Raw genomic sequence first — 56,667 nt, forward strand, 5'->3', positions numbered from 1 at the left:
TCTTGTGGGAGCGGCCTTGGCCGCGAATGCCTTTGATTCCTGCTCCCGGAACCTCGGGAAAAGCATTCGCGGCCAAGGCCGCTCCCACACTATGGGGCAGCGCCCTCCAGGCACGTGCCCCGGGTCCGTCCGGTGACGCTGGCTATGCGATCCAGCCGCGTGCGATCGCCTTTGTCGCGAGCCAGACCTGCACGATCGCCACAAGGATAACGGTGACCGGCATCGGCAGGGCCGCGGCGGCGCCGAGGATCTCCATCGCACCGCCCGGGAACAGCCAATAGCCGAACTGCACCAGCACCGCCACCAGCGACAGCCAGAACAGCGGCAGCGCGGCGCGCTTGCGCAGCACCAGCAACAGCGCACCCAGGGTGCCGGCGACCACCGCCACGGCGAAGGCGATCCAGAGCCACTGTGGCGACGATTCGAACAGCTGGCGCTGACCTTCCGGCAGTGCCGCCAGGTCATCGGGCGACATCGTGTACTGCGAGTAGCACATCCACAGGCCGAACAGATTCCACAGCAGCAACAGCACGGCGACCACCCGGAACCAGCCCGGACGCGCCGAGGAAGGCGTTGCGTTCATGCGGTATCCCCTAGGGCATCGGATCGATGCGCGGCCGAGCATACGCCCGGTGCCGGCGCGCTACCATCCGGCCCGCCATGCCAGCCGCCACCCCACCGCAGCGCAAGATCGTGCACGTCGACATGGACGCCTTCTACGCGTCGGTGGAGCAGCGCGACGACCCTGCCCTGCGCGGCCGTCCGGTGGTGGTGGCCTGGCGCGGCAACCGCTCGGTGGTGTGCGCGGCCAGCTACGAGGCACGCACGTTCGGGGTGCGTTCGGCGATGCCCGCCGTGCGCGCCGAACGGCTGTGTCCGCAGGCGGTGTTCGTGCCGCCCGACTTTCCCCGCTACAAGGCGGTGTCGCGACAGGTGCGCGAGATCTTTGCCAGGCATACCGACTGCATCGAACCGCTGTCGCTGGACGAGGCCTATCTCGACGTCACCACCACGAAGACCAGCCTGGCGAGCGCCACCGCGACCGCCGAAGCGATCCGCGCTGCGATCCGCGAGGAGACCCAGCTGACTGCCTCGGCCGGCGTCGCGCCGAACAAGTTCCTGGCCAAGATCGCCAGCGACTGGAACAAGCCCGACGGTCAGTTCGTGATCCGCCCACACCAGGTCGAGGCCTTCGTCGCACGCCTGCCGGTCGGGCGCCTGCCTGGCGTGGGCAAGGTCATGGAACGCAAGCTGGCGGACCTGGGCATCGCCACCTGCGCCGACCTGCGCGCGCATAGCGCCGAAGCGCTGGAGCAGCGCTTCGGTCGCTGGGGCCGCCGCCTGCACGAGCTCGCGCATGGCATCGACGAGCGCGCCGTGCAGGTCGAGCGCCCGACCCTGCAGATCTCCGCGGAGGACACCTTCCCCGAGGACCTGCCCCTGGCCGAGACCGAAGCGCACATCCGCCGTCTCGCCGAAAAGACCTGGGACGCCTACCTGCGCGAACTCGCGGCCCACCCCGAGCGCATCGCGCGCACCGTCGTGCTGAAGCTCAAGACGTCCGACTTCCGGATCCTGACCCGCAGCCTGACCCCGGACGAACGCCCGATGTTGCCGCAGCAACTGGCGGATATCGCCTGCGCGCTGCGCGATCGCGTCGCGCTGCCTGCGCAGACCCGTTACCGGTTGGTCGGGGTGGGCTTGTCCGGGTTCGTCGATGCCGACCGCTTCGGCGCGCAATCGGACCTGTTCTCCAGGCAATAAGGCAACGCGCCGACGGGTATCGGCGCAACTCGGCCGTGCTATTGCGCATCCCGTCACGAAACCGTAGCTCAAACCGCCGTTGCCGGGCTGTCCTTCGGCAATACTCCTCGACAGGGGTTCGCTGTACGACGGGGATATGGGAATGGCAGGGAATCGGCTGTATCCGAGCCAGGCCGCGGCGATCCGCACGGCCTTCCGCAAGCGTTATGACCTGCGCGGAACACCGCGCTACCAGAAGGCGCCGCCAGCCGCGCAGGAGGCGGTGCGACGTGCGCCCTCGATGGCGTCGCTTTCGCGCCCGTCGCTGGTCACGCTGCCGCGGCCGGCGTTCGCGGTGCGCGTGCTCAACAACCTGAGCTTCGGCGCCACGGCGGCTTCGATCGCGGCATTCAACGCGCTCGGCAGCGACGACACCACCCGCCTGACCCGCCATGTCGACGCGCAACTGGCCTGGAACACGATCGACGACAGCGCCCTGGAAACTCGCCTGGCCAACGCCGGCTACGCCACGCTGGGGAAAAGCCTGACCCAGCTATGGGCCGACCATGTGCTCGGGGATCCTGTTTACGACGTGCGCATGCGCCCCGCGTGGGAAGTGCAACGCGCCGCGTTCGTGCGCGCGGCGCATTCGCGGCGCCAGCTGCGCGAGGTGATGACCACCTTCTGGCACGACCATTTCAACGTCACACTCAGCGACTTCTCCGCCGGACCGGTCTACGTGCACTACGACCGCGACGTGATCCGTGCGCACGCGTTCGGCAACTTCCGCAAGATGCTCGAAGCCGTCGCGCAGAGCACGGCGATGCTGTACTACCTGGACAACCTGTCGAACACGCGCGCCGGACCGAACGAGAACTTCGCGCGCGAGCTGCTCGAACTGCATACCTTCGGGGTCGAGAACTATCTCGGGTTCATGGATCCGTTCGAGGTGCCGCCCTGTCCCGAGGATCCGTCGTATCCGATTGGCTATACCGACATCGACGTGTACGAGACCGCTTCCGCCTTCACCGGCTGGTCGGTAAAGAACGGCCACTGGCAATTCCCGACCGAGAACGACGGCACCTTCGTCTATCGCCCGTCGTGGCACGACGCCGGTCCGAAGTACGTGCTGGGCAATTTCATCTACCCGGAACAGGCCGCGCTGAAGGACGGACGCGACATCCTCGACCGCATCGCGAGCCACCCGCGCGTGGCCAGGTTCATCTGCAGGAAGCTGTTTCGACGGTTCTTCGCCGACACCCCGAGCCAGGCGCTGGTCAACAGCGCTGCCGTGGTGTTCCGCGATCACTGGCAGCACCCGGACCAGATCCGTATCACCTTGCGCCACATTCTGCTTTCGGACGCGGCGTACAACAGCTGGGGCCAGAAGAACCGACGGCCATTCGAAGCGGTCGTGGCGGCGATGCGGGTGCTGGGTAGCGACTGGACCCTGCGCGTCGCTGACGCAAAGAGCGATGAGTTCATGTACCGCATGGGCATGACCGGCCACGAGCCCTACGACTGGCCCGCGCCCAACGGCTACCCCGATACAGGAATCGCGTGGTCCGGTGCGAACAGCTTCGCGATGACCTGGAAGATCCTCAACTGGTTCACAGAGGCCAGCGACGGCGGGGTGCCGCTGGCGCCGATCCTTGGGACCACCCGCGCCGGCCTGCCCGCGGCGCAATGGACGGCGACCAAGCTGGTGGATTTCTGGTGCCGGCGCGTGCTCGGATACCTGCCGGTCGCGGCGCGCAGGCAGGAGCTGATCGCATTCATGGCGCAGAACGGCGATGCGAACACTTATGTGATCACCGATACGGACGAATGGGCCGCGAGCGACCTGAAGCGGCATTACAACCAGCAGCGCCTGCGCAGCATGGTCTCGCTGATCCTCATGTCGCCCGAATTCCTGAGCCGCTGAGGGCCCGCCATGTCGCGCATCGAACTGAACCGCCGCGATTTCCTCAAAGGCTGCTGCGCCACCGCCGCAGCCGGCGCCGTGGGTCCCAGCCTGCTGTTCTCGCCCGAGGCGCAGGCCGCGGCCAATACCTACGACACCGTCGTGCTGGTGTTCCTGCGCGGCGGCATCGACGGCCTGAACCTGGTCGTGCCGACCTCGGGCAACGACCGATCGTTCTACGAACAGGCGCGGCCGAATCTGGCCATCGCAGCGAGCGGCACCTACGGTGCGTTGCCGCTGACCCTGGCTGGCGGCGCCGCGACGCCGTTCGGACTGCATCCGTCTGCAACCGGACTGCGTGACATCTGGGAGGCCGGCAAGCTGGCGATCGTGCACAGCTGCGGCATGCCGACCGTGGTGACGCGCAGCCATTTCAACGCGCAGCTGTTCCTGGATTTCGGTACCCCCGGGCGGGCCAGCGGCACGGGCTGGATGGCGCGCGCGCTGGACGCGCAGGCTGCCTCGCTCGGCCAGGCCGCGATGCCCGCGCTGGCGACGAATGACCGGGTCCCGGCCAACCTGCTCGGCAGCACCCAGGCGCTGGTCATGGGCAGCCCCGCGGACTTCGCGCTCAACGCCGGCGCCTGGCAATGGCAGACCCGCAGGAGCGGCATGCCCGCCGGAGCCATGGGCGTGAACGAAACGCTCGCGCGGCTCTGGAAAGGCAACACCGGCCTGGAGTACAGCGGCGCGCGCGCCGATGCAGCGCTGCAGGTGGTGGCCACGCAGCCGTACACCACCACCCTGCCCGCCGGCTGGCCGGACTCGGGGTTTGCCCGTCAGCTGTGGACGATCGCCCAGTCGATCCGGTTCAACCTCGGCCTGCGTTACGCCACGCTCGACCTGGGCGGCTGGGACACCCATGACAGCCAGGGGTCGGCGGGCAGCGGCTATCACTACTACCAGAACAAGATCGCCGAACTGTCGCAGGCTCTCACCGCCTTTTATTCCGAACTGAGCAGCGGCGGCGAGATGTCGCGCGTGACCGTGGTGGTGCAATCGGAATTCGGACGCCGGGTCCGCGAGAACGGCAGCCGCGGCACCGACCATGGCTACGGCAATCCGTTGCTGGTGCTGGGCGGACCGGTCAACGGCCGTCGCTTTTACGGCAGCTGGATGGGCCTGGATCCGGAAGTGCTGTCGCCCTACTTCGGCGACGTGCCGGCGACTACCGATTTCCGGCGTGTTTTCTCGGAACTGCTGGTGCGACGCATGGGGATCTCCGATACCGGCGTGGTCTTTCCGGAGTATGTCGCGCCCGCGCCGCTGGGAATCGTGCAGAACGCCGTCGCTGCTGCGACTGCCTCGCACGTGGTTTCGCGGCAGCCGGCCACGGTGTTGCCGACACACGACTCGGCACATCGCACGGTTTCGACCGGGCGACCGCGCCCGGCCCGTTTGCCGCGACCGGTGGACAGCTGGACGTTGCGGATCTGGATCAGGCTGCTGCGCTGGCTGTTCCTGCGGATCTGACCGGCGTCATCGCCTGAGCGACAGCATGGCAATGCCGTCGATGCCATGAGCCGCGCAATGGAGGAAGCGGATGCCTGCCACGCAATCGCTGATGACCACGCGCCGCGGCGAGTTCCGCGCGTTGTACCGCGCCCTGCAGCGCGATCGCCGCGCATTCGAAGCCACCCCGGTGATCTTCTGCGAAGGCGACTCGTGGTTCTCGACGCCGCTGGCGATGAACCTGCTGGACTGGCTGGTGTGGCCCGCGCCAGCCGATGAAGCCCGCGGCGTGCCGCTGTTCGGCGCGGGCGGCCTGTTCTTCCGCACCGAGGACAGCGGCGACCTTGCGCTGGACATGTTCGCCCCGCGACGGATCCGCGACCTTGCCGAGTGGTACGAGGGTTTCGCCTTCGACCTGGTGCTGGTGAGCGCGGGCGGCAACGACTTCGTGGACGGTTTCCTGCAGCGGCTGTTCCGCAGCCTGCGCCCGATGAGCGCCACGGCGGCTTTCCAGCGCGTGCTAGACAGCGGACGCTACGGGCAGGTGCGCGCGGCCTATCGCGGCTTCGTCGAACGCTTCCGCGTGATCCGGCCGCGCACGCCGATCCTTGCGCACAGCTACGACTACCCGCTGCGCATGGGTCAGCCCGCCAAGCTGACACTGGGCAATCTGGGCGCCGCCGCATTGCTGAAACAAGGCGCCGGTCCGTGGATCGGAAACCGCGTGGCGCACGTACTGCCGGATATCGCGCAGCAACGGCGGTTCGCGCAGCTGATGACCGACGGCTTCGTCGAGCATGTGCTGATGCCGCTGCGCGACGATCCGGCCAGCGGCCGCGTGTTCGACTTCGTCGACCTGCGCGGAACGCTGCGCCGCGAATCGCATTGGTTCGACGAGATGCACCCGAGCGGCGCCGGCTTCGCCCTGCTGGCCGACCGGTTCCGCCGGCAGATGCAACAGAAGCTCGAAGTGAAGCTCGGTGGTTGAGCGCGCGCGCCGACTGTCGCCGGTCAACGCTTTTCCGGATCGATCCTGAAGGCGAAGCAATATCGGCCTACGGGGTGTCGCCATGCCAGCTCCAGCTCTGGTTCGAACTGGGCGCGTCGCTGGTCCGCCGCGCTGTCGCGGGCGAAGACGGCGCACAGCAGGAAGGCGTTCTCTCCTTTCGTCCGGTAGCCGTACGGCGCTGCGGTCTGCGGATCGGACAGGGCCAGCCCCAGGCCAGGTTCGCGCGCCAGTTCAGACAGATCGGTGGGCAGGCGGCCCTCGCGCTCATGGACCATGCGCACGGCGCGCTCGATCTGCATCAGCTGCTGCACCCGGGTTTCGTCCATGCGTCGTTCGCGCTGCACGGCCGGCGACCCCATCACCACGATCGCCGCGATCACGGTGGCGGCGATTGCGACTGCTGCCGCGACCAGCAGCCAGAATCCCGCGCCGCGGGCGTTCATGGGGCCTGCTCCTCGCGACGCAGGTCGTGCAGGTAGTAACCGAAGACGCTGCCGGCGATCACGGCCACCACCAGCACCTTGAGCGCGAAGCGGATGCTGATCTCGCCGCCCAGCAGGTTGTAGACCAGGGTGGTGAAGTCGCAGATCAGCGCGATCGCCGCCAGGTACAGGGTCAGGTAGGTCAACCAGCGCCGCACCGGCGAGAGCCGCTTGACCGGATTGCGTTCCACATCGCGCGCGACCTGCCGCGCTACGAACGCGAAGATCGGGAACGCGATCAGCAGCGACGCCACCGACCAGCGCATCGATGAGCCGAACACCTCATAGCCGCGACCGCTGGCCGCGTCCGGGAAGGCCACGTTGATCAGGTCGAACAGCAGGCTGCCCAGGTGGAACGCGGTGTAATACAGGGTGGCGAACAGCACCAGGTACACGAACGCGTCGCGCGCCGACAACGAGGCCCGCGGACGCGGCACCGGGACCGGGAAATCGACCTCCGCATAGTCCTCCAGCGCACCGCGGACCTGTTGCTCGGTCCAGCCGGCTTCGATCAGGGCAGCGAGGATGGACGGACGCGACTGCCCGCGCGCGAGCGCTTCGCGCACGAACAGATCGAGTTGCGAGGTTCCCGCCGCCATCGTTGCCTCCCTCAGGCCCGTGTACGGCAATGTAGCAAGTCCGGGCGCCTGGGCACGCGGCAGGTATTCAATCCCCGCCACGGCGACACGAGGACGCGTGCTGTAACCTGCGACGACATTCCCCACCGGGACCGCCATGGGCCGCACGGCCACCGGCATGCTCCGCGCAGACGACCTGCGCGGCCTCAACCGCCTCACGATCGACGCCGTCGCCGGCACCGTCGGCCTGGTCGAATCGATGCACGCGGCGATCACCCATCTGCCCGCCGTGCTCGGCGCTCCGGCACCCAGGCGCACGCGCGGGCTTACGGGATGGATCTACCGCCGCATCCACGACACGACCCGGATGGTTGGCATCGGGGTCGACACTTCGCTGTCGCTGATGGCGTCGCTGCTGCGCGCACGCGAAGACGAGCCAGGCGCGATGCGGTGCTCGCGGCCATGAATGGCGTGCTCGGCGATCACCTCGAGGCCAGCGGCAATCCGCTCGCGATCCCCATGCGCCTGCGTCGCGGCGGGCGCGCGCTGCGCCTCACGCCCAAGGCACTGGCCGCGTCCGTGCCCGATGCCACCGGCGACCTGCTGATCCTGGTCCACGGCCTGTGCATGAACGATCGCCAGTGGTGCTACCAGGGCCACGATCACGGCGCCGCACTGGCGCGCGAACTGGGCATGACGCCGCTCTACCTGCACTACAACAGCGGCCGCCAGGTCTCGCGCAACGGCGCCGACTTCGCCGAACTGCTGGAACGCGCGGTCGCCGCGTGGCCGGTACCGGTCGAGCGCGTGGTACTGCTCGGCCACAGCATGGGTGGGCTGGTCGCGCGCAGCGCCTGCCATCACGCGGAAACGCGCGGTCACGCATGGCGCCGCGCGGTGAGCGACGTGGTCTTCGTGGGCACGCCGCACCACGGCGCCCCGCTCGAGCGCGCCGGCGACCGGTTCGAACGCCTGCTCGCGATCAGCCCCTACAGCGCTCCATTCGCGCTGATCGGCCGAATTCGCAGTGCCGGTATCCAGGACCTGCGCTACGGCCGCGTGCACGACAGCCGAGCGCCCCGGGCGGGATCCGACGCATCGACCCCGCTCGCGTTGCCGGCAGGCGTGCGCTGCCATGCGATCGCCGCCAGCACCCAGCGGGCCGGCGATGCGGATCGTGCGGCGGCGCGGCCGCGCGGCGATGGCCTGGTGCCGGTCGCCAGCGCGCTTGGCGAGCACCCGGACCGCCGCCTGGACCTGCGCATCCCCGCATCGCGCAAGTGGATCGAGCATGGCAGCGGCCACCTGCAATTGCTGGGCAGCGCTGCCGTCTACCGGCGGATCAGGGCATCGCTGGCAAGACACGACCGCGCACGGCGCGATCGCCGCGGCACGTAGCCAGCTGCGAATGACTTCGAGGGCGACGGCATCGATCCGCGCGCGCAGTCTGCGCATCGGAAAATCCACCATTCGCGCAAAGAAAAAGCGGGCCGAAACCGGCCCGCTTTTCGTGTCGCTCGATGCGCTTCAGCGAACGGCTTACTCGGCCGGAACGCCCTCGCCTTCCTCGACAGCCTTCATCGACAGGCGGATGCGGCCCTGCTTGTCGACTTCCAGCACCTTGACCTTGACCATGTCGCCTTCCTTGAGCTTGTCGGAGACCTTCTCGACGCGCTCGTTGGAGATCTGCGACACGTGCACCAGGCCGTCCTTGCCGGGGGAGATGGTCACGAACGCACCGAAGTCCATCAGCTTGACGACCTTGCCCTCGTAGATCCGGCCGGGCTCGACGTCGGACGTGATCTGCTCGATGCGCGCCTTCGCGGCCTGGCCGGCGGCGGCGTTGACCGAGGCGATGACGATGGTGCCGTCGTCCTGGATGTCAATCTGGGTGCCGGTTTCCTTGGTGATCGCCTGGATGACCGAGCCGCCCTTGCCGATGACTTCGCGGATCTTGTCGGGGTGGATCTTGATCGTGATCAGGCGCGGTGCGAACTCGCTCAGGTCGGCGCGCGGCGCGGTCAGCGCGTTGGCCATTTCGCCGAGGATGTGCAGACGGCCCTGCTTGGCCTGGGCCAACGCGACCTTCATGATCTCCTCGGTGATGCCCTGGATCTTGATGTCCATCTGCAGGGCGGAAATGCCCTCGGCGGTACCGGCCACCTTGAAGTCCATGTCGCCAAGATGGTCCTCGTCACCGAGGATGTCGGACAGGACCACGAAGTCGTCGCCTTCCTTGACCAGGCCCATCGCGATGCCCGCGACCGGCGCCTTGATCGGTACGCCCGCGTCCATCAGCGCCAGCGACGAACCGCAGACCGACGCCATCGACGAGGAGCCGTTGGACTCGGTGATCTCGGACACTACGCGGATGGTGTAGGGGAACGACTCCATCGTCGGCATCACCGCGAGCACGCCGCGCTTGGCCAGGCGGCCGTGGCCGATTTCGCGGCGCTTCGGACCCATCATGCGCCCGGCCTCGCCGACCGAATACGGCGGGAAGTTGTAGTGAAACAGGAAGTGTTCCTTGTACTCGCCGCCCACGGCATCGATGATCTGGCCGTCGCGCGCGGTGCCCAGGGTGACCGCGACGATCGCCTGGGTCTCGCCGCGGGTGAACAGCGCCGAGCCATGCACGCGCGGCAGGATGCTGACCTTCGACGCGATCGGACGCACGGTGTCGAGCGCGCGGCCGTCGATGCGGACCTTGGTGCCCAGCACCGAGCCGCGCATGGTCTGGTACTCGAGTTCGCCGAATTCCTTACCCAGGTCGCCCGGGTTCCAGCCTTCGCCTTCCGCGCGCGGCGCCAACGCGCCCAGCACGTCCTTCTTGATCGCGCCGATGGCTTCGCGGCGCTGCAGCTTGTCGCGCACCTGGAACGCTTCGACGAGCTGGTTGCCGACGGCTTCCTTGATCGCGCTGACGAGCGATTCGTTCTTCGCCGGAGCCTTCCAGTCCCAGGTCTTGGCACCGGCTTCGGTAACCAGGTCGTTGATCGCGTTGATCGCCACCTGCATGTGCTTGTGGCCGAACATCACCGCGCCGAGCATCACGTCCTCGGACAGCTCATCGGCTTCGGATTCGACCATCAGCACCGCGTCGCTGGTGCCGGCGACGACCAGCTCGAGCTTGGAGTCGGCCAGTTCGGAAACGCTGGGGTTGAGCAGGTACTGGCCATCCTTGTAGCCCACCTTGGCCGCGCCGATCGGGCCATCGAACGGAGCGCCGGTCAGGGCGACGGCGGCCGAGCAGCCGAGCAGCGCCAGGATGTCGCCGTCCACTTCCGGGTTCAGCGACATGACCGTCGCGATGACTTGGACTTCGTTCTTGAATTCCTCGGGGAACAGCGGCCGCAGCGGCCGGTCGATCAGGCGCGAGGTCAGCGTTTCCTTCTCGGTCGCCCGGCCTTCGCGCTTGAAGAAGCCGCCCGGGATGCGGCCGCCGGCGTAGAACTTCTCCTGGTAATCGACGGTGAGCGGGAAGAAATCCTGCCCCTCGCGCTGGGTCTTGGCCGCAACGGCCGTGCACAGCACCACGGTGCCGTCGACCGACACCAGCACCGCGCCGCCGGCCTGGCGGGCGATCTCGCCGGTTTCGAGGGTGACGGTGCGATTGCCGTACTGGAAGCTCTTGGTCACTTTTGCCACGAGGGAATGTCCTTGGATGTCACTTGCGGATGAACCGGTCGGGGCCCTTGCCCGTCCCGGGTGGCCGGTGGATTCAGCGGCCGAAAAAACGACTGCGGCGCATTGCGCCGCAGTCGGAAAACGTGGATCAGCGGCGCAGACCGAGCTTTTCGATCAGACTCTTGTAGCGCTCGTAATCCTTCTTGTGCAGGTAGTCGAGCAGGCTGCGGCGGCGGTTGACCATCTTCAGCAGGCCGCGCCGGCTGTGGTGATCCTGCTTGTGCTGTTTGAAATGCTCGGTGAGCTGGGTGATGCGGGCGGTGAGCAGGGCGACCTGCACTTCGGGCGAACCGGTGTCGCCGGTACCGCGCTTGTGTTCTTCAATGACCTTGCTGGTGTCGATGGACATGCCTAATGACCTCTAGGTGGATGCGAAAACCGGCAGGAACACGGTGGGATCCGCGCACCGCCTGGTTCGCCGCGTGCTGAAGGGACAAAAAATAAAATGCCGGCTGGAAAAAACCGGCGCCGCATTGTAGCCGCGAACCCCTTTGCGGACAAGGCGTTAGCGCGCACCCGACTCGCGTGACCGGCGCTCGGGCGCCGCCTGCGGGGGCTGGGCCACCGCCCAGGCGAACATGCGACGCGGATGCAGCTCGCCTGCAGCGTCCACCTGGCCCAGCCCGAGCACCCGCCCCTCGGGGCCGAAGATCGCCACTTCCCCCTGCGGCGCAAAGCCGCCTGCGACGGGCTGCCCATGCGCGAGCCGTTGGGCCTGGGCCTGGCCGACCGCGACCTCCGGCCAGGCCGTCATGCCGCTCTCGAGCGGAAGCAGGCAGGAGTCGAGCGCATGCTCACCGCGCCGGGCAAGCTGCTCGAGCGCCTCGATCGTCCACATCCGCGGGTCGCGGAACGGGTCGACCCAGAGCCGGCGCAGCTCGGCCACATGCGCGCCGCAGCCGAACACCTCGCCCAGGTCGCGCACCAGGCTGCGGATATAGGTACCCGAGCCGCATTCCACGTGCAGGCGCAGCAGCGGCTCGCCGCCATCGAGCAGATCGGCCGCGGACAGCAGTTCGAACGCGTGCACGTCGACCTCGCGCTCCTCCACCTCGATCGTCTCGCCGCGACGCGCCTTGGCGTAGAGCGGTTCGCCACCTCGCTTGAGCGCGGAGTACACGGGCGGGCGCTGGCGGATGCGCCCGACGAACCGCTGCAGCGCAGCATCGATGGCGTCGATGGTCAGCACCGGCACGTCGCGCTCGCGCAACACGGCGCCTTCGGCATCGTCGGTGTCGGTGACTACGCCCAGGCGGGCCACCGCGTCGTAGGCCTTGCGCGCACCCAGCAGGCCGCCCGCGATCTTGGTCGCCTCGCCGAAGCACACCGGCAGCAGTCCGGTCGCCAGCGGATCGAGGCTGCCGGTATGCCCGGCCTTGTCCGCGCTGAACAGATGCCGCACACGCTGCAGCGCCTGGTTGGAACTCAGGCCACGCGGCTTGTCGAGCAGCAGAATGCCGTCGAGTTTGCGGAACTTGCGGCGCGGCTTGCTCATCGAGGGCGATTGTAGGGCGGGCCCAGGCCCGCCATCACCAGAGGCGATGTCGGGCCATGTCGGGCCATGGCCCGCCCTACGCGGTCTCGTCGCTCGGGCTTTCGTCGCCCGTTCCGAGATCGCGCAGCAGGTTGTCGATGCGCTCGCCGCGATCGACCGAATCGTCGTAGTGGAAATGCAGTTCCGGCACGTGCCGCATCTTCACCGCTCGCGCCAGGCGGAAACGAATCTCCGGAGCGACCGCCTTCAAGCCTTTCACCGCCTCGGTCGAACGCTCTTCCTGCAGCGCGGTCACGAACACCTTGGCGTGCGCCATGTCGCGCGTGACCTCGACATCCGACACGCTGACCGACGGCAGGCCGTGCTCGGCCACCGCCTCGCGCACCAGCGTGCCCAGCTCGCGACGGAGCTGGGCTGACACGCGGTCGGTGCGGTGGAAGGACTTCTGCGGCATCAGAGGGTGCGCTGCACTTCGATGCGCTCGAAGCACTCGATCTGGTCGCCGGGCTTGACGTCGTCGTAGGCTTTCACGCCGATGCCGCATTCGGTGCCGTTGCGCACCTCGTCGACGTTCTCCTTGAACCGGCGCAGCGATTCCAGCTCGCCCTCGAAGATGACGGTGTTGTCGCGCAGCACGCGGATCGGCTTGTGGCGCTTGACCACGCCCTCGACCACCATGCAGCCGGCGACCGCGCCAAACTTGGAGCTGCGGAACACGTCGCGCACCTCGGCGGTGCCGATGATCTCCTCGCGGATTTCCACGCCCAGCAGGCCGGATGCCACCTGCTTCACCTGGTCGATCACGTCGTAGATGATCGAGAAATAACGCAGGTCCAGGCCGTTGCCTTCGATCACCCGGCGCGCGGATGCATCCGCACGCACGTTGAAACCGATGATCGTGGCTCTGGCGGCGGCCGCGGAGTTGGCGTCGGATTCGGTGATGCCGCCCACGCCCGAGACGATCACGTTGATCCGGATCTGCTCGTTCGACAGCGCGGTCAGCGCCTGGCGCAGCGCCTCGACGGAACCCTGCACATCGGCCTTGATCACCAGGTTGAGCTGCTGCTGCGCTTCGCCCTGGCCCATCTGGGCCATGATGTCTTCCATGCGGTTGCCCGCTGCGGCCACCAGGCGGGTCTCGCGGCGCTTGGTCTCGCGCTGCTGGGCCACGTCCTTGGCCAGGCGCTCGTCGGCCACGACGACGAAATCGTCGCCCGCGTCCGGCACGCCCGACAGGCCGAGCACCTGGACCGGGATCGAGGGCCCTGCGGTTTCGACCTGCTTGCCGTTTTCGTCGAACAGGGCGCGCACGCGTCCGTACTGGACGCCGCAGACCAGGTAGTCACCGCGGGCCAGCAGGCCCTGCTGCACCAGCACGGTCGCAACCGGGCCGCGACCCTTGTCGAGCGAGGATTCGATGACCACGCCGCTGGCGCGCCCCTCCGGCGCGGCCTGCAGCTCCAGCACCTCAGCCTGCAGGGTGATGGCATCGAGCAGCGCGTCCACGCCCTGTCCGGTTTTCGCCGAGAGCTCCACCATCTGGGTATCGCCGCCGAAGTCCTCGGCGACCACGTCCTGGCCGAGCAGCTCGTTCTTGACCCGCATCGGATCGGCGTCGGACTTGTCGATCTTGTTGATCGCCACGATCAGCGGCACCTTGGCCGCCTTGGCGTGCTGCACCGCTTCGATCGTCTGCGGCATCACGCCGTCGTCGGCCGCCACCACCAGGATCACGATGTCGGTGAGCTTGGCGCCGCGCGCGCGCATCGAGGTGAACGCGGCGTGGCCGGGGGTGTCGAGGAAGCTGATGACGCCCTTGTCGGTTTCGACGTGATACGCGCCGATGTGCTGGGTGATGCCGCCGGCCTCGCCGGAGGCGACCTTGGTGCGGCGGATGTAGTCGAGCAGCGAGGTCTTGCCGTGGTCGACGTGGCCCATGATCGTGACCACCGGCGGACGCGGGGCCTTGTCGCCCTGCACCTGCTCGGCCTGGGCCAACAGCTCGGACTCGGCGTCATTGCTTTCGGCCACGACCGCCTTGTGGCCCAGTTCCTCGGTGACCAGCACGGCGGTGTCGTGGTCGATGGTCTGGGTGATGGTGGCCATCACGCCCATCTTGAACAGCGCCTTGACCACATCGCCCCCCTTGAGGGCGAGCTTCTGCGCCAGGTCGGCCACGGTGATCGCGTCGCCGATCGAGACCTCGCGCACCACCGGTGCGGTCGGACGGGTGAAGCCGGTGCCGCTGCGCGACTGCTCCGGCGCCCGGCGCGACTTAGGCTTGCCGCGGGCGGCGCCGCGGCGCGCGCGCTCGCTGGCACTCAGGTGCAGCTGGCCGGCGAAACGCGCGGCGTTCTCGTCGTCCTCCACGCCCGCGACCATCGCGTGCGAGCCACGATTGCCCTTGTGCTTGGGGCCGAGCGCACGATCGTCGCGCGGCGGCACTGCCGGCTTGTGATGGCCGTGGCCGTGTGCCGGCGCCTTCTTCGGCGCCTCGTCCTCGCCCACCACCGCTACGGCCGCGGCGGCAAGCTCGGCTTCGGCGCGCAGGCGCGCAGCTTCTTCCTCGGCCTTGCGCCGCTGCTCGGCCACTTCCTCGGCGCGGCGCCGGTCGGCTTCGGCCAGGCGCTGCTGTTCGCTGAGGTTGCGCTGGCGCGATTCCTCCAGCTTGCGCAGGATCTCGGCGTGCTCGTCGTTCTGCGCAGCGGGCGCGCCGCTCGCTTCGGACGGCTTGACCAGCGTCACCTTCTTGCGCACGACCACGTCGACGGTGCTGCGGTTCTTGCCGCCACCGACGGTGATCTCCTGCTTGCGGCTGCGGCTGAGCGTGATCTTCTTCGGCGCGGCGGCTTCTTCGGCGGAGACCTCGGCCTTGCCGTGCGAACGCTTGAGGAAGCCGAGCAGTTTCAGCTTCTCCGCGCTGGTCACGACCTGGTCGGGGCCGTCGAAGCGCATGCCGGCGGTGGCCAGCTGCTCCAACAGCTTCTCGACCGGCGTATTGACCAGTTCGGCAAGCTTGCGGATGGTGGTTTGCTGCGACATTCGGTTTCCGTTTCTATGCCCGCCGTGGTGCCGCGGGCCGAAGCTGTGGATTGTATAGGGTGCGCCTCGGCGCACCGTGGTTTGCGGCCGGTGCGCCAGGGCGCACCCTATGGGCTCACCCCTCCTGCTCCAGGCGGGCGATCTCTTCGGCGCGCGCGGCCAGGATCAGGGCCGCGGCACGCTCTTCGTCCAGGCCTTCGATGCCGAATTCAGCTACCTCATCGGCGCCGAGGTCGGACAGATCCTCGGAGGTGCGCACGCCGTGGGATGCCAGGGCGTAGGCGGTTTCGTCGTCCATTCCTTCCAGCGACAGCAGGCTCTCGGTAGGCGCGTTCTCGTCGAGTTCTTCCTCGACCGCCAGGGCGTCGTTGAGCAGCGCCTCGCGGGCACGCGAACGCAGCTCTTCGACGATGTCCTCGTCGAAACCCTCGACCGCCAGCAGTTCGCCCACCGGCACGTAGGCGATTTCCTCGACCGTACTGAAGCCCTCGGCGACCAGGATCCCGGCGATTTCCTCGTCGACCTCGAGCTTCTCGATGAACAGCTCCCGAGAGCGGGTCTGCTCGGCCTCGGACTTGGCCTGGACCTGGTCGGCGGTCATCACGTTGAGCTGCCAGCCGGTCAGGCGGCTGGCCAGGCGCACGTTCTGCCCGCCCTTGCCGATCGCCTGCGCCAGCCGCTCCTCGGCCACCGCAAGATCCATCGAATGCTTTTCCTCGTCGACGATGATCGACTGCACTTCGGCCGGCGCCATCGCATTGATGACGAACTGCGCCGGGTTGTCGCTCCACAGGATGATGTCGACGCGCTCGCCGTTGAGCTCGTTGCTCACCGCCTGCACGCGCGAGCCGCGCATGCCGATGCAGGCGCCGATCGGATCGGTGCGGTTGTCGTGCGCCAGCACCGCGATCTTGGCGCGGTCGCCCGGATCGCGGGCGCAGCCCATGATCGACACCAGGCCCTGGCCGACTTCCGGCACTTCGAGCTTGAACAGTTCCATCATGAACTCGGGCGCGGCGCGACTGACGAACAGCTGCGGGCCGCGCGGTTCGCTGCGCACGTCGAACAGATAACCACGCACGCGGTCGCCGGTGCGCAGCACGTCGCGCGGGATGCCCTTGTCCTTGGGAATGAAGCCCTCGGCGTTGCCGCCCAGGTCGATGTAGACGTTGCCGCGTTCGACCCGCTTGACGATGCCGTTGACCAGCTCGCCGATCCGGTCCTTCCATGCATCGACCACCTGCGCGCGCTCGGCCTCGCGCACGCGCTGCACGATCACCTGCTTGGCGGCCTGCGCCGCGATGCGGCCGAAGTCCGGGTTATCGATCTGCTCCTCGATGTAGTCGCCGACCTCAACGTCGTCGCTCTCGTCGAGCGCGTCCATGAGCCGGATCTGGCGGTCGGGCGATTCCATCACCACGTCGTCGGCCACCACTTCCCAGCGGCGGAACGTCTCGTAGCTGCCGTCCTTGGGATCGATGGTCACGCGCGTGAGCACGTCCTGGTCGGCGTAGCGCTTCTTGGCCGCGGTGGCCAGCGCCGCTTCGATGGCTTCGAGGATCACCGATTCCGGCACGCCCTTTTCGTTGGCGACCGCATCGACGACGAGGAGTAGTTCTTTGCTCATGGTTGGATCACTTTGCTTCTTGCGGCCGGGCCGCAGGTTCGTAGGAATTCGGTTCTCTGGAAATCAATGCGCCGGCTTCGCGGCCTTCCTGCCCTTGCCGGGTTTTTCCTTGACCAGCCCGAGCGCAGCCCAGTCGGGCACCAGCCGGGCCTTTTCGATGTTGTCGATGGCGACCGTAAACGCCGCGCCGTCGACGTCGAAGATGACGCTGTCGCCCTCGACCGAAACGATGCGGCCGGTCAGACGGCGACGCCCGTCCTGCGGCAGCTTCAGGCCGACCTTGGCCTGTTCGCCGGCGAAGCGCGCGAACTGCGCAGCTTCGAACAGCGGACGGTCGATCCCCGGAGAGGACACCTCGAGGGTGTAATGGCCGCTGATCGGGTCTTCCACGTCCAGTTGCGCGGACACCTCGCGGCTGACCGCCTCGCAATCCTCGATGCCGACCGCGCGCGTGGAGGCTTCCGCGACCGGCACGTCGATGTACAGGCGCAACGTCGCCCCGCCCGGCGCGGGCAGGTATTCCACGCCCAACAGCTCCACGCCGAGCGTTTGCACGGTCGGGGCTAGCAGGGCGGCGATGTCGCGTGCCTTGTCCATCGAAAGGATGCGTACTCCTGAAAACAACAAGGGGCCCACAGGGCCCCTTGTCCTAAATTACCAGCATGGTCTGCTGGATTTCGGCGCCGACGCGAGCTGCGCTCGTTTCGACGGGCCCGACCCTTCGCCATCAAAAAAAGCCTCCGTAGAGGCTTTCCGTCGATCGCGAAAAGCTGGTAGCGGGGGCAGGATTTGAACCTGCGACCTTCGGGTTATGAGCCCGACGAGCTGCCAGACTGCTCCACCCCGCAACAGGAGCGGAATTATGGCGACCGGGGCTGGGCTTTGCAAGCCCGTTCATTAACAGAAGGGGGTGCGGGAGCGGTCTTGATCACTCGCAGGGGCGATCAGACACCAGGTCCAGTACTTCGCAGGCGGCCAGGCGCCTGTGCAGTTCTCAGACGAACGCGGCCTGGCACCAGGCCATGATCGGATTCCAGAAGATGCCCAGTGCCAGCAGCGCCAATGCGTTTACGCCGAAGGCGACGCGCAGCGGGCGGTCGTCCTGCAGCACCAGCGGTCCGCCGACCGGCTCGTCGAAATACATCACCTTGATCACGCGTAGGTAATAGAACGCACCGATCACCGCAAACACGATGCCCACGATCGCCAGCCACATCAGGTCGCCCTGCAGCGCAGCGCGCAGCACCACCAGCTTGGCCCAGAAGCCCAGGAACGGAGGCACGCCCGCCAGCGAGGCCATCACGCACAGCACCAGTCCCGCCATCCAGGGGCTGCGGGCGTTGAGGCCCTTGAAGTCGTCGATGTTGTCGGCTTCGAACCCGCGATTGGACAGCGCCACGATCGCACCGAACGACGCAGCGGCCATGATCGCGTAGCTGATGGCGTAGAACATCGCCGCGGCGTAGCCCTGCGCGCCGCCGCCCGCCAGGCCCAGGAACAGAAAGCCGACGTGCGAGATCGTGGAATAGGCCAGCATCCGCTTGAGGTTGGACTGCGCCAGCGCGATCAGGTTGCCGATCGCCAGCGAGATCGCGGCGAGCCCCGCAATCATCAGCCGCCAGGTGTCGTCGAGTGGGCCGACGCCGGCTTCGAGCAGCCGGTAGGCCATCGCGAACGCAGCCAGCTTGGGCGCCGCGCCGATGAACAGGGTGATCGCGGTCGGCGCACCGTGATAGGTGTCGGGCAGCCACATGTGGAACGGCGCAGCGCCGAACTTGAACGCGATGCCCGCGACCAGGAACACCACCCCGGTCAGCAGCATGGCGTTGCGTTGGGTGGCTTCGGCCGCGCCGTGGATCTGGGCCAGATCGAGGGTACCGGTGGCGCCGTACAGCAGCGACATGCCGTACAGCAGCAGGCCCGAGGCCAGCGAACCCAGCACGAAATACTTCATCGCCGCTTCGGAGGCGCGCGGATTGTCGCGGTCGATCGCGACCAGCGCGTAGGAGCACAGCGCCAGCATCTCCAGGCCCAGGTAGACCATCACCAGGCTGCCGGCGGAGATCAGCAGCAGCATGCCGATCACCGCGAACAGGATCAGCACCGGCACCTCGCCCTTGTACAGGCTGCGCGCGCGCAGGTAGGGCCAGGCATAGACCAGCGACAGCGCGCTGACCAGGCAGACCACGATCTTGAGCACGTCGGCCATGGTGTCGCGCACGAACATGCCGCCGAGCACGGTGCCCTGCCCGCCCACGCCGAAACCGATCATCGCCATGACCCCGAGCAGCGCAGCGATCGACAGCCCATGGGTGACGAAGCGGCGATCGTCGTCCAGGAACAGGTCGAGCAGCAGCAGCGCGAACGCGGCGCCGGTCAGCACCAGTTCGGGCAGGATCGGCTGCAGGTCGGCGAGGGTCGCGGTGGCGGCAAGCATGGGGGTTGCGGCGGTCATGTCACGGGCCCATCAGTTTGCTGGCGGCGAGCTGCTGGGCCAGCTGCGCGATGGACGGCTCCATCAGGTCGGTCAGCGGTTTGGGCCACACGCCGATCAGCAGGGTGCCGGCGGCGAACGTGCCGAGCACGATCCATTCGCGCATGTCCAGGTCCTTCAGTTCGGCGACGTGGGCATTGCCGACTTCGCCGTAGATCACCCGCTTGATCATCCACAGGGTGTAGGCCGCACCCAGGATCAGGGTGAAGGCCGCGGCGAACGCGATCAGCGGATGTTTCTGGAAGCTGGCCAGGATCACCATGAACTCACCGACGAAGCCCGACGTGCCCGGCAGGCCGGAATTGGCCATGCCGAAGAACACCGCGAACATCGCGAACCACGGCATCACGTTGGCCACGCCGCCGTAGTCGCGGATCATGCGGCTGTGCATGCGGTCGTAGAGCACACCCACGCAGCTGAACATCGCACCTGAAATGAAGCCGTGGCTGATCATCTGCACCATGGCGCCCTGCAGGCCCAGGCGCGCGGCATCGATATTCCCCGCATCGCGCACAAGGGCGAAGGCGATGAAGGTGCCCAGGGTGACGAAGCCCATGTGCGAAATCGACGAATAGGCGATCAGCTTCTTCATGTCGTCCTGGACCATCGCCACGAGGCCGATGTAGATGACCGCGATCAGGCTGAGCGCGATCACCAGCCAGGCCCATTCGTGGCCGGCATCCGGGACGATGGGCAAGGTGAAGCGCAGGAAGCCGTACCCGCCGATCTTCAGCATGATCGCCGCCAGCACCACCGAGCCGCCGGTGGGCGCCTCGACGTGCGCGTCGGGGAGCCAGGTATGCACCGGGAACATCGGCACCTTCACCGCGAACGCAACCAGGAAGGCGAAGAACAGCCACATCTGCTCGCGCATGGTCAGCGGCAGCGCGGCCATGTCGGCCAGCTGCCAGCTGCCGCCCTTCAGGTACAGGTAGATCAGCCCGACCAACATGAACACCGAGCCGAGGAAGGTGTACAGGAAGAACTTGACCGATGCGTACACCCGGCGCGGGCCGCCCCAGACGCCGATGATGATGAACATCGGGATCAGCATGCCCTCGAAGAACACGTAGAACAGCATCGCGTCGAGCGCTGTGAACACGCCGATCATCAGGCCTTCGAGCACTAGGAACGCAGCTACGTACTGGCTCACGCGCTTGTCGACCGAGGCCCACGCACCGATCAGCACCAGCACGGTCACCAGCGTGGTCAAGCCGATCAGCGCCACCGAGATGCCGTCCGCGCCGAGCCGGTAGCGGATGTCGTACGCGGGAATCCAGGCGTGCTGTTCGAGGAACTGCATGCCGGGGTTGGCGTAGTCGAAGCCGGTGAACAGCGGCACGCTCAACACCAGGCACAACAGCGCCACGCCGAGCGCAAGCCAGCGCGCCGCCTGCGGCCGGCTGTTGCCGAGCATCAGGCACAGCGCGCCGCCGAGGACCGGCAGCCAGACGAGCAGACTGAGAAGGGGAAGTTGGCTCACGCGTCAGGATTCCTTGGTCTCAGCTCCACCACCACACCAGCGCGCCGAGCAGGCCGATCAGGCCCAGGATCATGGCGAAGGCATAGTGGTACAGGTAACCCGACTGGGTCTTGCGCAGCACGCCGGAGAACAGATCGACCAGACGGGCGCTGCCGTTGACGAACAGGCCATCGATGACCTTCTCGTCGTTGCCGCGCGACAGCTTGCCCAAGGCGACGCCGCCACCGGCGAAGCCGCCGATCCACAGGTCATCGAAGCCGTACTTGTTCTCGAGGATCCGCTTGGGCAGGGCGAAGATGCGCGCCGCCTTCGCCGGCAGCTCGGGCTTCCACCAGTACATGACGGTGGCCAGGGCGAAGCCGGCAAGCACCAGCCAGAACGCCGGGGCGACGAAGCCATGCAGCGCGAACGCCACCGGCCCGTGCCAGGCTTCCTCGGCCACCTTGGCGATGGTGTCGCGCGCCGCCGCCAGGTCAATCGATCCCAAGAAGTACGGCAGCTGCTTGTGATGGCCCATCACATCGGTGCCGAACAGCATCGGGCCGACGGTGAAGAAGCCGATCAGCACCGACGGGATCGCCAGCAAGATCAACGGCAGCGTCACCACCCACGGCGACTCGTGCGGCTCGTGCGCATGATCGTCATGGCCGTGACCATGCGCATCCTCGTGCGCGTGTGCCAGCTGTTCCTCGTGCGCGCTCGAGTCGGCTTCCGGCGCGACGTAGCCAGCCGGCGCCTTGTCGTGCCAGCGCGGTGCGCCGAAGAAAGTCAGGTAGAGCAGGCGGAAGCTGTAGAACGAGGTCACGAACGCGCCCAGCAGCACCGCCCAGTAGCCATAGCTGGCGACCCAGTTGTGGGACTCGTGCGCGTTGAGCTTGGCCGCCTCGATGATGGTGTCCTTCGAGTAGAAGCCGCTGAAGAACGGTGTGCCGACCAGGGCCAGGGTGCCGATGACGCTGGTCCAGAAGGTGATCGGCATGACCTTGCGCAGGCCGCCCATCCGGCGCATGTCCTGCTCGTGGTGCATGCCGATGATCACGCTGCCCGCCGCCAGGAACAGCAGCGCCTTGAAGAAGGCGTGGGTCATCAGGTGGTACACGGCGGCCGAGTACGCCGACACGCCCAGGGCCACTGTCATGTAGCCTAGCTGCGACAGGGTGGAATACGCCACCACCCGCTTGATGTCGTTCTGGACGATGCCGATCAGGCCGGTGAAGAACGCCGTGGTGGCGCCGATGAACAGCACGAAGTTGAGCGCGGTCTGGCTCAGCTCGAACAGCGGCGACATCCGCGCCACCATGAAGATGCCTGCGGTGACCATGGTCGCGGCGTGGATCAGGGCCGAAATCGGCGTGGGGCCTTCCATCGAGTCGGGCAACCATACGTGCAGCGGCACCTGCGCCGACTTGCCCATGGCCCCGATGAACAGGCAGATGCAGATCAGCGTGGCCACCGACCAGGCGTGGCCGGCGAACACCTGCACTTCCTGGCCCTTGAGCAGCGGCGCGTTGGCGAACACGGTGGCGTAGTCGAGCGTGCCGAACCAGTACAGCACCCCCGCGATGCCGAGCAGGAAGCCGAAGTCGCCCACCCGGTTGACCAGGAAGGCCTTGAGGTTGGCGAAGATCGCGCTCGGGCGTTTGAACCAGAAGCCGATCAGCAGATAGGACACCAGGCCCACCGCTTCCCAGCCGAAGAACAGCTGCAGGAAGTTGTTGCTCATCACCAGCATCAGCATGCTGAAGGTGAACAGCGAGATGTAGCCGAAGAAGCGCTGGTAGCCGTCGTCGTCGGCCATGTAACCGATCGTGTAGACGTGCACCAGCAGCGAGACGAAGGTCACGACCACCATCATCATCGCGGTGAGGCGGTCGATCATGAAGCCGACATGGGCCTCGTAGCCGCCTACCTGGAAGAAGGTGTACACGTTCTGGTTGAACGGCGCAGCACCCTGCCCCACCAGCTGCCACAGCACGTATGTCGACAGCGCGCAGCTCACCGCCACGCCGAGGATGGTAATGCTGTGCGCGCCCACACGGCCGACCTGGCGGCCGAACAGGCCGGCAATAACGGCGCCGAGCAGCGGTGCCATGACGACCATCAGCAGGTGGAGCTTGGAAATTTCCATCAATGTTCCATAGCCAGGTTCTTGCTTCGGTTACCTCGGTGCCGCCATCCATGGCGAGACGGTATTGCTTCGGGGCTGTCCGGCCCGGCCATCCGTGGCCGGGCGTTCGCGGATGCGCGAGCCAGTGGCTCGCAAACGCACCCGCTCACCCTTTGAGAGTGTCGATGTCGGCCACGTCGATCGTGTGCCGGTTGCGGAACAGGGTGACCAGGATCGCCAGGCCGATGGCGGCCTCGGCAGCGGCCACGGTCAGGATGAAGAACACGAACACCTGGCCGGCGGGATCCCCAAGCTCGCGCGAGAACGCGACAAAGTTGATGTTCACCGCCAGCAGCAGCAGTTCGATGCACATCAACAGCACGATCACGTTCTTGCGGTTGAGGAAGATGCCGGCCACGCTGATGCAGAACAGCGCCGCGCCGAGCGCGAGGTAGTGGCCCAGGGACAGGCCATTGCCCAGGAGTTCCATCATTTCGCCTCCTCGCTTTCGCCCGGCGCCGCCGGTGCGACCGGTCGTTCGGCCTGCATCCGCACCAGGCGCATGCGGTCGGCTGCCTTGACCCGGCCCTGTTCCAGCGGATTCTGGTGCTTGGCGCCCGGCCGGCGACGCAGGGTCAGCATCACCGCGGCGATCACCGCCACGGTCAGGATCACCGCGGCCACCTCGAAGGGCAGCAGGAAATCGGTGAACAGCGAGCGCGCCAGCCAGTGGGTATTGGGCAGGCCGGCCGTCACCGCTCCGTCGGTGCCGAACGGCGTGCCCATCTTCGCGCGCACGCCGATCAGCAGCAGGATCTCCACCAGCATCGCCACCGCCACCAGCAGGCCCACCGGCAGGTAGCGCACGAAGCCTTCGCGCATCGGCGTGGTGTCGATGTCGAGCATCATCACCACGAACAGGAACAGCACCATCACCGCGCCCACGTACACCAGCACCAGCGCGATGCCCAGGAACTCGGCACCGGCCAGGATCCAGCCGCAGGCGACCGAAAAGAAGGTCAGTACCAGGAACAGCGCGGCATGCACCGGATTCTTGACGCTGATCACCGCGCCCGCGGACAGGACCGCGGCCAGGGCGAAGGCGAAGAAGGTGAGCAAGGCGAAATCCACGTCTGCGGGTCCTTTAGCGGAAGGCCGAGTCGGCCGCGCGGCGCTCCGCGATCTCGGCTTCGAGCCGGTCGCCGATCGCCAGCAGCTGCGGCTTGGTGACGATGTTCTCGCCGCGGTTCTCGAAGTGGTACTCGAGGATGTGGGTCTCGACGATCGAATCCACCGGACACGACTCCTCGCAGAAGCCGCAATAGATGCACTTGAACAGGTCGATGTCGTAGCGCGTGGTGCGGCGGGTGCCGTCTGCGCGCTGTTCGGAATCGATCGTGATCGCCAGCGCCGGACACACCGCCTCGCACAGCTTGCAGGCGATGCAGCGCTCCTCGCCGTTGGGATAGCGGCGCAGCGCGTGCAGGCCGCGGAAACGCGGCGACTGCGGGGTCTTCTCCATCGGGTACATCAGCGTGTACTTCGGACGGAACAGGTATTTCAGGGTCAGCCCCAGCCCCTGGAGCAGCTCCATGAGCAGCAGACCCTTGAACCAGGACGATAGCTTGCCCATCACGCCCCCGCCTCGAACACGCCGTAGTACGCCATCAGCGCCGTGACGCAGATCCACCCCAAGGTGATCGGAATGAACACCTTCCAGCCCAGCCGCATGATCTGGTCGTAGCGGTAGCGCGGGAACGAAGCGCGGAACCAGATGAAGCAGCTGGCGAAGAAGAACACCTTGGCGAACAGCCACCACCAGCCGTCGATCGACAGCACCGGGATGTCCCAGCCGTGGAACGGGCTCAGCCAGCCGCCGAGGAAGAACAGCGAGGTGAGGAAGCTGATCAGGATCATGTTCGCGTATTCGGCCAGGAAGAACAGCGCGAACTGCGAACCCGAATATTCGACCATGTGCCCGGCGACGATCTCGGACTCGCCTTCCACCACGTCGAACGGCGCGCGGTTGGTCTCGGCCACGCCGGAGATGAAATACACCACGAACAGCGGCAGCAGCGGCAGCCAGAACCATTCGAGGAACCCGCCGTTGCCGGCCTGCGCCATCACGATCTCGGTGAGGTTGAGGCTGCCGGCAGCGATCAGCACGCCGACCATGGCGAAGCCCATCGCGATCTCGTAGCTGACCACCTGGGCCGCGGCGCGCATCGCGCCGAGGAAGGCGTACTTCGAGTTCGACGCCCAGCCGGCGAGGATGATCCCGTATACGCCCAGAGAGGTCATCGCCAGCAGATACAGCAGACCCGCATTGGCGTTGGACAGCACCAGCTGCGCATCGAACGGCACCACCGCCCAGGCCGCGAATGCCGGCGCCAGCGTGATCAGCGGAGCCAGCACGTACAGCACCTTCTGCGCGCTGCTGGGCTGGATGACTTCCTTGAACAGGAGCTTGAACACGTCGGCGAAGGCCTGAAGGATGCCCATGCCCACGTACATCGGCCCGTGGCGCACGTGCATCCAGCCGATCAGCTTGCGCTCCCAGACCACGTAGAAGGCCACGGCCAGGATCACCGGCACAGCGATCACCAGGATCTTGAGCACGATCCAGACCACCAGGCCGAATGCGCCAAGCGATAGCAGCCAGTCGCGCAACGGATCGGTCAGGGTCCCGAGCAGGGTCGCGGTGTTCATGCCGGGCGCACCTCGACGCGGGCGCTGGCGAGCGGCGCGGTCGCGCCATAGCCGGATTCGATCCAGACGCAACCCGGCGCGACCCGATCGTCGACAGCCACCTGCAGGGTCGCGGTGCCGGCATCGTTGCCGAACTTCGCCATGGCGCCGTCGGCGAGGCCAAGTCGCCTGGCTTCGTCCGGATGCACGACTGCGCGCGGTCCGACGGTGAGCGGGTGCGCCTGCAGCGCGGACGCGCGACGGGTGACGCCGTCGCTGCGGTAGATCGCCTGCGAGACGGCCACTTCCAGCCCATGCTCCGCGCCGTTGCCGCGGTTCGCGCTGGCGGACGCGACCGACGCGGGCACGCGCGGCTTCGCGGAGGCAACCGCCGCACGCAGCCCTTCGATGTCGGTGAATTCGAAACCGGGCACCTCAAGCTCTGCGCCCAGTGCGCGCAGCACGCGCCAACCGGCACGCGCCTCGCCCGGCAGCTTGCCGGCGGCAACGGTACGCTGCTCGCGACCGTCCAGATTGGTCAGGCTCGCCTCGATCTCCGGCAGCGCGCCGATCGGCAGGATCACGTCGGCCACGCTGCGCGTGGACTTGCAGGCGAAGTGGCTGAAGGCCACGACCTGCGCGGACTTGAGCGATTTCAGCGCCGTGGCCTGGTCGGCGAAATCCAGCCCTGGCTCGATGCCGTAGATGACATAGGCCGCACGCGGCTCGCGCAGCATGGCCTGCGCATCGCGCGACGCGGGCAGCACGCCGGCGCGCGCGAGTCCGAGCGCGTTCGCGCCCTGTGGAATGCGGCACAGCGTGGCGTTGGCGGCCTTCGCGAAGGCCGTGGCTGCGGCGCGGATCGCGGACGCATGCGGACCGCTCTCGGCCACCGCGCCTACGATCACCACCGGCGCGTTCGCGCCGCCCAGGTCGACCTGGTCCAGCGCATCGGCCAGCTGCGAAGGCGGCACGACCCGCTTGCTGGCGAGGTCGAAGGCGAAATCGAAGTCGACAGGGTTGACGACATGCACCTTCGCGCCGCGGCGGAAGGCCTTGCGCACGCGCTGGTGCAGCAACGGCAGTTCATGGCGCAGCTGCGAGCCGACAATCACGATCGCATCGGCCTGCTCGATCTCGGCCGAAGGCGTTGCAAAAGCTTCCGCGATCGCGCCGTCGGACAGGTCCTGCTGGGCGATGCGATGGTCGAGATTGCCGGTACCCAACACCTCGGCCAGGCGTGCGAGCAGCGCGCCTTCCTCGTTCGAGGTAGCCGGGTGCACCAGAATGCCGAGGCCGTCCGCGGCGTTGTCGCGCAAGATCTGCGCGGCCTTCGCCAGCGCTTCTTCCCACGAGGCCTCGCGGAAGTCCTCACCAGCGCGGATCAACGGCTTGACTGCGCGATCCTCGGCATACAGACCCTGATGCGAATAGCGGTCGCGGTCCGACAGCCAGCACTCGTTGACCGCCTCGTTGTCGCGCGGGACCGCGCGCATTACTTCGCCGCGACGGGTATGCAGGAACAGGTTGCTGCCGAGCGCGTCGTGGTAGCCGACCGATTCCTTCGCAATCAGTTCCCAGGGGCGGGCCCTGAAACGGAACACCTTGTTGGTCAGCGCGCCGACCGGACATACGTCGATCACGTTGCCCGACAGCTCGGTCGTGAGCGGCTTGCCGTCGTAGGTGCCGATCTGCAGGTTCTCGCCGCGCTGCATGCCGCCCAGCTCGTAAGTACCGGCGATTTCCGCGGTGAAGCGCACGCAGCGCGTGCACTGGATGCAGCGGGTCATGTCGGTGGCGACCAGCGGCCCCATGTCCTCGTCCGCCACGACGCGCTTGCGTTCCGAGAAGCGCGACACCGAACGCCCGTAGCCCAGCGACAGGTCCTGCAGCTCGCACTCGCCACCCTGGTCGCAGATCGGGCAGTCGAGCGGATGGTTGATGAGCAGGAACTCCATCACGTTGCGCTGCGACTTGAGCGCCTTGTCGCTGCGTGTGGCGACCTTCATCCCGTCCATCACCGGCGTGGCGCAGGCCGGTGCCGGCTTGGGCATCTTTTCCACTTCGACCAGGCACATGCGGCAGTTGGCGGCAATCGCCAGTTTGTCGTGGTAGCAGAAGCGCGGGATAGGGATGCCGGCCTTGTCGGCGGCATGGATGATCATCGAGCCCTTGGGCGCGGCCAGTTCGACGCCATCGATGAAGACGGTCACCTGATCGGGCGGCAGGTTCGGATTGACCGGCGACGGAGGCGTGCTCATGCCGCGACCGCCTTGGGCACGACGCTACCGGCCTTCTGGTCATCAACCAGGAACCGGCCGTTGACGATCGCGTATTCGAACTCGTCCCAGTAGTGGCGCAGGAAACCCTGCACCGGCCAGGCGGCGGCTTCGCCAAAGGCGCAGATCGTGTGGCCCTCGATCTGGCCCGCGGCGGCGCGCAGCATCTGCAGGTCGTCGAGTGTTGCCTGCTTGTCGACGATCCGCGTGAGCATGCGGTACATCCAGCCGGTGCCTTCGCGACAGGGCGTGCATTGGCCGCAGGACTCTGCGTAGTAGAAGCGCGCGATGCGCTGGCAGGCGCGCACCATGCAGGTGGTCTCGTCCATCACGATGACCGCGCCCGAACCGAGTCCGGAACCGGCTTTCTGGATCGAGTCGTAATCCATCGTGCAGGCCATCATGACCTCGGCCGGAAGCACCGGCATCGACGAGCCGCCCGGGATCACGCCCTTGAGGCGATGGCCGCTACGCACGCCGCCGGCCATCTCCAGCAGTTCGGCGAACGGCGTGCCGAGACGGACTTCATAGTTGCCCGGTTTGCTGACATGGCCGGATACCGAAAAGATCTTCGGCCCGCCGTTGTTGGGCTTGCCCAGGTTGAGGAACCATTCGGCGCCGTTGCGCACGATCGCCGGCACCGAGGCGTAGGTCTCGGTGTTGTTGATGGTGGTGGGCTTGCCGTACAGGCCGAAATTGGCCGGGAACGGCGGCTTGTAGCGCGGCTGGCCTTTCTTGCCCTCGAGCGATTCCATCAGCGCGGTTTCTTCGCCGCAGATGTAGGCGCCCGCGCCGAGCGCGTTGAAGATGTCGATGTCCACGCCGCTGCCGAGGATGTTCCTGCCGAGCCAGCCGTTGGCGTAGGCCTCGGCGGTGGCTTCCTCGAGATGCTCGAACGGCTCGTGGTGGAACTCGCCGCGCAGGTAGTTGTAGGCCACGGTCGAGCCGGTGGCGTAGCACGCGATCGCCATGCCCTCGATCACCGCGTGCGGGTTGTAGCGCAGGATGTCGCGGTCCTTGGCGGTGCCGGGCTCGGACTCGTCCGAGTTGCACAAGATGTACTTCTGGCCCGCGCCCTTGGGCATGAAGCTCCACTTCAGGCCGGTGGGAAAGCCCGCGCCGCCGCGTCCGCGCAGGCCGGACTGCTTGACCATGTCGACCACCGCCGCGGGTTCGATCTTCTCTTCCAGGATCCTGCGCAGCGCGCTGTACCCGCCGGTCTTGAGGTAATTCTCGTACGACCACGGCTTGTCGAAATGCAGGGTGGTGTAGACGACCTGGTGCTCCTTCGGTGCCGGACCGACGGGACCATGGCCTTCGGAATAGTGCGAATGCCCGCCCATTACTTCAGCCCGTCCAGCAATTCGTCCACCTTCGCCGCATCCAGCTTCTCGTGGTAATGGCCATTGATCACCACCACCGGCGCGCCGCAGCACGCTGCGACGCACTCCTCCTCGCGTTTGAGGTAGACGCGCCCATCCGCGGTTGATTCGCCGAGCCTGCAGCCCAGCTTCTTCTCCGCGTGCGCGACCAGGTCCTCGGCGCCATTGAGCCAGCAGCTGATGTTGGTGCAGAAGGCCACGTTGTGGCGGCCGACCTTCTCGGTCTCGAACATCGAATAGAAGGTCGCCACTTCGTAGGCCCATACCGGCGGCAGGCCCAGGTACTTGGCCACGCCGGCGATGAGTTCATCGGTCAGCCAGCCGCCGTTCTGTTCCTGTGCCGCGTGCAACCCCTGCAGCACCGCCGAGCGCTTGCGGTCCGGCGGGAACTTGGCCAGCCAGTGGTCGATATGCGCGCGGGTCCGCTCCGACAGCACCACCATCGGATCGACGTTGCGCGCGTTCTCGAAATTGCCGGTCGCCCTCATCGGTCACCCGCCCTCATCGGTCAATTTCCCCGAATACGATGTCGTAGGTGCCGATCATCGCCACGACGTCGGCCAGCATATGGCCCTTCACCACCTCGTCCATCGACGACAGGTGGGCGAATCCAGGCGCGCGCAGATGCACCCGGAACGGCTTGTTGGCGCCGTCGGAAACCAGGTAGCAGCCGAACTCGCCCTTGGGCGCCTCGACCGCGCTGTAGGTCTCTCCGGCAGGCACGCAGTAGCCCTCGGTGAACAGCTTGAAGTGGTGGATCAGCGCTTCCATGTCGTCCTTCATCGACTCGCGCGACGGTGGCGACACCTTGTAGTTGTCCAGCATGACCGGACCCGGATTGGCCTGCAGCCAGCGCACGCACTGCTCGATGATCCGCACCGACTGGCGCATCTCGGCGATGCGCACCAGGTAGCGGTCGTAGCAGTCACCTTCCACGCCCACCGGGATGTCGAAATCCACCTCGGCGTACTTCGCGTACGGCTGCTTCTTGCGCAGGTCCCAGGCGACGCCGGAGCCGCGCAGCATCGGCCCGGTCATGCCCCAGGCCAGCGCCTTGTCCGGCGGGATCACGCCGATGCCGACGGTGCGCTGCTTCCAGATCCGGTTGTCGGTGAGCAGGGTTTCGTATTCGTCGATGCGCTTGGGGAAGTCCTGGCAGAAATGCTCCAGGTAATCGAGCAGCGAGCCTTCGCGCCAGCTGTTGAAGCGCTTGAGCTTGGCGCCTTTGCGCCACGGCGATTCGCGGTATTGCGGCATCCGGTCCGGCAGGTCGCGGTAGACGCCGCCCGGACGGTAATAGGTGGCATGCATGCGCGCGCCGCTGACCGCCTCGTAGCAGTCCATCAGCTCCTCGCGCTCGCGGAATGCGTACAGGAACACCGCCATCGCACCGAGATCGAGCGCGTTGGAACCCACCCACATCAGGTGGTTCAGGATCCGCGTGACCTCGTCGAACATGGTGCGGATCCACTGCGCCCGCTCAGGCGCCTCGATCCCCATCAGCCGCTCGATGGCACGCACGTAGGCATGCTCGTTGCACATCATCGAGACGTAATCGAGCCGGTCCATGTAGCCGATCGACTGGTTGAACGGCTTGGACTCGGCCAGCTTTTCGGTGCCCCGGTGCAACAGCCCGATATGCGGGTCGGCGCGCTGCACGACTTCGCCGTCCATTTCCAGGATCAGGCGCAGCACGCCGTGCGCGGCCGGATGCTGCGGGCCGAAGTTGAGCGTGTAGTTGCGTATTTCCTGCTTGGCCTCGGCGGCGTCGCTGGCGAAGGCCGCGGACGCCTGCGGCGCCTGGCGCGAAGGTGCGGTCATGCGGCTGGCCCCAGCGTGCTGCGGACCTTGGCGTCGCCCTGCTCGCCTGCGGCGGTGGCATAGCGTGCATCGTCGCGGATCACACGCGGCACCAGCACGCGCGGCTCGACCGAGGTGACCGGTTCGTAGACCACACGCTTCTTTTCCGGGTCGTAGCGCACTTCGACATTGCCGATCAGCGGGAAGTCCTTGCGGAACGGATGGCCGACGAAACCGTAGTCGGTGAGGATGCGGCGCAGATCCGGATGGCCCTGGAACACGATGCCCATCACGTCGAACGCCTCGCGCTCGAACCAGTTGGCGACCGGCCACAGGTCGGTGACCGAAGGCACGACCGGAAGATCGTCGTTGGGCGCGAAGCAGCGCACGCGCAGGCGACGGTTGTTCGCGACCGACAGCAACTGCAGCACGGCGGCGAAGCGGCGCTGCGGCATGGGAATGCCGGCTTCGCCCTGCGGCTCCGGCACCTGGCGGCTCGGAGTCTCGCCGAACTTGAACCGGCCAGGACCCCTGCCCTCGACCCCGCGGCTGAAGCCTTCCGAGGACACGTCGGTGTCCCACTCGTCGCTGCCGTAGCCGAGGTAATCGACCGCGGCGACGTCGATCAACTGTTCGAAACCGAATTCGTCGCGCAGCAGACGGCAACCGGCATGGTAGGCGGCGGCGTCGAACACGATGCCCACCTCGCCGCGCGGTTCGGCCACTTCGATCTGTGCATCGGCGAAACGCGCGCGCAGGCGTTCGACGAATACGGCAACCGGCTCAACCATCGCGCAGCCCCGTCTTGTGCTCGCCGAAATTGGTGGCGCGGCGGATCTTCTTCTGCAGCTGCAGGATGCCGTAGACCAGCGCCTCGGCGGTCGGCGGGCAGCCCGGGACGTAGATGTCGACCGGCACGATGCGGTCGCAGCCGCGCACCACCGCGTAGGAATAGTGGTAGTAGCCGCCGCCATTGGCGCACGAGCCCATCGAGATCACCCACTTCGGGTCGGGCATCTGGTCGTAGACCTTGCGCAGCGCCGGGGCCATCTTGTTGACCAGGGTGCCGGCCACGATCATCACGTCCGACTGGCGGGGCGATGGGCGGAACACCACGCCGTAACGGTCCAGGTCCAGGCGCGAAGCGCCCGCGTGCATCATTTCCACCGCGCAACACGCCAGGCCGAAGGTCATCGGCCACATCGAGCCGGTGCGCGCCCAGTTGAGCAGGATGTCGGAACTGGTGGTGACGAAGCCGCGTTCAAGCAGCGGGTTCTCGCCCTGCGGACGCAGGATGTCGTCGACCCGGCCTTCGGGCAACGGGTTGTTCATCAGGCGCGCGACGGTCTGGCTCACTCCCATTCCAGCGCTCCCTTTTTCCAGACATAGACGAAGCCGATCACCAGCAGCGCCAGGAACACGCCCATTTCCACCAGCCCGAACACGCCCAGCTCGCGGAACACCAGCGCCCACGGGAAGATGAAGGCGATTTCCAGGTCGAAGACGATGAACAGGATCGCGATCAGGTAGTAGCGCACGTCGAACTGGATGCGCGCGCTCTCGAAGGCGGCGAATCCGCATTCGTAGGGCGAGAGCTTCTCGGCGGTGGGTCGCTTGGGCCCGAGGACGTTGCCGATGACGATCAGCGAGATGCCGATGCCGGTGGCGACGATCAGGAACAGCAGGGTCGGCAGGTATTCGGCCAGCACTCGTGTTCTCTCGGCTACTTGCCGCGATGCGGCCGTTGCTCTGGGGGATGGAACCTGGGCGGATGCCGGACATCCGCCCCGTTTGTATCTGGTGCCCAAGGGGGGACTCGAACCCCCACGACCGAAGCCGCTACCACCTCAAGGTAGTGCGTCTACCAATTCCGCCACCTGGGCAAACTGTTGCAACTGCGCGCCGCGACGCGCAAGCGCGATATTGTAAGCGTTATCAGCCGCCGCCAATCAATTCTGCGGCGGTTCCTGCGGAGCCGGCTGCGATGGCTGTGCGCTCTCGGGCGCCGCTTGCGCGGGCTGCGTTTGCGCGGGCTGCGTTTGCGCAGGCGCCGCCGGCACGGTCGATCCGGTCGCCGGCTGCGACTGGGCAGGCGGCGCCGCGGGCACGTTCGCCCCGCCCGCGGGTGCCGCAGGGGTGCTGCCGGTGGCCGGCGCCTGGGCCATCACGCCCAGGTCGGCCGGTGCATTGGCGGTGGCGTTGCGGGTCGCCTGCCACGCCATGAACAGGCTGATGCCGAAGAACACGATCGCCATCCACTTGGTGCTCTTGGACAGGAAGTTGGATGCGCCGCGCGCGCCGAATACGGTGGCCGAAGCGCCGCCGCCGAAGCCGGACCCGGCCTGGGCGCCCGCACCGCGCTGCATCAGGATCATCGCGATCATCCCGATGGCGAGCAGCACGTAGACCACGTTGAGGATCGTCATCAACATCTTGGGGAAATCCGAAAATACGAAGGTTCAGGTGGTCATCGCCTTGGCGATGGCCAGGAAGTCCTCGGCGACCAGGGACGCGCCACCGATCAGCCCGCCATCCACATCCGGCTGTGAGAACAGCGCGGCGGCGTTGTCGGGCTTGCAGCTGCCGCCGTAGAGGATCGGCAGCAAGCCGGCGATTTTAGCATCCAGTTCCGCCACCTGCCCACGGATGAAGGCGTGCACCGCCTGCGCCTGTTCCGGCGTGGCGGTGCGCCCGGTGCCGATCGCCCAGACCGGTTCGTAGGCGATGACGGCTCCGGACAGGCCCCCGGGACCCGCGATCTCCAGCACCGGCGCGAGCTGGGCAGCGATCACGGCCTCGGTGGCACCGGCTTCGCGCTCGTCCAGACTCTCGCCTACGCAGACGATCGGGGTCAGGCCGGCGTTCACGGCCGCGAGGAATTTGCGCGCGACCAGTTCGCTGGTTTCGTTGTGGTACTGGCGGCGCTCGGAATGCCCGCACAGGCCATAACGGGCGCCCACGTCGACCAGCATCGACGCTGCGACCTCGCCGGTATAGGCGCCCTTCTCGTTGGCGCTGACGTCCTGCGACCCGAAGGCGAGCCCACTGCCTTCGAAATCCTCGATCAGATCGCCCAGGTAGGGCAGCGGCGGCAGGATCACGAGCTCGACGCCCGGCAGCGGAAGTCCGGCGGCGACCGCGCCTACCAGTTCCGTGGCGAAGGCGCGGGTGCCATGGAGCTTCCAGTTACCGGCGACGATCCTGCGGCGCATGCGGTGCTCCGTTCGCAAAGGGCGGCAGTTTAGCCCACCGCCGGAGCGCTTCCCGGCCGCGGCGCGACGGGCTCACCTAGAATCCGGCCCTCCCCCGCACGCGGTGTTCCCCGATGCAAGCAGCCAGCGGCCATGCCCTGATCACCGGTGCCTCCAGCGGCCTGGGCGCCGCCTTCGCCCGCGAGTACGCCCGTCGCGGCAAGCCGCTGCTGCTGACCGGGCGACGCAGCGAGCGGCTCGAAGCCCTGGTTCGTGAACTGGGCGATATGGTCCCCTGCCAGGCCATCGTGGCCGACCTGTCCGTACGCGCGGCGCCGCAGACGCTGTTCGCCGAAGCGCAGGCACGCGGCCTGCGCGTGGACACGCTGGTCAACAACGCGGGCTACGGCGTCACCGGGCGTTACCTGTCCTCGGGATGGAAGACCCACGCCGATTTCCTGCAGGTGATGGTCACTGCGGTCGCGGAGCTGACCCACCACTTTCTGCCCGCGATGGAGGCGCAGGGCCACGGCCGGATCCTGAACATCGCCTCGACCGCCGCGCTGGTGCCCGCGTCCGCCGGACATACCTTGTACGCGGCCTCGAAGGCGTTCGTGATCCAGTTTTCCGAGGCCCTGGCGCTCGAATCGCGGCCACGCGGGGTGCATGTGACCGCGTTGTGTCCGGGCATGACCTATACCGAGTTCCACGACGTCAACGGCATGCGCGAGCGGGTGTCGCGGCTGCCCAAGTCGCTATGGCTCGATGCGGACACGGTGGCCCGCATGGGCATCGAGGCGGTGGAGCGCGGCGACATGCGCTGTGTGACCGGCGGCATGAACCGGCTGGTCACGGGGCTGTCGAAGTACCTGCCGGATCGGCTGGCGCGCGCGATCGTCAATCGTCGCGCAGCCGACTACCGCGACGCAGGGTAACGCAGGACCTCAGGCGGGGCGGCGTCGGCCGCGATTGCTGTTCGCAAAGGCAAAGGCAATCGCGAGCAAGCTCGCTCCCACGGCCATCGACCATCGGCCAGCGGTCTACTTCAGCTTGATCTCGCGTAACCGCTCTTCCAGGTATCCCTGCGCGGTGATCGGCTCGGGATAGCGGCTGGGGTTGTCCGGCGTGATCGTGGACGGCAGCACGTCGATCAGGAAATCCGGATTCGGGTGCAGGAAGAACGGCGTCGAATACCGCGGCTGGCGCGCCTGCTCGCCCTTCGGGTTGACCACGCGGTGGGTGGTCGACGGATACACGTGGTTGGTCAGGCGCTGCAGCATGTCGCCGATGTTGACCACGATGGTGTCGGCGTCCGCGGTGAACGGCACCCACTCGCCCTTGCGCGACAGCACTTCCAGGCCTGCAGCGCTGGCGCCGACCAGCAGCGTGATCAGGTTGATGTCTTCGTGCGCGCCGGCCCGCACGTTGGGAATGTCCTGGGTGGTGATCGGCGGGTAATGGATCGGGCGCAGGATCGAGTTGCCCGAGTCGGTCTTGTCGGCGAAGTAGTCCTCGGGCAGGCCGATGTGCAGCGCCAGCGCGCGCAGCACCTGGGAGCCGAGGTTGTCCAGGGCCTGGTACAGCGCGTAGCCCGTTTCGCGGAAGCCTTCCACCTCCTCCGGCCAGATGTTGGGCGGCATCACATCGCGATATTTCGAATCGTCCGGGATCTCGCGACCGATGTGCCAGAACTCCTTTAGGTCGTGGTACTGCGCGCCCTTGGCGGTCTCCACCCCGAACGGGGTGTAGCCGCGGGCGCCGCCGCCACCGGCGACGTGGTATTTCCGCTTGACCTCTTCGGGGAGCGCGAAGAAGCGCTGGAACACGTCATAGCTGGCGTCGATCAGCGACTGCGGAATGCCGTGGTTGCGGATTCCCGCGAATCCCCATTCGCGGTAGGCGGCGCCGAGTTCGTCGACGAACGCCCGCCGGTCTTCCGGGCTGGAAGGCTGGCTGAAACGGCGGATGTCCAGGGTCGGGATGCGATGTGGATTCATGCGATGGCTGAAGTGATCTTTGGTCGATGGTTGCGCAGCGTGCGGCCGCAGTGCCCGGCACTTACGGCGCGAGCGCCGCCGCGCGCACCGCCTCGGCGAGCCGGTCCAGGGTGGAACGCATCAGCGCCTCGTCGTCGGCCTCAACGGTCACCCGCACGACCGGCTCGGTACCCGACGGGCGCAGGAATGCGCGCCCCCTGCCCTGCACGGCCTGCTCGGCCTCGGCCAGCGCCGCCCTGACGCCATCGGCTTCGGCTGGCTTGCTGGTGCCTTCGTAACGCACGTTGACCGTCTTCTGCGGCAGCTTGCGCATTCCGGCCAGGGCCTCGCGCAGGCCGATGCCACGCCGCTGCAGCACCTCCAGCACCTGCAGCGCGCTGATGATGCCGTCTCCGGTGCTGGCGCGGTCCAGGCACAGCAGGTGCCCGGAGGCTTCGCCGCCCAATACGCCCTCGTGCGCGAGCAGCGCCTGGTGCACGTAGCGATCGCCGACCTTGGTGCGGACGAAGCCGATGCCAAGCTCGCCCAGGGCCTGCTCGAAGCCGTAATTGGTCATCAGCGTGCCCACCACCGGACCGCGCAGTCGGCCGCTGCGCTGCCAGTCGGAGGCGAGCACGTACAGCAGCTCGTCGCCATCGACCACGGTGCCGTCGGCATCGACGAACAGCACCCGGTCGCCGTCGCCGTCGAAGGCGATGCCCAGCGCGGCGCCGGTGGCGCGCACTCGTTCGGCCAGAAATTCGGGATGGGTCGAGCCGACTCCATCGTTGATGTTCAGCCCGTTTGGATCCACGCCGATCGCGTCGACCTGGGCGCCCAGTTCGCGCAGCACCAGCGGGCCGATCTGGTATGTCGCGCCGTGGGCGCAGTCCACGACGAGGGCCATGCCGCCCAGATCGAAGCGGCGCGGCACCGAACTCTTGCAGGCCTCGACGTAGCGGCCCACCGCGTCGCGGGTGCGGATCGCCCGTCCGAGCTGGTCGGACGCCACGGTCGAGAACGGCTGTTCGAGCGCGGCCTCGATCGCCAGCTCGGTGGCGTCGTCGAGTTTCTCGCCCTCGGCCGAGAAGAACTTGATGCCGTTGTCATGGTGCGGGTTGTGCGAGGCCGAGATCACGATGCCGCCGTCCGCGCGCAGCGAGCGTGTCAGGTGCGCCACCGCCGGCGTGGGCATCGGTCCCATCAGCTGCACGTCCACCCCGGCGGCCACCAACCCGGCCTCGAGCGCAGCCTCGAACATGTAATTGGAGATGCGCGTGTCCTTGCCGATGATCACCAGCGGCTTGCGCCACCGCTCCTGGCGCAGTGCATGGCCGTAGGCATTGCCCAGGCGCAGCACGAAGTCGGCAGAGATCACGCCCTCGCCCACGCGGCCACGGATGCCGTCGGTGCCGAAATACTTGCGGCTCACGAAGCGGCCTCCAGGTCCGGTTCGGGTTCGGGCTGGCGCAGCAGGAGCGCGAACAGATGCCCCAGGCGCTCGCGCAGCTGGCGGCGGTCGACGATCTGGTCGATCGCGCCGTGCGCGAGCAGGAATTCGCTGCGCTGGAAGCCTTCGGGCAGGGTTTCGCGCACGGTCTGTTCGATCACGCGCGGACCGGCGAAGCCGATCAGCGCCTCGGGTTCGGCCAGGTTGATGTCGCCCAGCATCGCCAGCGAGGCCGAGACGCCGCCGGTGGTCGGATGGGTCATCACCGAGATGTACGGCAGGCCGGCCTCGCGCAATTTGCCCAGCGCGGCCGAGGTCTTGGCCATCTGCATCAGCGAGAACAGGCTTTCCTGCATGCGCGCGCCGCCGGTGGCGGTGAAGCACACCAGCGGGGATTTCAGTTCCAGCGCCTTGTCCACCGCGCGGGCGAAGCGCTCGCCCACCACCGAGCCCATCGAGCCGCCCATGAAGGCGAAGTCGAATGCGCAGGCGACCAGCGGGCGGCCCTTGAGCTGGCCGTGCATCGCGACCAGCGCATCGCGTTCGCCGGTGGCCTTCTGCGCGGCCTTGATCCGGTCCGAGTACTTCTTCTGGTCCTTGAACTTCAGCACGTCCGTTGGGCCGAGCCTGGTTCCGATCTCGCGTGCCGCCCCGCCGTCGAACAGCGCCTTGAGCCGCGCCCGGGCGCGGATGGGCATGTGGAAGTTGCACTTCGGGCAGACCTCGAGATTCTCCTCGAGCTCGGGTCGGTACAGGACCGCGCCGCAGCGCTCGCACTTCTCCCACAGGCCCTCGGGCACGCTGCGCTTGCGACGCTCGCCGGCCTCGGTGCGGATGCGTGCGGGCATGAGTTTCTTCAGCCAGGACATGACTTGGGTTCAGACCTGCGGGTTTGAGGCGGGGAAGTGTACTTCGGGGGCGTTTTTGGGGTGCGGCCCTGCGGGAGCGGCCCTGCAGGTGCGGCCTTGTGGGAGCGGCCTCGGCCGCGAATGCTTCTGCTCCCGGGAAATACGATCGCTCGCCAGCGCGCTCCCACGGGAGCGGAGCCCGACGCGCTATGCGTCGAGGGCGGCGCGCAGCGGCTGCAGGAACGCCCGGGCCGCGGCGGCCGGGTCGTCCGATCCCGCAAGCGCCACCACCAGCGCGCTGCCGACCACGACCCCCTCGGCGTCGACCGCCATCGCAGCGGCGCTGGCGGCGTCGCGGATGCCGAACCCGGCCACTACCGGCGCCCGGCTGCGGGTCCGGATCGCCCGCAGCCGCAGCGAGGCGGCGGCGGTATCCAGGCGCTCGGATGCGCCGGTGACTCCGGCGAAGCTGACGTAATAGAGATAGCCCTGGGCTTCGCGGCACAACAGGTCCAGGCGCTCGTCGGTGGTGGTGGGCGATGCCAGCAGGATCAATGCAATGCCCGCATCGTTGAACGCGGCGCGGAACTCGCCCGATTCCTCGGGCGGCAGGTCGACCAGCAGCACGCCGTCGACGCCGGCCGAAGCCGCGTCGCGCGCGAACTCGCCGGCGCCGCGGATCTCGATCGGGTTGAGGTAGCCCATCAGCACCAACGGCGTGTCGGCATCGCGCTCCCGGAACGCGCGCACACTGTCCAGCACGAAGCGCAGGCCCGCACCGCGCGCCAGCGCGCGTTCGGAACTGCGCTGGATGACGGGGCCATCGGCCATCGGGTCGGAAAACGGAACCCCCAGCTCGATCACGTCGGCGCCCGCCTCCACCAGCGCGTGCATCACCGGCACGGTGGATTCCAGCGACGGATCGCCGGCAGTCAGGAACGGGATCAGCGCCTTGCGGCCGGTCGCCTGGAGCTCCTGGAATCTGGTGTCGATGCGGTTCATCGCGGGGTGATCACGAGTGGATCGGTGGACGGGCACGGCATTCCACCGCGCGGACATGCGGCGGCGTTCAGAGCACCATCCCGTCGCGCGCGGCGATGGTGTGGACGTCCTTGTCGCCACGGCCGGAGAGGTTGCACAGCACGATCGCATCCTTCGGCAGCTCGCGCGCGAGCTTGATCGCCTGGGCGATGGCGTGGCTGGATTCGAGCGCGGCCAGAATGCCTTCGGTCTTGGCCAGCAGATAGAACGCGGCCATCGCCTCGTCGTCGCTCACGCCGACGTAGTCCGCGCGACCGCTGTCGGCCAGGAACGCGTGCTCCGGCCCGACGCCGGGATAGTCCAGACCGGCCGAGATCGAATGGGTTTCGGTGATCTGCCCATCGTCGTCGCAGATGACGTAGGTACGGTTGCCGTGCAGCACGCCCGGCCGGCCGGCGGCGATCGAGGCCGCATGCCGGCCGGTGGCGATGCCGTCGCCGGCAGCCTCCGCGCCGACGATGCGCACGTCGCGATCGTTGAGGAAGGCATGGAACAGGCCGATGGCATTGCTGCCGCCCCCGACGCAGGCGGTGATGACGTCGGGCAGACGTCCATATTCGGCCAGCATCTGCGCCCGCGCCTCGCGCCCGACCACGGCGTTGAAGTCGCGGACCATGCGCGGATACGGATCGGGGCCTGCGACCGTGCCGATGATGTAGTAGGTATCGCGGACATTGGTTACCCAGTCGCGCATCGCCTCGTTCAGCGCGTCCTTGAGCGTGGCCGAGCCGCTGGTCACCGGCACCACTTCGGCGCCGAGCAGCTTCATCCGGTACACATTGATCTTCTGGCGCTCGATGTCGGTGGCGCCCATGTAGACCACGCATTCCAGGCCCAGGCGCGCGGCCACCGTCGCGCTGGCCACGCCGTGCTGGCCCGCGCCGGTCTCGGCGATGAGCCGGGTCTTGCCCATGCGGCTGGCCAGCAGTGCCTGGCCGATGGTGTTGTTGATCTTGTGCGCGCCGGTATGGTTCAGGTCTTCGCGCTTGAGCAGGATCCGCGCGCCGCCCGCGTGTTCGCTCAGGCGTTGCGCGTGGTAGATCGGGCTGGGACGGCCGACGTAGTGCGCCAGATCGTCCTCGAATGCGGCGACGAACGCGGGATCGCCCCGCGCCGCGTCGTACGCGGCTGCCAGTTCTTCCAGCGGACCGATCAGGGTTTCGGCGACGAAGCGCCCACCGTAGCGGCCGAAGTGCCCCGTGGCGTCGGGATAGGCATGGAAATCGATGATCGCGTCCGCTGCCATGTCAGCGTCCACAGGCAAGGCAGCTGGCGATGTCCTCGCCGTTGTCGGCCATTTCGACGCAATCCGCGCGGCGCGCTGCCTCCACAAAGCGCCGCATCAGGTCGCCGTCCTTGATCCCGGGCGCGCTCTCGATGCCGCTGGAGACGTCCACGCCCCAGGGCAGGGTCTGGCTGATGGCCGCACCCACGTTTTCCGGAGTCAACCCGCCGGCCAGCACGAATGGCTTGCCCAGCCCGGTCGGGAGCTTCGACCAGTCGAAACGCTCGCCGGTACCACCGGAGCCACCGACCACGTGCGCATCGAACAGGAAGGCGGCCGCGCCGGGATAACGCAGCTGCAGTTCGCGCGCATCGACCTTGGCATCGGCATCGCCCATCGGCACCGCCCTGACGTAGGGCACGCCGAAGCCGCGGCAGAAGGCATCGTCCTCGTTGCCGTGGAACTGCAGCAGGCTGGGACGCACATGCCGCACCACATCGCGGATCTCGTCGATGCTGTTGTCGCGGAACAGCGCGACCGCGTCGACCAGCGGCGCCAACGCCTGCCGCAGCGCGCGCGCCTCCTGCGCCTGGACCCGGCGCGGGCTGCCGTCTGCGAACACGAAACCCACCGCATCGGCGCCAAGCTCGCCGGCCAGGCGCACGTCCCCGGCACGGGTCAGGCCGCAGAACTTGATGCGGGTGCGGAACAGGGTTCGGTTCATGCAGTCGATTGGAATGGAAGTGCGTCGTGTGTGGAGCGTCGGCAATGAGGCAGCCGGGTCAAAGCGTTACCTCGGCCGGCAGTCCGTGAATGGCCGGGTACAGCGGTCCCAGGAAGCAGAGCCCGGAGGCCGGCGCAGTCGCACCGGCAAGCGTGCGGTCGCGCGCGGCAAGCACGCTGGCGATCCAGTCGGGCTCGCGCCCCCCGGCGCCGACTTCAAGCAGCGAGCCGACGATGTTGCGCACCATATGATGCAGGAAAGCGTTGGCCTGCACATCGATTTCCACGGTCTCGCCATCACGACGCACCTCGATGGCCTGCAACTCGCGTCGTGCATGCGGCGCCTGGCAGTGCACGGTGCGGAAGGCGCTGAAGTCATGCTCGCCCAGCAGGCCCTGCGCCGCGCGATGCATGGCGGCGGCATCGAGCGGCCTGCGCTCCCAGGCCAGATACTGGCGCTGCAGCGCAGGACGTACTGAACGATTCAGGATGCGATACCGGTAGCGACGCGCCACCGCCGAGAAGCGCGCGCTGAAGTCCATGGCCACCGGGACGCACCAGCGCACGCACATGGAGGGCGGCAGGCGCGAGGTGGCTCCCAGCACCCAGCCGCGCGGCTCGCGTGGGGCATCGCTGTCGAAGTGCACCACCTGGCAGCTGGCGTGCACGCCAGCATCGGTGCGCCCCGCACAGACCGTCGCTACCGGGCCATCGGCGACAAAGGCCAGGGCCTGTTCCAGCGCCCCCTGCAGGGTGGGTTCCGCACTCGTCTCGCCAGGCTTGGCCAGGCGTTGCCAGCCGGAAAACGAGCCGCCGTCGTATTCGACGCCCAGCGCCAGTCGCATCGTGGGGCCTGGTCCTAACGCAGGGACTGCAGGACGCCGGCGGCCTCGTCGCGTGCCTGGGCGTCGCCGCCTTCGATCACTTCCTGGAGCAGGCTGCGGGCGGTCGCCCGGTCCCCCAGATCGGCGTAGGCCCGGGCCAGCTCGATCCGTTCGCGCCCACCGGGCGCCTGGTTCAAGGGCGCAATCGTGCCCGACTCGGCGCCCGCGGGCGCCATCCAGGTTGGCGTATTGCCCACCACCGGAGTGGCCGGCGCCGGCGCCGCAGCCGGCGACTTGGCCTTGCCAGCCCAGACCGGCGCGGTGGCGGGAGTCGGAGTCTCTGTGGCGCCGGACTCCCCGGCCTTGGATTCGTCAGCCACGACAGGGGATGGGACCACCGCGAAACGTTCCGAGATGCGCGTCGCAGGCGCAGCCGCCACGGGGCGGCGGCGGCGCGCGAACCACCATGCCAGCGCGCCGAGCAACAGGGCGACAGGCAGCAGCCACCACCAGGCCGATGACGACGCGGTTTCCGGCTGCCCGGAAGCCGGCGGCGTCGCATCCTGCGCGGCGTTGGTGGTCGCCAGGCGCTGCTGGGCGCTCGCCAGCGCGCCATCCTTCATGGCGATCAGGCTTTGCTGCTCCTTCTGCAGCTGTTCCAGCTCGGCAACCCGCGCCTTGAGCTCCTGCACCTCGGCATCGCGCGCGGCGAGGGTTTCTTTCGTCTCTTGCAGTTCCTGTCGCAGCATCTCGCCCTCGCCTCCGGCGCTGGCGCCGGATTGTGTGCCTGCCCGGTCGCCCGCATCCGCGGCCGGCGGCGCGATTTCCAACCGCGCATCGGCGACCCGACGCGGTGCAGCCGATGAAGAGGCGCCTGCCGCCGCGGCGCCCGCGGGCTGCGCGTCGGCTGCGACCGGCGTAGCCGCCTGTGCCTGCGCGCGGCGCGCTTCGCGCCAGCTGGCGACCTGCTCACGCACCAGATTTGCGGCTTCGCGGGCGCTGTAGCGCGACAGTTCCTCGCCGCGGGGAATCCGCAGCACCGCGCCCTGCTTCAGCAGATTGATGTTCTGGCCAATGAACGCATCCGGATTCGCCTGCAGCAGGGCCAGCATGGTCTGATCGAGGCTGTAGCCCTGCATCCCTGCGAGTCCGCCGGCGATCCCGGCGAGGGTATCGCCGCGCTTGACCGGGCCGTATTCCCCGTTTTCGGCCGGTGGCGCAGCGGGCGGCGGCGAGGTCGCGACTTCAGACTGCGGCGTGGGAGCTGGGGACGGCGCAGGCGCAGTGGCTGCAGCGGCCGGCTCGGGTGCTGCCGTAGGCGCCGTCGCCGGCGCCGGGCGCTGGATCACGGGCGCGGCGTCCGGAGCCGCGACCGACGGTGCCGGCGGCGCGGCGACCGTACGCGGCGCATCGACGAGCGCGGAATATTCGCGGACCAGGCGGCCCTGACCCCAGTCCACCTCGACCAGGAAGGTCAACCCTGCCTGCTGCACCGGGGCGGTACTGGTCACCCGGATCACCGGCCGCCCCCGCTCGTCCACCGCGGGGGTGAACTGCAGGTCGGACACGATGCCCTGGGGCGGTTCCAGGCCGATCCGGCGGAAGGTGTCGGGCGACGCCAGTCGTGCCTGCAGGCCCTGCAGCTCGGTCGGATCGCTGCTGACGATCGGGATTTCGGCTAGCAGCGGCTCGCCCGGCCGTGACTTCACCTGGATCTGGCCCAGACCCAGCGCGAAGGCCGGAACGGCAAGAATTCCAAGCAGCACGCCCAGCACGACACGCAGTGCCGCGCGTGTTTGAAGATGGCGTTCCCTTGCGCTCATGCGCTGCACTCTAGCCGCGCGCCATGATCCTCCGCAACGGCGGCCGCATCCGCCAACCCCGGCTCAGCCCGCTGTGCGACCGCTTTTCTCAGTTCGGCCCCCGCACCATCGCGGACAGGCGCCGAGCGACCCGGCCCGGCGGCCCTGGCCGCGCGCGGCGCCAGAAAGCCGCGACCGCCATCCCCAGGGCCAGTGCCGCAATCAGCCAGGGCCACACCCCCGCGGACCGCGGCTGTTGCGCCGCGAGCTGTCGATTCTTGAGTTCGATCAACCGCTGCTGCGCCTTCTGGGCCTGTTCGAGTTCCGCGATGCGCTGCTGCATCTGCTGGAACTCGGTATAGCGTGTCGCCACCAGGTCGGCGGCCGCGCGCTCGCGATCGGCCGCCGTCCCGTCTCCCTGTCGGGTGGATCCCGAACCCGACGCCAATGCCGCCGCATCGGCGGAAGGCGCCAGCTCCAGCCGCGCCGGCGCGACGCGGACGGTGGGGCGCGAACTCGAAAGCCGATCGACGGATCCTGATGGAGCCTCGACCGATTCAACAGGGGGCATGTCGCCGCTGCGCCACTGCTGGATCTGCAGCCGCACCATCGTCTCTGCCGCGACCGCATCCAGACGGGTGAGCTCCGCGGGTGCCGGGACACGCAGCACCGCGCCGCGCTGAAGCAGATTGATGTTGCCCGAACCGAACGCATGCGGGTTGGTCCGCAGCAGCGCGAGCATCGCCTGCGGCGGGGTGACGCCGGCCAGCGGCATGCGTTCGACGATTCGGGTCAGGGTGTCGCCCGGACGCACGGTGTAATCGCCTGGACGGCGCGCCGCGCCCGCCGCGGGAACCGCCACCGCGGAACGGACGGGCGATCCGGGAACGGCTGCGGAGTTCGCCTGCGTTCGCGGCGCCCGTGACGGCTGTGGCCGGCCGGTTACCGGCGCCGCTTTCGGTCGTGGCGGTGCGCTTTCCGGCCGTTGGTCGGCGTGCAAGGGGATCGGCGCAGGCGCCGCCAACGCAGCAGGCGGCGCGTTGTCGAGCGGCACGATGGCCGGTTCGAGCGGCGCCGGCAGCGCGTCGGCAGGATCTGGCTGGCGCGCGATAGCGTTGTCCGCGGCCTGCACCGGCATCTGGATCTGCGGCTCGACCGGCGCCGCCAGCGTCGGAGTAGCTCCCAGCGATACCGAGTATTCGCGCACCAACCGGCCCTGCGGTGCATCCACCTGGACCAGGAAGGTGAGGAAATCCTCCTCCACCGGCAGCGTGCTGGTGACCCGGATCAACGCGCGCGGGCCGCGCACCACCTCGAAGCGCAGGTCCGCCACCACGCCCTGGGGGCGTGGCAGGCCGATGCGGGCGAAGGTCGTGGACGACGCGAGCTGCGCCTGCAGCTGCTGCAGGTCCTGTGGGGTGGCGCCGGTGATCGGGATCTCCGCTAACAGCGGCTCGCCGAGCGCGGACCGGATTTCGATCCGATCGACATCCAGCGCATACGCGGGCGCCATCGCCAGCAACAGCGCCATTGCCACCCCCAGCATCCCTGCCTTGCGCATCCAGCGCCTCCGATCGTGACCACCACTCCGCCGGGCATGGTGCCGCGCCGCAAGCGACCCGGCAACCCGCAGGCTCAGTCCTCCGCCGCCACCAGCTCCGCGATCTGCACCGCGTTCAAGGCGGCGCCCTTGCGGATGTTGTCGGACACGATCCACAGATTGAGACCGTGCTCGTGCGAGAGGTCGTCGCGAATGCGACCGACGTACACCGGATCGCGCCCGGAAGCATGCGTCACTGGCGTGGGGTAGCCGCCGCCCCTGGGCTCGTCCACGACCTCGATCCCCGGCGCCTGCACCAGCAGCTTGCGAGCATCGGCGGCTGACAACTTCTCGCGCGTTTCGACGTTGACCGCCTCGGAATGGCCGTAGAAGACCGGCACCCGCACCACCGTCGCGTTGACCCGAATCGTGTCGTCGCCCAGGATCTTGCGCGTTTCCCAGACCAGCTTCATTTCCTCGGTGGTGTAGCCGTTGTCGGTGAAATCGCCGCCGTGCGGGATCACGTTGAAGGCGATCTGCACCGGGTACACCTCCGGTTCGGCGTCCTGGAAACTGAGCAGGGCCGCGGTCTGGCGGCCGAGCTCTTCCAGCGCCTTGCGTCCGGTGCCGGACACCGACTGGTAGGTGGCGATGTTGAGACGGTCGATGCCCGCGGCGTCGTAGATCGGCTTGAGCGCCACGAGCATCTGCATGGTCGAGCAGTTGGGGTTGGCGATGATCCCGCGCGGGCGCTGACGCACGGCTTGCGGATTGACCTCGCTCACCACCAGCGGGATATCGTCGTCGTAGCGGAACGCCGAGCTGTTGTCGATCACGACCGCGCCCGCGGCGGCGAACCTGGGCGCGTATTCCTTCGAGACCGAGCCGCCAGCCGAGAACAGGGCGATGTCGACCCCGGCCGGATCGAAGGTGGCCAGGTCGTGCACCAGCAGTTCGTCGTCGCCGAAGGCGACGTGCCCACCGGCGGAGCGCTCGCTGGCCAGGGCCACGACCTCGCGTGCGGGAAACCGGCGTTCGGCCAGCACCGAGAGCATCATTTCGCCGACCGCACCGGTCGCGCCCACCACCGCGACCTTGAACCGCCGGTCGGAAGAACGCGTGTCTGAAGCCGGCTTGCTCATCTGTTTCCTCTCGAGATTGAAGCGCATCCGAACGTCGGCGACCTGTGGTCGGCAACGTCGGACTGCGAATGGAGATCGCGCGTGCCCGGCACCTAGGTGCCGGGCGGAGTGACCGGGGGGATGGGGTTGGGCGGCCGCCCCGCATCGGGACCGAAACCCAGCGCCGCGATCAGATTATCCACGGCCAGCGCCACCATCGCACGGCGCGTGGCCAGGCTGCCGCTGCCGATATGCGGAGTGAGTACCACATTGGGCAGTGCGAGCAGGCGCGGATTGACCCGCGGCTCGCCTTCGAACACGTCCAGGCCGGCGGCGGCCAGCCCGCCGGCTTCCAGCGCGTCGGCCAGTGCGTCCTCGTCGACCAGGCCGCCGCGGGCGATATTGGTGAGCGTGGCGCCGGGCTTCATCCGCGCGAGGGCGGCGGCGTCGATGATATGGCGGCTGTGCGCGCCGTACGGCAGCGCAAGAACCAGGTGGTCGGAGCCGGACAGCAGTTCGTCGAAGCCGACGTAATGCGCCTGGCAAGCCTGTTCGATGGGCCCGGGCAGGCGTTGGCGGTTGTGGTACAGCGTGCGCATCCCGAACCCGATCGCACGCCGCGCGATGCCCTGCCCGATCCGGCCCATGCCGAGAATCCCGAGCGTGGCGCCGTGCACGTCGCGACCGAGCATCTGGGTGAATGCCCAACCCCGCCACTGCCCGGCGCGCAGCCAGCGTTCGGCCTCGCCGATGCGGCGCGCCGCCGCGAGCATCAGCGCGAAGCCCAGATCGGCGGTCGTTTCGGTCAGCACGTCGGGGGTGTTGGTGACCACGATGCCGCGTGCCTGCAGCGCGGCGATATCGAGGTTGTCGTAACCGACCGCGACATTGGCGATCGCGCGCAGGCGCGGCGCCTCGGCGACCTCGGCCGCGCCGACCGGATCATTGAGGGTGACCAGCGCGCCGTCGGCCTCGCACAGGGCGGCGGCGATGGCGGCGCTGCCGTGGCTGGTCACCTGCGGCGCGCTGTCGACTTCGAAATGCGCTGCGAGCCGCGCGACGATGTCGTCGAACAGTGGCTGCGAGACCCAGACCCGCGGCCGCACCTCAGACATCGGCCTGCGGCGGGATACGCGGCGTCACATCACCCACGTCGCCGCATTGCGCGCGGTGCCGCAGCGCCTGGTCCATCAACACCAGGGCCAGCATCGCTTCGCAGATCGGCGGCGCGCGCAATCCCACGCACGGATCGTGGCGTCCGGTGGTCACGACCTGCACTTCCTCGCCATGCACGTCCAGGCCACGGCCCGGCAGGCGCAGGCTTGAAGTGGGTTTGAACGCCACCGACACCACGATCTGCTGGCCGCTGGAGATGCCGCCGAGGATGCCGCCGGCGTGGTTGGACAGGAAGCCGCTGCGGATGGCTTCGTCGCGATGCTCTGTCCCCTTTTGCGCGACGCTGGCGAATCCGTCGCCGACCTCCACGCCCTTGACCGCATTGATCGACATCATGGCCGCGGCGAGTTCGGCGTCGAGCTTGCCGTAGACCGGCTCGCCCCAGCCAGGCGGCACGCCGTCGGCGACCGCGGTGATGCGCGCACCCACCGAATCGCCCGACTTGCGCAGCGCGTCCATGTAGCTTTCCAGCTCCGCGACCTGGCCGGCATCGGGCCAGAAGAACGGATTGTCTTCGACGGCGCTCCAGTCGTGGCTGCGCGGAACGACGTCGCCGATCTGTGCGACATACGCGCGCACATGCACGCCGAAGCGCTCAGCCAGCCATTTCTTCGCGATCGTCGCGGCCGCCACGCGCATCGTGGTCTCGCGCGCCGACGAGCGACCGCCGCCACGCGGGTCGCGCAGCCCGTACTTGTGCCAGTAGGTGTAGTCGGCGTGGCCGGGCCGGAATTGCTCGGCGATCTTGGCGTAGTCCTTGCTGCGCGCATCGGTGTTGCGGATCAGCAAGGCGATCGGGGTACCGGTGGTGCGGCCTTCGTAGACGCCGCTCAGGATCTCCACCTGGTCGGTCTCGTGCCGCGCCGACGTGTGACGGGTCTTGCCGGTCGCACGGCGCGCGAGGTCGTGCGCGAAATCGCCCGGTTCAAGCGCAAGGCCCGGCGGGCAGCCATCGACCACGCAGCCGATCGCGGGGCCGTGGGATTCGCCGAAGGTGGTGACGCGGAGGAGGTGGCCGAAGGTGTTCAAGGAAGTTCTGGGTTGGATCGGGGGCTCGGCTGGAGAGTTCGCACGGATATGGGGCGGAAGTCAAATGGCTTCATCGCATACGGACTACTCTCGCCGTCGAGATGCCTCAGGAGCGAAAGCTTTCGCCTTTCGGCGAGTTACTTTCTTTGCTGGTGCAAAGAAAGTAACCAAAGAAAGCACCTTCCTCGACAGATCGCTCAGGGCGTCTGGGTGGCGAAGGAATTTTCGGACTCGGCCTCCTGCCTCGATCCGAAAACGGCGGCCATCCATGGCCGCCGCCCCTTCGGGGTTTCCGAACGTTAGTGGCGGCTGGCGGAGCAGGAAAGTCAAAGGCAGGAACGATCAACTCACCAGAACGCACCTGCGGCTGATGGCTCGACCAAGCCTTTGACGTTCTCGACGCTGCGCATGCGACCTGCATCCGAACACCCGTAGGGCGGCCGGCATGGATGCCGGCCGTTTTCGGACCGAGCCATGGATGGCGAGTCCGAAAATGGCGACAGCACCGCGCATCCCCTGAGCGGTGTTGACCTCACGAGAAAGGTGCTTTCTTTTGGTTACTTTTCTTTGCACCAGCAAAGAAAAGTAACTCGCCGCAGGCGAAAGCCCTGCTTTATGAAGAAAAAGGTGCCGGACTTGAAAACGCTCGCGCGCAGCAACGTCAAAACAACCCACCCGCCGCCCGCGGCGCCTCGTCCGCCCCGTGCCCTTCGCGTGCATCGGCCAGCACCTTGATCCTGGCATGGTGGGTGACCAGGTCCTGCCGCTCGGCCACGAACACGCCCATCTGCCCCACCTTGAACTCCACCCAGGCCAACGGCAGTTCCGGCAGCAGGCGCACCAGCGCCTGCTCGGATTCGCCGACTTCGCAGATCAGCAGTCCGTCCTCGGTCAGGTGCAGCGGCGCGTCGCGCAGGATGCGCAACGCAAGATCCAGGCCGTCGTCGCCAGCGCGCAGCCCCAGCTCGGGTTCGAAGGAGTATTCCTGCGGCAACGCATCGGTCTCGGCGTTGCTGACGTAGGGCGGATTGGTGACGATCAGGTCGTAATGCTCGCCGCGCAGCGCGGAGAACAGGTCCGATTTCACGAATCGCACGTTTTCGACGTGCAGACGCTTCTCGTTTTCCCGCGCCAGCGCCAGCGCATCGTCGCTGATGTCGGCGCCGTCCACGTGCCACTCGGGATTGTGGTGCGCCATGGCGATCGCGATGCAGCCCGAGCCGGTGCACAGGTCCAGCGCGCGTCTCACCTCGCGCCCGCCGAGCCAGGGTTCGAAGCCGGATTCGATCAGCTCGGCGATCGGCGAGCGCGGCACCAGTGCGCGCGCGTCGGTCTTGAACGACAGTCCCGCGAACCAGGCTTCGCCGGTCAGGTAGGCCGCGGGAATACGCTCCTCGATCCGGCGCAGGAACAGCCCCAGCACGTCTTCCTTCTCCGCTTCGGTGATCCGCGCGTTGCCGTAGACCGGGCTCAGGTCGTGCGGCAGGTGCAGCGCATGCAGGGTCAGCTGGGTGGCCTCATCCAGCGCATTGTCGTAGCTGTGCCCGAACGTCAGCCCGGCCGCATTGAAGCGGCTCGCGCCGTAGCGGATCAGGTCGATGATGGTATGCAGCTCGTTGGTCATGGCCTTCGCCAGGCTCGGGAGGGGCGGCGATCGCTCCGGCACCGGATTATACGGCTGCGCAGCTATCATGCCCCTCCGATCCGGCGCCGGACCAGCATCACCATGTTCAATCGCACCACGTTGTACATCCTGCTCGTCGCGGTCGCGATGGGGTTGGGCCTGTGGGCGGCCGAGCGCTTCTACGGCGAAGGCGCCGTGCGCTCGACGCCCGACCTCCAGGTCGTGCGTCTGTTTCCGCAGCCGCGTCCGCTACCGGAGTTCGCGCTGCGCCAGTCCGATGGCACCCAGCTGGTGCCGGGCGAGCTGAAGGGGCACTGGACCCTGGTCTTCCTCGGCTTCACCCATTGCCCCGACGTCTGTCCGACCACGCTCGCCGAGCTGGCGCAGGCGCAGCAACAGTGGCAGGCGCTGCCGGCTTCCACCCGGCCGCGGGTGCTGTTCGTCTCGGTCGATCCCGATCGCGACAGCAGCGACCGCATCGGCGAATACGCGCATGGCTTCCACCGCGACACGCTGGCAGCGACGGCCGATATTCCCGCACTGGAAAGTTTCGCCCGCTCGCTGAGCATGGTGTTCGCGAAGGTGCCGGCACCCCGCGGCGTGCCCGCCGACCAGTACAGCGTGGACCACTCGGCCACCATCGCCGTGCTCGACCCCGAATCGCGCATGGCTGGCATCATCTCGCCGCCGTTCGTGCCCAGCAGCATCGCATCCGACCTGCTGGTCCTGAGCGGGCATGCCCCCGCCACAGGACCCGGGAAATGAGCCTGGTCACGGCGCTGACCCATGTTCTGCCGCATCGCCTGTTGTCGGCGGCGGCACGGCGGCTGGCCTATTCCCCGAACACGTGGCTCAGCCGATGGCTGATCGATACGGTGACGCGCAGGTTCGGCGTGGACCTGTCGGAGGCGCGCAATCCCGACCCGGGCAGCTACGCCACCTTCAACCAGTTCTTCACCCGCGCCCTGCGCGAGGGCGCACGCGTTCCCGACCCGGATCCGCGCGCGCTGCTGATGCCGGCCGACGGGCGCATCAGCCAGTGCGGCGCAATCGAAAGCGGGCGCATCTTCCAGGCCAAGGGTCAGTCATTCACTGCGGAAGAACTCCTGGCCGATGAAGCGGCCGCGCGCCCCTTCGCCGACGGCCTGTTCGCGACGGTCTACCTGTCGCCGAAGGACTATCACCGGGTCCACATGCCCTGGACCGGTACGCTGCGCGAAACCGTGCACGTGCCGGGTCGGTTGTTCAGCGTCGGCCCGGATGCCGTGCGCCGCGTGCCGCGCCTGTTCGCGCGCAACGAGCGCCTGGTCTGCCACTTCGACACCGATTTCGGACCGATGTGCCTGGTGATGGTCGGCGCGCTATTGGTGTCTGGCGTGGAAACCGTGTGGAGCGGCGAGGAGATCCCGCGCTACGGCGACGCGATCACCGTCAAGGACTACCGCGGCGAGCGCATCGTCCTGGAACGCTTCGCGGAGATGGCACGCTTCAACTACGGATCGACGGTGATCGTGCTGCTGCCGCGCGGTGTGGCGCAGCTTTCGTCCGCACTTTCCGCCGAGTCGCCGGTCAGGCTGGGCGAGCGATTGGCGACCCTGAAATAACGGGCGCGGCGCGCATGCCGCCGGCTACTGCCTGCACCCCTGCAGCTTCAGGCGCTGACCGGGCCGGATGTCGTAACGCGGCGGCTTGATGCCGTTGGCTGCGGCCAGATCCTTGGTACCGCAGCCGTATTTCGCTGCGATCGAAACCAGGGTATCGCCGCGCACGACCAGGTGCTCGTTCGGTGCGATCGGTTTGGCCGGCTGGCCGGTGGCGACGGTGGCCTGCACCGCTCCCTGCCCCGGCACGTAGACCTGCTTGCCTTGCGGATCCGGGCCCACGGCCGCCGCGGGAAGCGTCTGGACCGTACTCACGTCGCCCACGCGCACGATCGCGAGCGAGGGATCGCTGGTCACCAGCTTGTGCGCGAGTTCGGCACGTTCGCCCTGCGCGCAATAGCGGTTGTACAGGCGCACGATCTGGGTCGTGGCATTGATGCTGCCCCCGGCGGGCAACAGGCTGTCGGTATCCAGACGCGGATTGAGGTTGCGCAGCGCACGGAAGAAGCCGTCGGTGTAGCGGGTGTTGCCCAGGCAGATGGTCAGCTCGTAGATGCTTGTCGGACGCTTGAGCCGCAGCATCGCCGGCTTCGAGGCCACGCGCGGAAAGCGCAGCCCGTAGTCCTTCGGATGCAGGTACAGCCAGGCCGCCGCGATCACCATCGGCACGTAATCGCGAGTTTCTGCGGGGAACTGGTTGTAGGTGTCGTAGCTCCAGAAATTATTCCCACCCGCGTTGTAGACGCGTTGGGCGCGACCTTCGCCCCCGTTGTAGGCGGCCAGGGTCATCTCGATGTTGCTGTTGAGCGAGTTGTAGCGCTCGATCAGGTAGGAGGCCGCCGCCTGCGCCGAAGCGCGCGGGTCGTAGCGGGTGTCGAACCCGCTGCCATCGTTGCCCAGGCCGAAACGGCGACCGGTCGCCGGCATGAACTGCAGCGGACCGACCGCGCCGGCGCGCGAACCCACATGCACCTTGCCGTTCGATTCCTTGGCCAGGATACCGAACAGGAGCGCTTCGGGCAGGCCACGCTGCTGGAAGGCGGGCGCCATCAGCGGCCGCAGGTACTGATAGTTTTCGAAGCTCTGCATCAGCGACGGACGCATGTCGGTCAACCAGCGTCGGATTCCCGCCTGCACGGCCGGATTGAACTGCACCGCCTGTGCGAAGCGCCGGTTGCGATCGTCGAGCAGTGCGTCCGCGGTGGCCTCTGCCGGTACGTCGTCGGCGGTGAAGTCGATCGGGTCGTCGCCACCGCCTACGTCGAGTTCCTGCGGCTCTTCGCCGCCCGACTGCAGTGCCGTGCGATAGGTCTGCAGGAAGGCGGCAAGATCGCAGCCACGCTGTTTCGCGCAGCCGGTGATCGCGGTCTCCATGTCGCGCGCGGCCGCGACGCTGGTCTCGGGGTCGCCGCTCGCGGCGCGGTAACGCGCCTCCGCACCCTCCAGATTGCGCTGCAGGACCTCGATGTTGGCGCGGTCGCGGCGCGATTGCGCCTGCGCGGCGGGTGCGAACATCAGAAGCGCGGCGAAGGACAGCACAATGCTGCGGAGTGGGGCAAAAGAGGGCATCGAAGACAAGGCAACCAGGGGAAGTGGCAGGGTAGCCGCGCCCGCGTGAGGGCGACAAGGTCATCGGTCACACCTGGTCACGCGCGGTGCATGCACGCGGCGGTCGCATAGAATTCGGCTTCCCCCGCCAGGACCATGCCATGGATCAGCTCGCGACCAACGCCATTCTGGTGGGCAAGGCGGTCATTCCTGCCGACGCGGGCCAGGTCTGGCTGCAGCCGAAGTTCGGCAATCGCCACGGCCTGGTCGCCGGCGCCACCGGCACGGGCAAGACCGTCACCCTGATGACCCTGGCCGAGGGCTTCTCGCGCATCGGCGTGCCGGTGTTCATGGCCGACGTGAAGGGCGACGTGGCCGGCCTGGCTGTCGCCGGCAGTACCGGCGACAAGCTGCAGCAGCGCATCGCCGAGATCGGCATGCCCGATTACCGCAATGAGGCGGCGCCGGTCGTGTTCTGGGACCTGTGGGGCAAGTCCGGCCACCCGGTGCGCACCACTGTCAGCGAGATGGGCTCGCTGCTGCTCGGCCGCATCCTGGATCTGAACGACACCCAGGGCGGCGTGCTCGATATCGTGTTCAAACTGGCCGACGACCGCGGCCTGCTGCTGCTGGACCTGGAGGACCTGCGCGCCCTGCTTGGCCTGGTCGCCGACCAGCGCAAGGACATCTCCACCGAGTACGGGCTGGTGAGCGCGCAGTCGATCGGCGCAATCCAGCGCGCGCTGCTGCGCCTGGAGGCTGAAGGCGCCGACCAGTTCTTCGGCGAGCCCGCGCTGGAGCTGGCCGACCTGATGCGCACCACGCCCGACGGCCGCGGTGTGATCGGCATCCTCGCCGCGGAGCAGCTGGTCCTGAAACCGAAGCTGTATTCCACCTTCCTGCTGTGGCTGCTGTCGGAACTGTTCGAGCACCTGCCCGAGGTCGGCGATCTCGACAAACCGAAGCTGGTGTTCGTGTTCGACGAGGCGCATCTGCTGTTCGACGACGCCCCGCCTGCGCTGCAGCAGCGCATCGAGCAGGTGGTGCGGATCATCCGGTCCAAGGGCGTGGGCGTGTACTTCTGCTCGCAGTTCCCCGATGACGTGCCCGACGAGATCCTCGGGCAGATGGGCAACCGCTTCCAGCACGCGCTGCGCGCATTCACGCCGCGCGACCAGAAGGCGGTCAGGACCGCGGCGGAAACCTTCGTCGCCAATCCGGACCTGGACGTAGCCAAGGTGATCGGCCAGCTCGGCGTGGGCGAGGCACTGGTCTCCACCCTGCAGGACAAAGGCGTGCCGATGCCGGTCGAAAAGACCCTGATCGCGCCGCCGCGCTGCCGGATGGGCGCGATCACCGACGCCGAGCGCCAGCAGGTGCGCGCCGGTAGCCCGGTGGGCGCGAAGTACGATCAGCGCGTCGATCGCGAATCCGCCGCCGAGATGCTGGCCAAGAAGGCCGAAGCCTCGGCCGAACAGGCCAAGGCGCCCGCGGCGAAGACGCGTGCGCAGGACGAGGCCGAGGACAGCGGCTTCGGCCGCGCGGTGAAAGACGCCGTGTTCGGCACCAAGCGCCGCCAGGGCATGGTCGAGACCATGGCCAAGCAGACCGCGCGCACCATCGGCAGCCAGATCGGCCGCCAGATCCTGCGCGGCGTGCTCGGCGGCATTTTCGGCGGCAAGCGCTGATTTCTTTCCTTCGACAAAGAGGCCGGATCATGACGTCATCCAACCCGCATCGCCTCGCGGCCCTGGCCGTCATTTCGCTCGCGTTCGCCGCCTGCACCCGCGATGCGCCCGCGCCCGCCGCAGCGCCGGAAGCGCAGGCGCAGGCCGCGGCGGAAGCGGCGCCGGCCGAGCCGGCGAAGATTCCCGGCACCGATGCGATCGCCGCGGTCGACAACACGCCGGCCGAGGCCGGAGTGCAACCGGCGGAGAACACGATTGGCGGCGTCGATACCAAGGGCTTCGCCGGCACTTTCGCCACCGAAGGCGCGCGCATCGAGTTCAAGGCAGACGGCCGCTACGCCATGACCGTGCACGCGGCCAGCGCCGACGCCGACCTCGAGAGCACGGGCACCTGGAGCGCAGCAGCCGACGGCAAGACCCTGCTGCTGGACTCCGACGACAAGTCCGAGCCCGACCGCAGCTACACGGTGGTATCGAAGGACGAAATCACCCAGGCTGAGGGCGGCCAAACGCTGCGTCGCCGCAGCGACTGATCCGCCCGCGCACCGGTGCGCATTTTCGCCGGTACCGCCCAGCCCGTTACCGGACCTGTCCTCGCTGGCCGCTGAGCCATGTGAGCGGCGTTGTAGCGGGCGCATGGCTGGCACACGCATGCGCGGCGGTACCGCTGCCCCGGACCATGCGGCGCCATCGATCCCTCGTCCGGAACGCGCTTCGCCTGAAGCGCATGGAGTCCGTCATGACACGTCCCTCGCACCTGCTGGCCGCGACCGTGCTCGGCATCGCGGCTTTCGCCACCACCCTGCCAACTGCTGCCCAGGAGGCACCCAACAGCATCGTCTCCCTCTACCGGGTCGCTCCGGGCAAGCACCTCGAGTTCCTCAAATGGATGGCCGCGCGCGACGCGGTGGATCGCGAGATCGGCGTCGCCGCCACCCAGTGGTATGCG

General features: G+C 67.7%; 52 protein-coding genes and 2 tRNA genes (1 of these 54 only partly in view). 12 read left to right on the plus strand and 42 right to left on the minus strand.

The annotated features are described in order from the left end of the window. Positions 1–142: 142 nt before the first annotated feature. Entirely contained in the window at positions 143–583 is a 441-nt protein-coding gene (locus MC375_RS14835) for a hypothetical protein (RefSeq protein WP_242104205.1), read from the minus strand. 77 nt (positions 584–660) lie between these two features. Here MC375_RS14835 and dinB point away from each other — a divergent pair, with 77 nt between their 5' ends. The 4 genes from dinB (at position 661) to MC375_RS14855 (ending at position 6,146) form a co-directional block, all read left to right on the plus strand. Continuing rightward, entirely contained in the window at positions 661–1,764 is a 1,104-nt protein-coding gene (gene dinB, locus MC375_RS14840; protein WP_242104206.1) for a DNA polymerase IV, read from the plus strand. Positions 1,765–1,906: 142 nt separating this feature from the next. Further along, the gene (locus MC375_RS14845; protein ID WP_242104207.1) at positions 1,907–3,667 is read left to right on the plus strand and encodes a DUF1800 domain-containing protein; all 1,761 of its coding nucleotides are present in this window, start codon (positions 1,907–1,909) and stop codon (positions 3,665–3,667) included. A 9-nt stretch (positions 3,668–3,676) separates the two neighbouring features. Further along, entirely contained in the window at positions 3,677–5,179 is a 1,503-nt protein-coding gene (locus tag MC375_RS14850; protein WP_242104208.1) for a DUF1501 domain-containing protein, read from the plus strand. Positions 5,180–5,249: 70 nt separating this feature from the next. After that, the gene (locus MC375_RS14855) at positions 5,250–6,146 is read left to right on the plus strand and encodes an SGNH/GDSL hydrolase family protein (protein ID WP_242104209.1); all 897 of its coding nucleotides are present in this window, start codon (positions 5,250–5,252) and stop codon (positions 6,144–6,146) included. Between the two features lie 23 nt (positions 6,147–6,169). On the opposite strand, the gene MC375_RS14860 is transcribed toward MC375_RS14855, so the two are convergent. Continuing rightward, positions 6,170–6,610 (minus strand): hypothetical protein, encoded by a 441-nt coding sequence (locus tag MC375_RS14860; RefSeq protein WP_242104210.1) that lies wholly within the window; start codon positions 6,608–6,610, stop codon positions 6,170–6,172. Next, positions 6,607–7,248, minus strand: a complete 642-nt coding sequence (locus MC375_RS14865) for a DUF5671 domain-containing protein (RefSeq protein WP_242104211.1) — start codon at positions 7,246–7,248, stop codon at positions 6,607–6,609. Before MC375_RS14865 ends, MC375_RS14860 begins: the two co-directional genes overlap by 4 nt. A 157-nt stretch (positions 7,249–7,405) precedes the next feature. On the opposite strand from MC375_RS14865, the gene MC375_RS14870 reads away from it, so the two are divergent. Beyond that, the gene (locus MC375_RS14870; protein ID WP_242104212.1) at positions 7,406–7,693 is read left to right on the plus strand and encodes a hypothetical protein; all 288 of its coding nucleotides are present in this window, start codon (positions 7,406–7,408) and stop codon (positions 7,691–7,693) included. Beyond that, complete coding sequence (locus MC375_RS14875) at positions 7,678–8,625, plus strand: alpha/beta hydrolase (protein ID WP_242104213.1); 948 nt, start codon at positions 7,678–7,680, stop codon at positions 8,623–8,625. The genes MC375_RS14870 and MC375_RS14875 overlap by 16 nt, the downstream gene beginning before the upstream one ends. A 141-nt stretch (positions 8,626–8,766) precedes the next feature. Here the strand turns inward: MC375_RS14875 and pnp are convergent, their stop codons facing one another. From pnp to tpiA, 25 genes are all read right to left on the minus strand, one after another. Further along, complete coding sequence (pnp, locus tag MC375_RS14880) at positions 8,767–10,875, minus strand: polyribonucleotide nucleotidyltransferase (protein ID WP_242104214.1); 2,109 nt, start codon at positions 10,873–10,875, stop codon at positions 8,767–8,769. Between the two features lie 127 nt (positions 10,876–11,002). Then, positions 11,003–11,263, minus strand: a complete 261-nt coding sequence (rpsO, locus tag MC375_RS14885; protein WP_242104215.1) for a 30S ribosomal protein S15 — start codon at positions 11,261–11,263, stop codon at positions 11,003–11,005. A 156-nt stretch (positions 11,264–11,419) separates the two neighbouring features. Continuing rightward, on the minus strand, positions 11,420–12,409 hold the full coding sequence (gene truB / locus MC375_RS14890) for a tRNA pseudouridine(55) synthase TruB (RefSeq protein ID WP_242104216.1): 990 nt from the start codon (positions 12,407–12,409) through the stop codon (positions 11,420–11,422). Between the two features lie 76 nt (positions 12,410–12,485). Then, on the minus strand, positions 12,486–12,863 hold the full coding sequence (gene rbfA / locus MC375_RS14895; protein ID WP_242104217.1) for a 30S ribosome-binding factor RbfA: 378 nt from the start codon (positions 12,861–12,863) through the stop codon (positions 12,486–12,488). Further along, positions 12,863–15,451, minus strand: coding sequence for a translation initiation factor IF-2 (gene infB, locus MC375_RS14900; RefSeq protein ID WP_242104218.1), 2,589 nt, complete (start codon positions 15,449–15,451; stop codon positions 12,863–12,865). Before infB ends, rbfA begins: the two co-directional genes overlap by 1 nt. A 115-nt stretch (positions 15,452–15,566) precedes the next feature. Further along, positions 15,567–17,078, minus strand: coding sequence for a transcription termination factor NusA (gene nusA, locus MC375_RS14905; RefSeq protein WP_242104219.1), 1,512 nt, complete (start codon positions 17,076–17,078; stop codon positions 15,567–15,569). A gap of 63 nt (positions 17,079–17,141) precedes the next feature. After that, positions 17,142–17,675: a ribosome maturation factor RimP gene (gene rimP, locus MC375_RS14910; RefSeq protein ID WP_242104220.1), complete on the minus strand. Its 534-nt coding sequence runs from the start codon at positions 17,673–17,675 to the stop codon at positions 17,142–17,144. A gap of 174 nt (positions 17,676–17,849) precedes the next feature. Further along, positions 17,850–17,926, minus strand: a tRNA-Met gene (locus tag MC375_RS14915). A gap of 146 nt (positions 17,927–18,072) precedes the next feature. Beyond that, positions 18,073–19,533, minus strand: coding sequence for an NADH-quinone oxidoreductase subunit NuoN (gene nuoN / locus MC375_RS14920; protein ID WP_242104221.1), 1,461 nt, complete (start codon positions 19,531–19,533; stop codon positions 18,073–18,075). 1 nt (position 19,534) lies between these two features. Further along, on the minus strand, positions 19,535–21,055 hold the full coding sequence (locus MC375_RS14925; RefSeq protein WP_242104222.1) for an NADH-quinone oxidoreductase subunit M: 1,521 nt from the start codon (positions 21,053–21,055) through the stop codon (positions 19,535–19,537). Between the two features lie 19 nt (positions 21,056–21,074). After that, positions 21,075–23,183 (minus strand): NADH-quinone oxidoreductase subunit L, encoded by a 2,109-nt coding sequence (gene nuoL, locus MC375_RS14930; RefSeq protein ID WP_242104223.1) that lies wholly within the window; start codon positions 23,181–23,183, stop codon positions 21,075–21,077. Between the two features lie 145 nt (positions 23,184–23,328). Further along, a complete protein-coding gene (nuoK, locus tag MC375_RS14935; RefSeq protein WP_242104284.1) occupies positions 23,329–23,652 on the minus strand; it encodes an NADH-quinone oxidoreductase subunit NuoK in 324 nt (107 codons plus the stop codon). Next, positions 23,652–24,293, minus strand: a complete 642-nt coding sequence (locus tag MC375_RS14940) for an NADH-quinone oxidoreductase subunit J (protein WP_242104224.1) — start codon at positions 24,291–24,293, stop codon at positions 23,652–23,654. Before MC375_RS14940 ends, nuoK begins: the two co-directional genes overlap by 1 nt. A gap of 13 nt (positions 24,294–24,306) precedes the next feature. Beyond that, positions 24,307–24,795: an NADH-quinone oxidoreductase subunit NuoI gene (gene nuoI, locus MC375_RS14945; protein ID WP_242104225.1), complete on the minus strand. Its 489-nt coding sequence runs from the start codon at positions 24,793–24,795 to the stop codon at positions 24,307–24,309. Next, entirely contained in the window at positions 24,795–25,871 is a 1,077-nt protein-coding gene (gene nuoH, locus MC375_RS14950) for an NADH-quinone oxidoreductase subunit NuoH (RefSeq protein WP_242104226.1), read from the minus strand. The genes nuoI and nuoH overlap by 1 nt, the downstream gene beginning before the upstream one ends. After that, positions 25,868–28,111, minus strand: a complete 2,244-nt coding sequence (gene nuoG, locus MC375_RS14955; protein WP_242104227.1) for an NADH-quinone oxidoreductase subunit NuoG — start codon at positions 28,109–28,111, stop codon at positions 25,868–25,870. Before nuoG ends, nuoH begins: the two co-directional genes overlap by 4 nt. Beyond that, the gene (gene nuoF / locus MC375_RS14960; protein WP_242104228.1) at positions 28,108–29,472 is read right to left on the minus strand and encodes an NADH-quinone oxidoreductase subunit NuoF; all 1,365 of its coding nucleotides are present in this window, start codon (positions 29,470–29,472) and stop codon (positions 28,108–28,110) included. Before nuoF ends, nuoG begins: the two co-directional genes overlap by 4 nt. Next, positions 29,472–29,999 (minus strand): NADH-quinone oxidoreductase subunit NuoE, encoded by a 528-nt coding sequence (gene nuoE / locus MC375_RS14965; protein ID WP_242104229.1) that lies wholly within the window; start codon positions 29,997–29,999, stop codon positions 29,472–29,474. Before nuoE ends, nuoF begins: the two co-directional genes overlap by 1 nt. A 13-nt stretch (positions 30,000–30,012) precedes the next feature. Continuing rightward, positions 30,013–31,332, minus strand: a complete 1,320-nt coding sequence (locus tag MC375_RS14970) for an NADH-quinone oxidoreductase subunit D (protein ID WP_242104230.1) — start codon at positions 31,330–31,332, stop codon at positions 30,013–30,015. Further along, positions 31,329–32,102, minus strand: coding sequence for an NADH-quinone oxidoreductase subunit C (locus MC375_RS14975; protein ID WP_242104231.1), 774 nt, complete (start codon positions 32,100–32,102; stop codon positions 31,329–31,331). The genes MC375_RS14970 and MC375_RS14975 overlap by 4 nt, the downstream gene beginning before the upstream one ends. Next, the gene (locus MC375_RS14980; RefSeq protein WP_242104232.1) at positions 32,095–32,673 is read right to left on the minus strand and encodes an NADH-quinone oxidoreductase subunit B; all 579 of its coding nucleotides are present in this window, start codon (positions 32,671–32,673) and stop codon (positions 32,095–32,097) included. Before MC375_RS14980 ends, MC375_RS14975 begins: the two co-directional genes overlap by 8 nt. After that, positions 32,664–33,020, minus strand: a complete 357-nt coding sequence (locus tag MC375_RS14985; RefSeq protein WP_242104233.1) for an NADH-quinone oxidoreductase subunit A — start codon at positions 33,018–33,020, stop codon at positions 32,664–32,666. The genes MC375_RS14980 and MC375_RS14985 overlap by 10 nt, the downstream gene beginning before the upstream one ends. Positions 33,021–33,109: 89 nt before the next feature. After that, positions 33,110–33,194: transfer RNA gene (locus tag MC375_RS14990), tRNA-Leu, on the minus strand. Positions 33,195–33,260: 66 nt separating this feature from the next. Next, positions 33,261–33,743, minus strand: coding sequence for a preprotein translocase subunit SecG (gene secG, locus MC375_RS14995; RefSeq protein WP_242104234.1), 483 nt, complete (start codon positions 33,741–33,743; stop codon positions 33,261–33,263). Positions 33,744–33,770: 27 nt separating this feature from the next. Next, positions 33,771–34,523 carry a triose-phosphate isomerase gene (tpiA, locus tag MC375_RS15000; protein ID WP_242104235.1) on the minus strand — a complete coding sequence of 251 codons (753 nt, stop codon included), beginning with the start codon at positions 34,521–34,523 and terminating at the stop codon, positions 33,771–33,773. Positions 34,524–34,636: 113 nt separating this feature from the next. Here tpiA and MC375_RS15005 point away from each other — a divergent pair, with 113 nt between their 5' ends. Beyond that, on the plus strand, positions 34,637–35,437 hold the full coding sequence (locus tag MC375_RS15005; RefSeq protein ID WP_242104236.1) for an SDR family oxidoreductase: 801 nt from the start codon (positions 34,637–34,639) through the stop codon (positions 35,435–35,437). A 105-nt stretch (positions 35,438–35,542) separates the two neighbouring features. Here MC375_RS15005 and MC375_RS15010 read toward each other — a convergent pair whose 3' ends face one another. The 13 genes from MC375_RS15010 to prmB form a co-directional block, all read right to left on the minus strand. Continuing rightward, entirely contained in the window at positions 35,543–36,499 is a 957-nt protein-coding gene (locus MC375_RS15010; protein WP_242104237.1) for a 2-oxoglutarate and iron-dependent oxygenase domain-containing protein, read from the minus strand. A gap of 61 nt (positions 36,500–36,560) precedes the next feature. Next, complete coding sequence (gene glmM / locus MC375_RS15015) at positions 36,561–37,910, minus strand: phosphoglucosamine mutase (RefSeq protein ID WP_242104238.1); 1,350 nt, start codon at positions 37,908–37,910, stop codon at positions 36,561–36,563. Further along, positions 37,907–38,797 (minus strand): acetyl-CoA carboxylase, carboxyltransferase subunit beta, encoded by an 891-nt coding sequence (gene accD, locus MC375_RS15020; RefSeq protein ID WP_242104239.1) that lies wholly within the window; start codon positions 38,795–38,797, stop codon positions 37,907–37,909. The genes glmM and accD overlap by 4 nt, the downstream gene beginning before the upstream one ends. A gap of 186 nt (positions 38,798–38,983) precedes the next feature. Beyond that, positions 38,984–39,778 (minus strand): tryptophan synthase subunit alpha, encoded by a 795-nt coding sequence (gene trpA, locus MC375_RS15025; protein WP_242104240.1) that lies wholly within the window; start codon positions 39,776–39,778, stop codon positions 38,984–38,986. A gap of 67 nt (positions 39,779–39,845) precedes the next feature. Next, entirely contained in the window at positions 39,846–41,063 is a 1,218-nt protein-coding gene (gene trpB / locus MC375_RS15030; RefSeq protein ID WP_242104241.1) for a tryptophan synthase subunit beta, read from the minus strand. Position 41,064: 1 nt separating this feature from the next. Next, positions 41,065–41,766, minus strand: coding sequence for a phosphoribosylanthranilate isomerase (locus MC375_RS15035; protein WP_242104242.1), 702 nt, complete (start codon positions 41,764–41,766; stop codon positions 41,065–41,067). 58 nt (positions 41,767–41,824) lie between these two features. Continuing rightward, positions 41,825–42,610, minus strand: a complete 786-nt coding sequence (truA, locus tag MC375_RS15040; RefSeq protein WP_242104243.1) for a tRNA pseudouridine(38-40) synthase TruA — start codon at positions 42,608–42,610, stop codon at positions 41,825–41,827. A gap of 14 nt (positions 42,611–42,624) precedes the next feature. Continuing rightward, positions 42,625–44,412 (minus strand): FimV/HubP family polar landmark protein, encoded by a 1,788-nt coding sequence (locus MC375_RS15045; RefSeq protein ID WP_242104244.1) that lies wholly within the window; start codon positions 44,410–44,412, stop codon positions 42,625–42,627. A gap of 88 nt (positions 44,413–44,500) precedes the next feature. After that, positions 44,501–45,952 carry a FimV/HubP family polar landmark protein gene (locus tag MC375_RS15050; RefSeq protein ID WP_242104245.1) on the minus strand — a complete coding sequence of 484 codons (1,452 nt, stop codon included), beginning with the start codon at positions 45,950–45,952 and terminating at the stop codon, positions 44,501–44,503. A gap of 74 nt (positions 45,953–46,026) precedes the next feature. Beyond that, positions 46,027–47,073 carry an aspartate-semialdehyde dehydrogenase gene (locus MC375_RS15055; RefSeq protein ID WP_242104246.1) on the minus strand — a complete coding sequence of 349 codons (1,047 nt, stop codon included), beginning with the start codon at positions 47,071–47,073 and terminating at the stop codon, positions 46,027–46,029. A 92-nt stretch (positions 47,074–47,165) separates the two neighbouring features. Next, positions 47,166–48,167, minus strand: coding sequence for a D-glycerate dehydrogenase (locus MC375_RS15060; protein WP_242104247.1), 1,002 nt, complete (start codon positions 48,165–48,167; stop codon positions 47,166–47,168). Further along, positions 48,160–49,275 carry a chorismate synthase gene (aroC, locus tag MC375_RS15065; protein WP_242104285.1) on the minus strand — a complete coding sequence of 372 codons (1,116 nt, stop codon included), beginning with the start codon at positions 49,273–49,275 and terminating at the stop codon, positions 48,160–48,162. Before aroC ends, MC375_RS15060 begins: the two co-directional genes overlap by 8 nt. Before the next feature lie 643 nt (positions 49,276–49,918). Further along, positions 49,919–50,881, minus strand: coding sequence for a 50S ribosomal protein L3 N(5)-glutamine methyltransferase (prmB, locus tag MC375_RS15070; protein ID WP_242104248.1), 963 nt, complete (start codon positions 50,879–50,881; stop codon positions 49,919–49,921). 102 nt (positions 50,882–50,983) lie between these two features. On the opposite strand from prmB, the gene MC375_RS15075 reads away from it, so the two are divergent. Beyond that, positions 50,984–51,646 carry an SCO family protein gene (locus MC375_RS15075; protein ID WP_242104249.1) on the plus strand — a complete coding sequence of 221 codons (663 nt, stop codon included), beginning with the start codon at positions 50,984–50,986 and terminating at the stop codon, positions 51,644–51,646. Then, on the plus strand, positions 51,643–52,485 hold the full coding sequence (gene asd / locus MC375_RS15080) for an archaetidylserine decarboxylase (RefSeq protein ID WP_242104250.1): 843 nt from the start codon (positions 51,643–51,645) through the stop codon (positions 52,483–52,485). Before MC375_RS15075 ends, asd begins: the two co-directional genes overlap by 4 nt. 24 nt (positions 52,486–52,509) lie before the next feature. Here asd and MC375_RS15085 read toward each other — a convergent pair whose 3' ends face one another. Beyond that, positions 52,510–54,051: a transglycosylase SLT domain-containing protein gene (locus MC375_RS15085; RefSeq protein ID WP_242104251.1), complete on the minus strand. Its 1,542-nt coding sequence runs from the start codon at positions 54,049–54,051 to the stop codon at positions 52,510–52,512. 140 nt (positions 54,052–54,191) lie between these two features. On the opposite strand from MC375_RS15085, the gene MC375_RS15090 reads away from it, so the two are divergent. The 3 genes from MC375_RS15090 to MC375_RS15100 all read left to right on the plus strand — a co-directional run. Then, the gene (locus MC375_RS15090) at positions 54,192–55,718 is read left to right on the plus strand and encodes a helicase HerA-like domain-containing protein (RefSeq protein ID WP_242104252.1); all 1,527 of its coding nucleotides are present in this window, start codon (positions 54,192–54,194) and stop codon (positions 55,716–55,718) included. A gap of 29 nt (positions 55,719–55,747) precedes the next feature. Continuing rightward, positions 55,748–56,251: a hypothetical protein gene (locus tag MC375_RS15095; protein WP_242104253.1), complete on the plus strand. Its 504-nt coding sequence runs from the start codon at positions 55,748–55,750 to the stop codon at positions 56,249–56,251. Positions 56,252–56,457: 206 nt separating this feature from the next. Continuing rightward, positions 56,458–56,667: the start of a hypothetical protein gene (locus MC375_RS15100; RefSeq protein WP_242104254.1), read on the plus strand. Its footprint extends 213 nt past the window's final position; the window shows 210 of its 423 coding nt (coding positions 1–210); the start codon lies at positions 56,458–56,460; its stop codon lies off the right edge, out of view.

Origin of the sequence: Lysobacter sp. M2-1 (assembly GCF_022662495.1) — a bacterium.
Classification (GTDB): Bacteria; Pseudomonadota; Gammaproteobacteria; order Xanthomonadales; family Xanthomonadaceae; genus JAKPBU01.

Excerpts from the sequence above, each read along its gene's own strand:
- MC375_RS15075 (WP_242104249.1), top strand. The coding sequence starts at position 50,984 with ATGTTCAATCGCACCACGTTGTACATCCTGCTCGTCGCGGTCGCGATG.
- MC375_RS14870 (WP_242104212.1), top strand. The coding sequence starts at position 7,406 with ATGCTCCGCGCAGACGACCTGCGCGGCCTCAACCGCCTCACGATCGAC.
- MC375_RS15005 (WP_242104236.1), top strand. The coding sequence starts at position 34,637 with ATGCAAGCAGCCAGCGGCCATGCCCTGATCACCGGTGCCTCCAGCGGC.
- infB (WP_242104218.1), bottom strand. The coding sequence starts at position 15,451 with ATGTCGCAGCAAACCACCATCCGCAAGCTTGCCGAACTGGTCAATACG.
- MC375_RS15090 (WP_242104252.1), top strand. The coding sequence starts at position 54,192 with ATGGATCAGCTCGCGACCAACGCCATTCTGGTGGGCAAGGCGGTCATT.
- asd (WP_242104250.1), top strand. The coding sequence starts at position 51,643 with ATGAGCCTGGTCACGGCGCTGACCCATGTTCTGCCGCATCGCCTGTTG.
- MC375_RS14835 (WP_242104205.1), bottom strand. The coding sequence starts at position 583 with ATGAACGCAACGCCTTCCTCGGCGCGTCCGGGCTGGTTCCGGGTGGTC.
- truB (WP_242104216.1), bottom strand. The coding sequence starts at position 12,409 with ATGAGCAAGCCGCGCCGCAAGTTCCGCAAACTCGACGGCATTCTGCTG.
- tpiA (WP_242104235.1), bottom strand. The coding sequence starts at position 34,523 with ATGCGCCGCAGGATCGTCGCCGGTAACTGGAAGCTCCATGGCACCCGC.
- MC375_RS15045 (WP_242104244.1), bottom strand. The coding sequence starts at position 44,412 with ATGAGCGCAAGGGAACGCCATCTTCAAACACGCGCGGCACTGCGTGTC.
- truA (WP_242104243.1), bottom strand. The coding sequence starts at position 42,610 with ATGCGACTGGCGCTGGGCGTCGAATACGACGGCGGCTCGTTTTCCGGC.
- accD (WP_242104239.1), bottom strand. The coding sequence starts at position 38,797 with ATGTCCTGGCTGAAGAAACTCATGCCCGCACGCATCCGCACCGAGGCC.
- nuoI (WP_242104225.1), bottom strand. The coding sequence starts at position 24,795 with ATGGGCAAGCTATCGTCCTGGTTCAAGGGTCTGCTGCTCATGGAGCTG.
- MC375_RS15060 (WP_242104247.1), bottom strand. The coding sequence starts at position 48,167 with ATGTCTGAGGTGCGGCCGCGGGTCTGGGTCTCGCAGCCACTGTTCGAC.
- secG (WP_242104234.1), bottom strand. The coding sequence starts at position 33,743 with ATGTTGATGACGATCCTCAACGTGGTCTACGTGCTGCTCGCCATCGGG.
- nuoE (WP_242104229.1), bottom strand. The coding sequence starts at position 29,999 with ATGAGGGCGACCGGCAATTTCGAGAACGCGCGCAACGTCGATCCGATG.
- MC375_RS15095 (WP_242104253.1), top strand. The coding sequence starts at position 55,748 with ATGACGTCATCCAACCCGCATCGCCTCGCGGCCCTGGCCGTCATTTCG.
- nuoK (WP_242104284.1), bottom strand. The coding sequence starts at position 23,652 with ATGGAACTCCTGGGCAATGGCCTGTCCCTGGGCCACTACCTCGCGCTC.
- MC375_RS14865 (WP_242104211.1), bottom strand. The coding sequence starts at position 7,248 with ATGGCGGCGGGAACCTCGCAACTCGATCTGTTCGTGCGCGAAGCGCTC.
- MC375_RS15055 (WP_242104246.1), bottom strand. The coding sequence starts at position 47,073 with ATGAGCAAGCCGGCTTCAGACACGCGTTCTTCCGACCGGCGGTTCAAG.
- nuoN (WP_242104221.1), bottom strand. The coding sequence starts at position 19,533 with ATGACCGCCGCAACCCCCATGCTTGCCGCCACCGCGACCCTCGCCGAC.
- nuoH (WP_242104226.1), bottom strand. The coding sequence starts at position 25,871 with ATGAACACCGCGACCCTGCTCGGGACCCTGACCGATCCGTTGCGCGAC.
- MC375_RS14975 (WP_242104231.1), bottom strand. The coding sequence starts at position 32,102 with ATGGTTGAGCCGGTTGCCGTATTCGTCGAACGCCTGCGCGCGCGTTTC.
- MC375_RS14980 (WP_242104232.1), bottom strand. The coding sequence starts at position 32,673 with ATGGGAGTGAGCCAGACCGTCGCGCGCCTGATGAACAACCCGTTGCCC.
- prmB (WP_242104248.1), bottom strand. The coding sequence starts at position 50,881 with ATGACCAACGAGCTGCATACCATCATCGACCTGATCCGCTACGGCGCG.
- trpA (WP_242104240.1), bottom strand. The coding sequence starts at position 39,778 with ATGAACCGCATCGACACCAGATTCCAGGAGCTCCAGGCGACCGGCCGC.
- MC375_RS15085 (WP_242104251.1), bottom strand. The coding sequence starts at position 54,051 with ATGCCCTCTTTTGCCCCACTCCGCAGCATTGTGCTGTCCTTCGCCGCG.
- MC375_RS15010 (WP_242104237.1), bottom strand. The coding sequence starts at position 36,499 with ATGAATCCACATCGCATCCCGACCCTGGACATCCGCCGTTTCAGCCAG.
- MC375_RS14970 (WP_242104230.1), bottom strand. The coding sequence starts at position 31,332 with ATGACCGCACCTTCGCGCCAGGCGCCGCAGGCGTCCGCGGCCTTCGCC.
- rpsO (WP_242104215.1), bottom strand. The coding sequence starts at position 11,263 with ATGTCCATCGACACCAGCAAGGTCATTGAAGAACACAAGCGCGGTACC.
- trpB (WP_242104241.1), bottom strand. The coding sequence starts at position 41,063 with ATGGCAGCGGACGCGATCATCGATTTCCATGCCTATCCCGACGCCACG.
- MC375_RS14860 (WP_242104210.1), bottom strand. The coding sequence starts at position 6,610 with ATGAACGCCCGCGGCGCGGGATTCTGGCTGCTGGTCGCGGCAGCAGTC.
- nuoG (WP_242104227.1), bottom strand. The coding sequence starts at position 28,111 with ATGAGCACGCCTCCGTCGCCGGTCAATCCGAACCTGCCGCCCGATCAG.
- nuoL (WP_242104223.1), bottom strand. The coding sequence starts at position 23,183 with ATGGAAATTTCCAAGCTCCACCTGCTGATGGTCGTCATGGCACCGCTG.
- dinB (WP_242104206.1), top strand. The coding sequence starts at position 661 with ATGCCAGCCGCCACCCCACCGCAGCGCAAGATCGTGCACGTCGACATG.
- MC375_RS15035 (WP_242104242.1), bottom strand. The coding sequence starts at position 41,766 with ATGAACCGAACCCTGTTCCGCACCCGCATCAAGTTCTGCGGCCTGACC.
- MC375_RS14850 (WP_242104208.1), top strand. The coding sequence starts at position 3,677 with ATGTCGCGCATCGAACTGAACCGCCGCGATTTCCTCAAAGGCTGCTGC.
- rbfA (WP_242104217.1), bottom strand. The coding sequence starts at position 12,863 with ATGCCGCAGAAGTCCTTCCACCGCACCGACCGCGTGTCAGCCCAGCTC.
- MC375_RS14845 (WP_242104207.1), top strand. The coding sequence starts at position 1,907 with ATGGCAGGGAATCGGCTGTATCCGAGCCAGGCCGCGGCGATCCGCACG.
- rimP (WP_242104220.1), bottom strand. The coding sequence starts at position 17,675 with ATGGACAAGGCACGCGACATCGCCGCCCTGCTAGCCCCGACCGTGCAA.
- MC375_RS15050 (WP_242104245.1), bottom strand. The coding sequence starts at position 45,952 with ATGCGCAAGGCAGGGATGCTGGGGGTGGCAATGGCGCTGTTGCTGGCG.
- nusA (WP_242104219.1), bottom strand. The coding sequence starts at position 17,078 with ATGAGCAAAGAACTACTCCTCGTCGTCGATGCGGTCGCCAACGAAAAG.
- nuoF (WP_242104228.1), bottom strand. The coding sequence starts at position 29,472 with ATGGGCGGGCATTCGCACTATTCCGAAGGCCATGGTCCCGTCGGTCCG.
- MC375_RS14855 (WP_242104209.1), top strand. The coding sequence starts at position 5,250 with ATGCCTGCCACGCAATCGCTGATGACCACGCGCCGCGGCGAGTTCCGC.